Origin of the sequence: Pantoea sp. sgz302252, assembly GCF_042610525.1 — a bacterium.
Taxonomy (GTDB): domain Bacteria; phylum Pseudomonadota; class Gammaproteobacteria; order Enterobacterales; family Enterobacteriaceae; genus Erwinia.
The window spans coordinates 802355-860025 of record NZ_JBHDVM010000001.1; the positions used below are offsets into that span (position 1 = coordinate 802355).

At 54.3% G+C, this 57671-nt stretch carries 50 protein-coding genes (2 of these 50 running past the window's edge); 23 read left to right on the forward strand and 27 right to left on the reverse strand.

The window, feature by feature from the left end; all coding sequences use genetic code 11:
• On the reverse strand, positions 1 to 676 hold the 5' portion of the coding sequence (locus tag ACETPC_RS03585) for a LacI family DNA-binding transcriptional regulator (protein ID WP_380178662.1). The gene continues 362 nt to the left of window position 1, outside the view; 676 of the gene's 1038 nt are visible here — the first part of the coding sequence; it begins with the start codon at positions 674 to 676; its stop codon lies beyond the left edge, outside the window.
• Positions 677 to 878: 202 nt separating this feature from the next.
• Between ACETPC_RS03585 and ACETPC_RS03590 the strand changes: the two genes are divergently transcribed.
• The 8 genes from ACETPC_RS03590 to ACETPC_RS03625 all read left to right on the forward strand — a co-directional run bounded on the left by ACETPC_RS03590 (position 879) and on the right by ACETPC_RS03625 (position 9875).
• Positions 879 to 2192, forward strand: coding sequence for an MFS transporter (locus ACETPC_RS03590; protein WP_380178664.1), 1314 nt, complete (start codon positions 879 to 881; stop codon positions 2190 to 2192).
• A gap of 20 nt (positions 2193 to 2212) precedes the next feature.
• Entirely contained in the window at positions 2213 to 2851 is a 639-nt protein-coding gene (locus ACETPC_RS03595) for an aldolase (protein ID WP_380178666.1), read from the forward strand.
• Between the two features lie 29 nt (positions 2852 to 2880).
• A complete protein-coding gene (locus ACETPC_RS03600; RefSeq protein WP_380178668.1) occupies positions 2881 to 4026 on the forward strand; it encodes a lactonase family protein in 1146 nt (381 codons plus the stop codon).
• Between the two features lie 50 nt (positions 4027 to 4076).
• Positions 4077 to 4787 carry a hypothetical protein gene (locus tag ACETPC_RS03605; protein WP_380178670.1) on the forward strand — a complete coding sequence of 237 codons (711 nt, stop codon included), beginning with the start codon at positions 4077 to 4079 and terminating at the stop codon, positions 4785 to 4787.
• An 80-nt stretch (positions 4788 to 4867) separates the two neighbouring features.
• Positions 4868 to 6247: a c-type cytochrome gene (locus ACETPC_RS03610; RefSeq protein WP_380178671.1), complete on the forward strand. Its 1380-nt coding sequence runs from the start codon at positions 4868 to 4870 to the stop codon at positions 6245 to 6247.
• A complete protein-coding gene (locus tag ACETPC_RS03615) occupies positions 6234 to 6746 on the forward strand; it encodes a sugar dehydrogenase complex small subunit (protein WP_380178673.1) in 513 nt (170 codons plus the stop codon). The genes ACETPC_RS03610 and ACETPC_RS03615 overlap by 14 nt, the downstream gene beginning before the upstream one ends.
• Positions 6743 to 8377: a GMC family oxidoreductase gene (locus ACETPC_RS03620; protein ID WP_380178674.1), complete on the forward strand. Its 1635-nt coding sequence runs from the start codon at positions 6743 to 6745 to the stop codon at positions 8375 to 8377. Before ACETPC_RS03615 ends, ACETPC_RS03620 begins: the two co-directional genes overlap by 4 nt.
• 355 nt (positions 8378 to 8732) lie before the next feature.
• Positions 8733 to 9875 carry a hypothetical protein gene (locus ACETPC_RS03625; protein ID WP_380178676.1) on the forward strand — a complete coding sequence of 381 codons (1143 nt, stop codon included), beginning with the start codon at positions 8733 to 8735 and terminating at the stop codon, positions 9873 to 9875.
• A 78-nt stretch (positions 9876 to 9953) separates the two neighbouring features.
• Here the strand turns inward: ACETPC_RS03625 and ACETPC_RS03630 are convergent, their stop codons facing one another.
• On the reverse strand, positions 9954 to 12329 hold the full coding sequence (locus ACETPC_RS03630) for a membrane-bound PQQ-dependent dehydrogenase, glucose/quinate/shikimate family (protein ID WP_380178678.1): 2376 nt from the start codon (positions 12327 to 12329) through the stop codon (positions 9954 to 9956).
• Positions 12330 to 12842: 513 nt separating this feature from the next.
• Complete coding sequence (locus ACETPC_RS03635) at positions 12843 to 13874, reverse strand: glycosyltransferase family 4 protein (RefSeq protein ID WP_380178680.1); 1032 nt, start codon at positions 13872 to 13874, stop codon at positions 12843 to 12845.
• 1032 nt (positions 13875 to 14906) lie between these two features.
• On the opposite strand from ACETPC_RS03635, the gene ACETPC_RS03640 reads away from it, so the two are divergent.
• Positions 14907 to 15800 (forward strand): LysR family transcriptional regulator, encoded by an 894-nt coding sequence (locus ACETPC_RS03640; protein ID WP_380178682.1) that lies wholly within the window; start codon positions 14907 to 14909, stop codon positions 15798 to 15800.
• A 17-nt stretch (positions 15801 to 15817) separates the two neighbouring features.
• Here ACETPC_RS03640 and ACETPC_RS03645 read toward each other — a convergent pair whose 3' ends face one another.
• The 6 genes from ACETPC_RS03645 to ACETPC_RS03670 form a co-directional block, all read right to left on the reverse strand.
• A complete protein-coding gene (locus tag ACETPC_RS03645) occupies positions 15818 to 16348 on the reverse strand; it encodes a PadR family transcriptional regulator (RefSeq protein WP_380178684.1) in 531 nt (176 codons plus the stop codon).
• A 65-nt stretch (positions 16349 to 16413) separates the two neighbouring features.
• The gene (locus ACETPC_RS03650; RefSeq protein WP_380178859.1) at positions 16414 to 17181 is read right to left on the reverse strand and encodes a siderophore-interacting protein; all 768 of its coding nucleotides are present in this window, start codon (positions 17179 to 17181) and stop codon (positions 16414 to 16416) included.
• Between the two features lie 278 nt (positions 17182 to 17459).
• Positions 17460 to 18776 carry a PQQ-dependent sugar dehydrogenase gene (locus ACETPC_RS03655; protein WP_380178685.1) on the reverse strand — a complete coding sequence of 439 codons (1317 nt, stop codon included), beginning with the start codon at positions 18774 to 18776 and terminating at the stop codon, positions 17460 to 17462.
• A 9-nt stretch (positions 18777 to 18785) separates the two neighbouring features.
• Positions 18786 to 19211, reverse strand: coding sequence for a DUF2231 domain-containing protein (locus ACETPC_RS03660; RefSeq protein ID WP_380178687.1), 426 nt, complete (start codon positions 19209 to 19211; stop codon positions 18786 to 18788).
• A 144-nt stretch (positions 19212 to 19355) separates the two neighbouring features.
• Positions 19356 to 20069, reverse strand: coding sequence for a GNAT family N-acetyltransferase (locus tag ACETPC_RS03665; RefSeq protein WP_380178688.1), 714 nt, complete (start codon positions 20067 to 20069; stop codon positions 19356 to 19358).
• 62 nt (positions 20070 to 20131) lie between these two features.
• Complete coding sequence (locus ACETPC_RS03670; RefSeq protein WP_380178690.1) at positions 20132 to 20563, reverse strand: thiol-disulfide oxidoreductase DCC family protein; 432 nt, start codon at positions 20561 to 20563, stop codon at positions 20132 to 20134.
• 107 nt (positions 20564 to 20670) lie between these two features.
• On the opposite strand from ACETPC_RS03670, the gene ACETPC_RS03675 reads away from it, so the two are divergent.
• Positions 20671 to 22440 carry an EAL domain-containing protein gene (locus tag ACETPC_RS03675; RefSeq protein WP_380178692.1) on the forward strand — a complete coding sequence of 590 codons (1770 nt, stop codon included), beginning with the start codon at positions 20671 to 20673 and terminating at the stop codon, positions 22438 to 22440.
• A 1-nt stretch (position 22441) separates the two neighbouring features.
• On the opposite strand, the gene ACETPC_RS03680 is transcribed toward ACETPC_RS03675, so the two are convergent.
• Entirely contained in the window at positions 22442 to 23827 is a 1386-nt protein-coding gene (locus tag ACETPC_RS03680) for an NAD-dependent succinate-semialdehyde dehydrogenase (protein WP_380178694.1), read from the reverse strand.
• Positions 23828 to 23944: 117 nt separating this feature from the next.
• Between ACETPC_RS03680 and ACETPC_RS03685 the strand changes: the two genes are divergently transcribed.
• A complete protein-coding gene (locus ACETPC_RS03685) occupies positions 23945 to 24808 on the forward strand; it encodes a LysR substrate-binding domain-containing protein (protein ID WP_380178696.1) in 864 nt (287 codons plus the stop codon).
• A gap of 48 nt (positions 24809 to 24856) precedes the next feature.
• Positions 24857 to 25402, forward strand: coding sequence for a sterol desaturase family protein (locus tag ACETPC_RS03690; RefSeq protein ID WP_380178698.1), 546 nt, complete (start codon positions 24857 to 24859; stop codon positions 25400 to 25402).
• Here the strand turns inward: ACETPC_RS03690 and crtB are convergent.
• From crtB to ACETPC_RS03730, 8 genes are all read right to left on the reverse strand, one after another.
• Positions 25299 to 26255 carry a 15-cis-phytoene synthase CrtB gene (crtB, locus tag ACETPC_RS03695; RefSeq protein WP_380178700.1) on the reverse strand — a complete coding sequence of 319 codons (957 nt, stop codon included), beginning with the start codon at positions 26253 to 26255 and terminating at the stop codon, positions 25299 to 25301. The genes ACETPC_RS03690 and crtB overlap by 104 nt on opposite strands.
• The gene (locus ACETPC_RS03700; protein ID WP_380178702.1) at positions 26252 to 27733 is read right to left on the reverse strand and encodes a phytoene desaturase; all 1482 of its coding nucleotides are present in this window, start codon (positions 27731 to 27733) and stop codon (positions 26252 to 26254) included. The genes crtB and ACETPC_RS03700 overlap by 4 nt, the downstream gene beginning before the upstream one ends.
• The gene (gene crtY / locus ACETPC_RS03705) at positions 27733 to 28896 is read right to left on the reverse strand and encodes a lycopene beta-cyclase CrtY (RefSeq protein WP_380178704.1); all 1164 of its coding nucleotides are present in this window, start codon (positions 28894 to 28896) and stop codon (positions 27733 to 27735) included. Before crtY ends, ACETPC_RS03700 begins: the two co-directional genes overlap by 1 nt.
• Complete coding sequence (locus tag ACETPC_RS03710; RefSeq protein WP_380178706.1) at positions 28893 to 30164, reverse strand: glycosyltransferase; 1272 nt, start codon at positions 30162 to 30164, stop codon at positions 28893 to 28895. Before ACETPC_RS03710 ends, crtY begins: the two co-directional genes overlap by 4 nt.
• Positions 30161 to 31204, reverse strand: a complete 1044-nt coding sequence (gene fni, locus ACETPC_RS03715; RefSeq protein WP_380178708.1) for a type 2 isopentenyl-diphosphate Delta-isomerase — start codon at positions 31202 to 31204, stop codon at positions 30161 to 30163. The genes ACETPC_RS03710 and fni overlap by 4 nt, the downstream gene beginning before the upstream one ends.
• Positions 31205 to 31225: 21 nt before the next feature.
• Positions 31226 to 32152 (reverse strand): polyprenyl synthetase family protein, encoded by a 927-nt coding sequence (locus ACETPC_RS03720; protein ID WP_380178710.1) that lies wholly within the window; start codon positions 32150 to 32152, stop codon positions 31226 to 31228.
• A 185-nt stretch (positions 32153 to 32337) separates the two neighbouring features.
• Positions 32338 to 32898, reverse strand: coding sequence for a YtfJ family protein (locus tag ACETPC_RS03725; protein WP_380178712.1), 561 nt, complete (start codon positions 32896 to 32898; stop codon positions 32338 to 32340).
• An 85-nt stretch (positions 32899 to 32983) separates the two neighbouring features.
• Positions 32984 to 33862: a LysR family transcriptional regulator gene (locus tag ACETPC_RS03730; RefSeq protein WP_380178714.1), complete on the reverse strand. Its 879-nt coding sequence runs from the start codon at positions 33860 to 33862 to the stop codon at positions 32984 to 32986.
• A gap of 102 nt (positions 33863 to 33964) precedes the next feature.
• Here ACETPC_RS03730 and ACETPC_RS03735 point away from each other — a divergent pair, with 102 nt between their 5' ends.
• Complete coding sequence (locus tag ACETPC_RS03735) at positions 33965 to 35053, forward strand: NADH:flavin oxidoreductase (RefSeq protein ID WP_380178716.1); 1089 nt, start codon at positions 33965 to 33967, stop codon at positions 35051 to 35053.
• Positions 35054 to 35192: 139 nt separating this feature from the next.
• Positions 35193 to 35726: a CpmK protein gene (locus ACETPC_RS03740; protein ID WP_380178718.1), complete on the forward strand. Its 534-nt coding sequence runs from the start codon at positions 35193 to 35195 to the stop codon at positions 35724 to 35726.
• A gap of 5 nt (positions 35727 to 35731) precedes the next feature.
• On the opposite strand, the gene ACETPC_RS03745 is transcribed toward ACETPC_RS03740, so the two are convergent.
• On the reverse strand, positions 35732 to 37798 hold the full coding sequence (locus ACETPC_RS03745; protein ID WP_380178720.1) for an FUSC family protein: 2067 nt from the start codon (positions 37796 to 37798) through the stop codon (positions 35732 to 35734).
• Positions 37799 to 38130: 332 nt separating this feature from the next.
• Here ACETPC_RS03745 and ACETPC_RS03750 point away from each other — a divergent pair, with 332 nt between their 5' ends.
• The 4 genes from ACETPC_RS03750 to ACETPC_RS03765 all read left to right on the forward strand — a co-directional run bounded on the left by ACETPC_RS03750 (position 38131) and on the right by ACETPC_RS03765 (position 40471).
• Positions 38131 to 38496 (forward strand): hypothetical protein, encoded by a 366-nt coding sequence (locus ACETPC_RS03750; protein WP_380178722.1) that lies wholly within the window; start codon positions 38131 to 38133, stop codon positions 38494 to 38496.
• 121 nt (positions 38497 to 38617) lie between these two features.
• Entirely contained in the window at positions 38618 to 39454 is an 837-nt protein-coding gene (locus ACETPC_RS03755) for a helix-turn-helix domain-containing protein (RefSeq protein WP_380178724.1), read from the forward strand.
• 48 nt (positions 39455 to 39502) lie between these two features.
• Complete coding sequence (locus ACETPC_RS03760; RefSeq protein ID WP_380178726.1) at positions 39503 to 39910, forward strand: DUF2000 family protein; 408 nt, start codon at positions 39503 to 39505, stop codon at positions 39908 to 39910.
• A gap of 156 nt (positions 39911 to 40066) precedes the next feature.
• Positions 40067 to 40471 (forward strand): cupin domain-containing protein, encoded by a 405-nt coding sequence (locus ACETPC_RS03765; protein ID WP_380178728.1) that lies wholly within the window; start codon positions 40067 to 40069, stop codon positions 40469 to 40471.
• 138 nt (positions 40472 to 40609) lie between these two features.
• Here the strand turns inward: ACETPC_RS03765 and ACETPC_RS03770 are convergent, their stop codons facing one another.
• Together ACETPC_RS03770 and ACETPC_RS03775 are read right to left on the reverse strand one after the other, a co-directional pair.
• Positions 40610 to 41491: a benzoate transporter gene (locus tag ACETPC_RS03770; protein ID WP_380178730.1), complete on the reverse strand. Its 882-nt coding sequence runs from the start codon at positions 41489 to 41491 to the stop codon at positions 40610 to 40612.
• Between the two features lie 146 nt (positions 41492 to 41637).
• Positions 41638 to 42102 carry a hypothetical protein gene (locus ACETPC_RS03775; RefSeq protein WP_380178732.1) on the reverse strand — a complete coding sequence of 155 codons (465 nt, stop codon included), beginning with the start codon at positions 42100 to 42102 and terminating at the stop codon, positions 41638 to 41640.
• 535 nt (positions 42103 to 42637) lie between these two features.
• Between ACETPC_RS03775 and ACETPC_RS03780 the strand changes: the two genes are divergently transcribed.
• Together ACETPC_RS03780 and ACETPC_RS03785 are read left to right on the forward strand one after the other, a co-directional pair.
• Positions 42638 to 44026 (forward strand): diaminobutyrate--2-oxoglutarate transaminase, encoded by a 1389-nt coding sequence (locus ACETPC_RS03780; RefSeq protein WP_380178861.1) that lies wholly within the window; start codon positions 42638 to 42640, stop codon positions 44024 to 44026.
• Between the two features lie 5 nt (positions 44027 to 44031).
• Positions 44032 to 45489: a pyridoxal phosphate-dependent decarboxylase family protein gene (locus ACETPC_RS03785; RefSeq protein WP_380178734.1), complete on the forward strand. Its 1458-nt coding sequence runs from the start codon at positions 44032 to 44034 to the stop codon at positions 45487 to 45489.
• 65 nt (positions 45490 to 45554) lie between these two features.
• Here the strand turns inward: ACETPC_RS03785 and ACETPC_RS03790 are convergent, their stop codons facing one another.
• From ACETPC_RS03790 to eptB, 3 genes are all read right to left on the reverse strand, one after another.
• Positions 45555 to 46571, reverse strand: coding sequence for a C45 family autoproteolytic acyltransferase/hydolase (locus ACETPC_RS03790; RefSeq protein ID WP_380178736.1), 1017 nt, complete (start codon positions 46569 to 46571; stop codon positions 45555 to 45557).
• A 435-nt stretch (positions 46572 to 47006) separates the two neighbouring features.
• A complete protein-coding gene (gene fabV, locus ACETPC_RS03795) occupies positions 47007 to 48203 on the reverse strand; it encodes an enoyl-ACP reductase FabV (protein WP_380178738.1) in 1197 nt (398 codons plus the stop codon).
• Between the two features lie 159 nt (positions 48204 to 48362).
• A complete protein-coding gene (gene eptB / locus ACETPC_RS03800) occupies positions 48363 to 50021 on the reverse strand; it encodes a kdo(2)-lipid A phosphoethanolamine 7''-transferase (protein ID WP_380178740.1) in 1659 nt (552 codons plus the stop codon).
• A 441-nt stretch (positions 50022 to 50462) separates the two neighbouring features.
• Between eptB and ACETPC_RS03805 the strand changes: the two genes are divergently transcribed.
• Positions 50463 to 51737, forward strand: a complete 1275-nt coding sequence (locus tag ACETPC_RS03805; protein ID WP_380178742.1) for a Glu/Leu/Phe/Val dehydrogenase — start codon at positions 50463 to 50465, stop codon at positions 51735 to 51737.
• A 62-nt stretch (positions 51738 to 51799) separates the two neighbouring features.
• On the opposite strand, the gene ACETPC_RS03810 is transcribed toward ACETPC_RS03805, so the two are convergent.
• The 3 genes from ACETPC_RS03810 to ACETPC_RS03820 all read right to left on the reverse strand — a co-directional run bounded on the left by ACETPC_RS03810 (position 51800) and on the right by ACETPC_RS03820 (position 55728).
• The gene (locus ACETPC_RS03810) at positions 51800 to 53092 is read right to left on the reverse strand and encodes a glycoside hydrolase family 10 protein (RefSeq protein WP_380178744.1); all 1293 of its coding nucleotides are present in this window, start codon (positions 53090 to 53092) and stop codon (positions 51800 to 51802) included.
• Between the two features lie 16 nt (positions 53093 to 53108).
• On the reverse strand, positions 53109 to 53999 hold the full coding sequence (locus ACETPC_RS03815; protein ID WP_380178745.1) for an N-acetylmuramoyl-L-alanine amidase: 891 nt from the start codon (positions 53997 to 53999) through the stop codon (positions 53109 to 53111).
• Between the two features lie 553 nt (positions 54000 to 54552).
• Positions 54553 to 55728 carry a Gfo/Idh/MocA family protein gene (locus ACETPC_RS03820; RefSeq protein WP_380178747.1) on the reverse strand — a complete coding sequence of 392 codons (1176 nt, stop codon included), beginning with the start codon at positions 55726 to 55728 and terminating at the stop codon, positions 54553 to 54555.
• A gap of 235 nt (positions 55729 to 55963) precedes the next feature.
• On the opposite strand from ACETPC_RS03820, the gene ACETPC_RS03825 reads away from it, so the two are divergent.
• Together ACETPC_RS03825 and ACETPC_RS03830 are read left to right on the forward strand one after the other, a co-directional pair.
• Positions 55964 to 56989, forward strand: coding sequence for a LacI family DNA-binding transcriptional regulator (locus tag ACETPC_RS03825; protein ID WP_380178749.1), 1026 nt, complete (start codon positions 55964 to 55966; stop codon positions 56987 to 56989).
• A gap of 200 nt (positions 56990 to 57189) precedes the next feature.
• A protein-coding gene (locus tag ACETPC_RS03830) for a sugar porter family MFS transporter (protein ID WP_380178751.1) crosses the window boundary here: on the forward strand, positions 57190 to 57671 show its beginning. Its footprint extends 940 nt past the window's final position; 482 of the gene's 1422 nt are visible here — the first part of the coding sequence; it begins with the start codon at positions 57190 to 57192; its stop codon lies off the right edge, out of view.

Here is a 57671-nt window from a genome sequence, read left to right on the forward strand (position 1 = left end):
CGCTGTTAATCAGGTTAGCCTCCTCAAGCCGCAGCCCCGCAGCTGCCAGCGCCTGCCGCGTGCCCGTAATGCGGCTGGAAACGCGATCGTTCGACGGTGGCGTTCCCACAATCACGCCAAAGGCTTTATGCCCCAGGCCCAGCAGGTGCGCGGTCAACTCTTCGGCTGCCAGTTCATTGTCATAGCCCACGCTGGGATAGCGCCTGTCCAGAGAAAAGGTCTGGATGCAGGGAATATTTTGTTGCTCGATCCGTTCCCACAGCCGCGGGTGATGGCTGTTTCCCACCAGCATCAGCGCGTCAATGCCGTACTCCACCAGCTTATTTACCTCTTTCAGCTCGGTATCCGGATCGAAATCGGAATTCGCCAGCAGCATGGTGTAGCCGGAATGGTGGATCTGCTGCTGAAAAGCCGCCAGCGGGCGGGAAAAAGTCTCCGTCGCCAGCGTAGGCACTACGGCGCCTATGGTCATGCTGCGGCGCGAGGCCAGCGTTCGGGCGGCACGATTAATAACATAGCCCAGCTCTTCGCAGGCTCGTTCAACCGCTTCGCGACGTGACTGGCGAACAGAGGCGCTGCCGTTCAGCACCCTGGAAACCGTTGCGGTGGACACGCCCGCGCGCAGGGCGACGTCGTCCAGCGATACGCGGGCGGATGACGAGGGCTTATCGGACATCTTCTGACTCCAGAGCAAAATTAGTGATGTTGTCCACAAAATTAGCAGACAAGCAGAAATCGGTTTTGAAAGCGCTTACTTTTTACTTGACTGAATTTTGTAATCGCTTACTTTTAACACCATATTATCAAATATAGATAAATCTTTACCAAACCATAACAACCAACGGGCGCCAGGCCCGGAAATAATAAAGGAATTCACCATGCGTAGATACCCGCGGATCCGCTGGCTGATGATAGCGTTCTGCTTTTTTGCCATCGCCATAAACTATATCGATCGCATCAATCTGGCGATCGCCGCGCCTCATATTAAGCAGGATCTTGGCCTGGACGACACCAGTATGGGATTGATTTTGGGCGCGTTTTTTTGGACATACGCCTTAATGCAGATTCCGGCAGGCCGCCTGATTGACCGGCTTGGCGCACGAACCGGACTGGCTATCGCCGTAGGCTGGTGGTCGCTGTTTACCGTGTTTACCGCTTTCGGTCGCGGCTTTACCTCTATTTTTGCCTCGCGCCTGATGCTTGGCCTGGGTGAGTCCGGCGGCTATCCCGGCTGTGCCAAAGTGGTTTATTCCTGGTTCGCTAAAAAAGAGCGCGCTACCGCCAGCGGCATTTTTGATGCCGGCCCGCGTGCAGGTAGCGCTATCGCCCTGCCGCTGGTCGCCTGGTTAATCAGCGTCTGGGACTGGGAAACCTCTTTTATCGTTACCGGTGGACTCGGGCTGGCGTGGGTCGCGGTCTGGCTGGTTTTTTACCGAGAACCGGAGGAAATGAAGGGGCTTAACGAGCAGGAACGCCAAAATCTGCTGGCTGACCGCAGCGTGCAGACGGTGGATAAGAACGAGAAGGTACGTATCGGTGGGCTGTTTCGTCATCGTACCGTCTGGGGCATGATGATCGGCTTTTTCTGCATGAATTTCGCCACCTATTTCTTTGTTACCTGGTTTCCTACCTATCTGACGATGGCGCACGGCTTTTCGTTGAAAGAGCTGGGCACGCTGGGCGCAATCCCCGCGCTGATGGGAATTCCGGGCAGCCTGTTGGGTGGGATTACCTCTGACTGGCTTTACCGTAAAGGCTTTTCACTGACCACTGCGCGCAAAGCCTGCCTGATCGGCGGCATGCTGCTCTCTTCTGTGATCGCCTTCGCCGCTTTCACCAATAGCGTGCCGGTGATCCTGACGCTGTTTTCACTGACCTACGCGGGCCTGGCCTTTACCGCTGCCAATATCTGGACGCTTCCGGCCGATGTTGCACCCAGCGCCAGCTATGTCGGTACGCTGGGCGGCATTCAGAACTTTGCCGGTAACCTGGCCGGGATTGTCACCGCCTCTTTTACCGGCCTGATGCTGACCCTCAGCCACGGCTCCTTTGTGGTACCCCTGCTGGTGGCGGGCGGCATCTGCGTGTTCGGCGCGCTCAACTTTATGTTCATTATGGGCAAAATCGAGCCGCTGCCGATTAAAAAAACCGAAACGGTGGGCCCTGTTCTGCCCGCCGACCATAAAATTTAATCCCGATGTGGAGAAAGAGCATGACCAGTGAACATCAGCTGCGCGAAGAGATCTGCCAGGTTGGCAAAAGCCTTTACGATCGGGGTTACACCGTCGGCACCGCCGGAAATATTAGCGCCCGTCTGACTGATGGCTGGCTGATTACGCCGACCGATGCCTGTCTGGGCCGCCTGACGCCGGAAAGTATTGCTAAAGTCAGCCGTAACGGCGAATGGATCTCGGGTGAAAAGCCTTCGAAAACGCTGCTGCTGCACCGCCAGGTCTACGATCGTAATCCGGAGGTTCAGGGCGTAGTACATACTCATTCCACCAACCTGGTTGGCCTGACGCTGGAAGGCGTCTGGCAGGCACAGAGCATTCTGCCGCCGATTACGCCCTATCAGGTGATGAAGGTAGGCCGTATCCCGCTGATCCGTTACTGTCGTCCCGGCGCCTCGCAAGTAGCGGAACAAGTTGCAGAACTCGCCTGCGAGGTGCGCGGCGTGATGCTGGAGCGGCTTGGCCCGGTCATCTGGGGCCGCTCGGTGCTCGCCGCCTGCTTCGCGCTGGAAGAACTGGAAGAAATTGCCCGGCTGTGGCGGCAGGCAGCGGTCAAACCACAGCCGCTGGGCGATAGCGATGTCGCAGAGTTGTGCGAGGTGTTTGCAACCCGCTGGTAACAGGCTTTTTACCCTACAAGGAAATAATAATGAAAAAAATTTATGCAGGCATGCTGCTCTCACTGGCGGCGCTGTCAGGCGCGGCCCATGCCCAAAGTCTGGTCTACGTTTCCAATGCTGAAAGCGGCACCATTACCGGCTATCAGCTGGATAAAGCAAAGAAAGCGCTGGTGCCGATCGGCAGCTTTCCGGCTGGCGCTAAAGCGATGTCCTCAGTGGTCTCGCCGGATAAAAAGATGCTTTATGTTTCTGTCCGCAGCAAGCCTTACAGTGTGGTGGCTTACCATATTCAGCCCGATGGCCAGTTAGTGAAGGCCAGCCAGTCGCCGCTGCCGGAAAGCATGGCTTATCTCTCTACCGATAAACAGGGGCATTTTCTGCTGAGCGCCTCTTACGGCGGCGATCTCTTTAGCATTAACCGTATCGACAGCGACGGCAAGGTGGAGGCTCAGCCAGTGCAGGTTGTGCATACCGGAAAGCGCGCGCACGCTATTCAGGTCGATCCCACTAACCACTTTCTTTATGTCACGCTTTTAGGCGCCGATCAGCTCCTGCAATACCGCTTTGACGCTGCCAGCGGCAAGGTGACGCCAAACGATCCGCCTTTTATTAATATTCAGAGCGAGGCAGCGACCGGCCCGCGCCATTTTGTGATTGCGCCTGATACGGATAAACAGGGCAAGCGTAGCCTATACGTGCTGACTGAAATGGCGGGCAATATTAGCCAGCTAACGCTAAACGCCGACGGCACCACAACGCCAGTCGCTACGGTGAATTCCGTATCGCCACAAGAAGATATGCAGCGCGGCGAAGCGCGTCCGCTAACAGGCGACGATGATTTGCCGCCTTCGCAAAAACCGCGCATCTGGCAGGCGGATATTCACCTGACGCCGGACGGCCGCTTTCTTTATTCCACCGAGCGCACCAGCAGCACGCTCTCCTCTTTTTCCGTGGATCCTGATGACGGTCATCTGACTTACCTCACCAGCATCAAAACCGAACAGCAGCCTCGCGGCTTCGCAATCGACAACGGCGGCCGCTTTCTGATCGAGTCCGGGCAGAAATCGACGCAGCTTTCCCTCTATTCCATCGACCCTGCCAGCGGCTCGCTCAAGCTGGATGGCCGCTACCCTACGGGCAAAGGCGCGAACTGGATATCGCTGGTCGAAGAGTAACTTTCACGGGCCCGGACGGGCCCTGTATGGCAGCAATAACAGGAGACAGTATGAAACGCAGACATTCTTTCCTTTCCGCCTTGTGCGCTACAGGTCTTTTTGCTTTTGCCGCAGTTCCCGCCGCGCACGCGGAGGAAAAAGTGGTCGCCACCGATCTGGAGCCGCTGCACCACGTTATTCTCGAAAATCAGTACGTCACGGTAATGCGCGTGATGATCCGGCCCGGCCAGTCCACGCTGTTTCATGAGCAGCATCTGGATTATGTGAATACCCATATCAACGGTAGCCTGGTGCATATTTCCTATCCCAATGAACCAGCAAAAGATACCGAGATGAAAACCGGCAACGTAAAGTTCGGCGCGCATCAGGGTAAATCTGACACCGATAAAGTCACCAATACCGGCACTACCCTGAATCATCAGGTGGCTTTTGAGATTAAGCAGCATGGCCCACAAAATTTCGGTGGCGCGACCCGACCAGATAATCCGGCTTTTCAGCAGGTTCTGGATCAGAAAACGGTTAAGGGCTGGAAAGTCACCTTACAGCCAGGCGAAAGCACCACGCTCTATACGCAGCACGGGCCTGGCGTGCGCGTCTTTTTTACCGAAGGTCGCCTGCTGGAATCCATTCCTGGCCAGCCTAATCGTAACAAAGAGATCTGGCTGCATCGCGGCGACGCCCTTCTGACCCAGCCAGGCCAGGTGGAGCTGACCAATGGCGGAGAAACCCCGCTGACCTTCAACGATTACGAGCTGCTGTAACCCCCAATGATAAAACCGCCCGGCTACAGGGCGGTCAGCCGATAAGCAGTTTTCTTTTTTATTTTACAGGAGCATGTCAGGTGAGACGATTCAGTCTGCCTTTGGCGATTAGCCTTGTCACCGGGATAGTTTCTGCTGCCGCTCAGCCGCAGGACAATGCCGATATTATCGCTAAGGGAAAATATCTTGCACAGGCCGCCGACTGCGGCGCATGCCACACATCGACGCAACAGGGCGCGCCAATGGCGGGCGGTTACGCTATTCATTCGCCGTTGGGAAATATTTACGCCAGTAATATTACTCCTTCAGTTCGTTATGGCATTGGCGAATATAGTGAAGAGGAGTTCGGGCGCGCGGTTAGGGAAGGCATAGACAAACAAGGCCGCCATCTCTATCCGGCTATGCCCTATACCGCCTATAACAAAATCACTGATGAAGATGTCCACGCCCTTTATTACTATTTTATGCACGGTGTGGCGCCGGTTGAACAAGCCGCACCTGAGACCCATTTGCCTTTCCCGTTCAGCATTCGCGCCTCTATGGCGGTTTGGAATCTGCTCTATGCTGAAAACAAAACCTTTGTGCCCGATCCCCACAAATCGCCAGAGGTAAATCGGGGTGATTATCTGGTTAACGCGCTGGCACACTGCGATACCTGCCATACGCCGCGTAACTTTTTGCTGGCGCAGAATAACGCCCGGGCTTTTTCAGGCAGCAGTTTAGGTAGCTGGTACGCGCCCAATATTACGCCCGATCTGCAATCGGGTATCGGTAGCTGGAGCAGCGACGAGCTGGCACGCTATTTAAAAACCGGCCATATCGCTAAAGCTCAGGCCGCCGGGCCGATGGCGGAGGCCGTTGAGCATGGTCTGGCGCATCTCAAAGAGACGGATATCCAGGCTATAACTGCCTATTTGCGTCAGGTTCCCGCAGTCAACAGCGGCGACAGCCGCTCGCGCGACAGTTACGGCCAGGCTTCCAGCGATGAACAGCGGCTACGTGGTCAGAAGAGCCAAAACGATGAAGGCTGGCAAATTTTCAGCGGCAGTTGCGCCAACTGCCACCAGCCACAGGGCCAGGGCAATGGGCGCTATCCCTCTCTGTTTCACAATAGCGCTACCGGCGCGGACAGACCGGACAACCTGGTTTCCGCCATTCTGTTTGGCGTGCGGCGGGATGAGGTCGCCATGCCCGCTTTCGGCCCTGATGCCGACTTCACCGATCGCCTCAGCGACCAACAGATTGCCGATGTCAGTAACTATGTGCTGAAGAATTTCGGCAACTCTTCCGTTGTCGTGACGGCTGAACGCGTTAAAGAGCTGCGGCAAGGTGGCGATACGCCTTTGCTGGTGAAACTAACCCGTCCCGCAGTTCTCACAGGATCCGCGTTAGTGATTCTGTTTATCGTTACAGGTTTCGCACTGCTTCGCCGTAAAAGGAGAGATCATGCAGCCAATTAATCCTGCTCGCCGTCGGCTGCTGAAAGGCATGGCCGCGCTGTCACTCAGCGCCTGCTGCGCCACGCTTTTTCCTCGCCAGCTTGCCGCCCAGCCTGCCGCAACCGTTGATTTTAACGCGCTGTCCACTTTTTTGGTCAGGCGACAGGTCAGCACCATTCTCAGCCAGCGCTATTACGAGGCGCTAAGCCGTCATTACGAGGGTTTTCAGATTCACCTCACCGCGTTAGCCGATTATCTTGCCACGCGGCGCTTTGCGCACGTCGATGATTTTCTTGCGGCTACGCCTGCGCAAACGCCATTTTTCCAGACGGCGGCGTTAATTATCGGCAGCTGGTATACCGGCGTGGTGGGCGAAGGCGCTGAAAGCGAGCTTATCGCTTATGCCGACGCCATGATGTATCAACCTACCCAGGGCATCCTGGTTGTCCCAACCTATGGCGGCGGCCCGGACTCCTGGGGCGACAATCCTGAAATGGCTAAACGGGAAGTTCAGCAATGAAAAATATTGATGCCGACGTGATTGTAATTGGTTCGGGCGTGATGGGCGGCCTGATAGCTACGCAGCTGGCAAAGGCGGGAAAATCGGTAATTATCGTCGAAGCGGGCCCGCGCGTTAAGCGCCAGGAGATTGTCGAACGCTTCCGTAATTCGCCGTTTAAAATGTCACTTACCAATATGAAACTCCAGGGCGTTGGTTCGCCCTATCCCGATTTGCCGCACGTTCCTTCGACCTATGGCGAGTATCTGCAGCAAACCGGCCCGGTTAAATATCCCACCAAATATCTGCGAGTGGTTGGCGGCACAACCTGGCATTTCGGCTCCGCGCTGTGGCGCATGATCCCAAACGATTTCAAACTGCAAAGCTTATATGGCCGCGGTCGTGACTGGCCGGTCTCCTATCAGGATCTTGAACCCTGGTATGGCGAGGCCGAGCGCGAACTTGGCGTATCAGGTATGGACGGCCAGGATGAAAGCGGCCAGGGTGGCGAAGCCTGGCCGCCGCGTTCTACGCCGTTTCCGATGAAAGGACTGGAGCCGAGCTATCTGTTTAAACGTCTTTCCTTACTGCTGGGTAAAGGCGGCTACCATCCGGTCATGGAGCCAAACGGCCGTGCAACCCGTCCTTACGGTCAACGGCCTGTTTGTGCAGGCAATAATAATTGCAATCCGGTATGTCCTATTGCCGCTAAGTATGACGGTTCAATGCATATTGACGAAGCGGAGCGCCACGGCGCAAGACTGTTGGATAACTCGGTAGTCTATAATATCGAAGCGGATGAGCAGGGAAATATCAGCGGTATCTGGTATCGCCGCCCCGATGGCAGTAACCATCACCTGACTGCCCGCTATTTCGTGCTTGCCGCCTACGGCATCGAATCGCCAAAGTTGCTGCTGATGTCTACTTCAGAACGCTATCCTCAGGGGATTGCCAACAGTTCCGATCAGGTCGGCCGCAATCTGATGGGCCATACAGGGATCAGTATGAATGTGGTAATGAACGAGGATGTGTGGCCGGGTCAGGGGCCAACGGAGCTTCTGGTTTACCTGAATAACCGCGACGGTGCTTTTCGCAAGGATTTTCCGAGTTATAAAATCAAAGTACGTAATACCGTGCCTACTGCGGATTATGCCGCTTCGCTGATTAAAAAAGGCGTTCTGGGCTCTAAGCTGGATGAGGAGTTAAAAAGGCTTTCCGCTCGATCTTTAAATTTCGCTATTGATTTCGAAACGCTGCCGTTGGCAGAAAACCGTATTATCCCCAGCAAAAGTAAAAAAGATGCGATAGGTATAGCCGTACCGGAAATCTATTACAGCGTTACCGACTATTGGCACGCCGGCAAAGAGCAAGGTTTGAAAGATTTTGATAACTTCGCCCGTCTTTTGAATGCTGATATATCAAAAATTGATACTGGCTATCAGGATCGCCAGCATATTATGGGAACCACTATCATGGGTGACAACCCGGATGATTCGGTAGTTAACAGACATTGCCAAAGCCACGACCACCCTAACCTGTTTATTGCTGGCACCAGCGTAATGCCTTCGGCGTCCTGCATGAATCCTACTCTGACCGGTGCCGCGCTAAGCCTGCGGCTGGCCGACTATATGCTAAATACAATTAAGATTTAAATTTACAGAATAACATTACTATTATTCCACGAGCGGATAATACCCTATCCGCTCGTGACTCTCCCGCGGCTTTCAGCTTAAAAATGCGAAGCTGATTCGGAAAAAAATGTAAATTTCATCGCTATTGTAAAAAAACAGCGAGCCATCTCTGGTATTCGATGTTAACCTTCCCTTTCCATAACAAACTCCTTTTTTATTCTTATCGGAACGCCTTAAACTGGCCCGAAATTGAATAAGGAGTTCTGCTATGTTTTATAATAATAATTTATTAAGGAAGGCAACGACCGTGCCTGTAAAGGAACACAGGTTCGCAGACATCAGCGTTTGCGAGCCGCTGAAAGGGAGAGCAGGAAAAATGAGCAGACAGACTCACCGTTTTGATCGTCTGGAGCAGGATACACGTCAGATAAAACTCGATCTGGCCGTGCTTACTGCGCGAACCGAATCCCTGGTAACCGGGAACGAGTTTAACAAAGTCGCTTCACAAATTGAAAACTTTGCCACGAGAGCCGACCTCCATGAGCTGGCAGTAAAAAGCGAAACTTTTGCGACCAAAGCCGATGTTCATGAGCTGGCGGTAAAAAGCGAGACTTTTGCGACCAAAGCCGATGTTCATGAGCTAACTGCACGAAGCGACTCTTTCGCCACGAGAGCCGACCTCCATGAGCTGGCAGCAAAAAGCGAGACTTTTGCGACCAAAGCCGATGTTCATGAGCTGGCGGTAAAAAGCGAGACTTTTGCGACCAAAGCCGATGTTCATGAGCTAACTGCACGAAGCGACTCTTTCGCCACGAAAGCCGACCTCCATGAACTGGCGGTAAAAAGCGAGACTTTTGCGACCAAAGCCGATGTTCATGAGCTAACTGCACGAAGCGACTCTTTCGCTACGAAAGCCGACCTCCATGAGCTGGCGGTAAAGAGCGAGACTTTTGCGACCAAAGCCGATGTTCATGAGCTAACTGCACGAAGCGACTCTTTCGCTACGAAAGCCGACCTCCATGAGCTGGCGGTAAAGAGCGAGACTTTTGCGACCAAAGCCGATGTTCATGAGCTAACTGCACGAAGCGACTCTTTCGCTACGAAAGCCGACCTCCATGAGCTGGCGGTAAAAAGCGAGACTTTTGCCACCAAAGCCGATGTTTATGAGCTGGCGGTAAAAAGCGAGACTTTTGCGACCAAAGCCGATGTTCATGAGCTAACTGCACGAAGCGACTCTTTCGCCACGAAAGCCAACCTTCATGAGCTGGCGGTAAAAAGCGAAACTTTTGCCACCAAAGCCGATCTCAATGAGCTGGCGGTAAAAAGCGAATCCTTTGCCACACAAAATAGTCTGACTAAGTTAAGCGTGTATGTAGAGACGCTGGCAACGCGCGATGACCTGAATTTGCTGCGGGTAGAGGTATTCAAAGCTATAACCGGCCAGACAAAATGGCTGACGGCGTGCATGTTTACAGTGGCGGCCTTGTGCCTGACCGCCGCGAAATGGCTCTTTGTCTGAATGGCGCTGGCGCTGCCTGGGGTAATTCGCAGCAATACAGCGAGAATAAAGGACGGCATCCTGCCGTCCACAGGCGTTTTACTTCAGGCGCCAGGCGGTAACGCTGTCTCCTGCTTTGGTGCCCAGTGAACCGTGCCCGCCCGCCGCGATAATAACGTACTGTTTGTTATCAGCGCCAAGATAGGTGGCTGGCGTTGCTTGTCCGCCCGCTGGCAGCTCGGTTTGCCACAGCAGTTTGCCGGTATTGATATCGTAAGCGCGGAAAAAGTTGTCCGCCGTCGCGCCATGGAAAACCAAATCGCCTGCCGTGGTCAGCGGCCCGCCATGCGCCACCATCCCCATTGGGAAACCAATCGGGAAGCGGCCCGGCAGAAAGGTGGTTTTCAGGTTTTTGGTGGTGCCTACACGACGCAGCCACTCGGTTTTGCCGGTGGTCAGATCAACGCCAACCATACGGCCCCACGGCGGCGCAATGCAGGGGATGCCCAAACCAGAGGCGAACTGTTGGATACGGATCGCATAGTCGCCCGCAAAGTTCTCATTCCAGTACGGCGTGCCGTCTTTGGTAAACAGGCGCTTGTTTTCCGTTTCCGGCGTGCGCTTAATCAGGTTGTACTTATAGGCCAGGCGCACCGGCGAGGCGACCAGAATTTGCCGCTCGGGATCGATTGCCACCGACCCCCAGTTAAAGACGCCGATATTGCCAGGGAAAACAATAGATCCCGCTTCGGTAGCCGGTGTCCAGGGGTTGCCGTCATAACGCATCGATTTAAATGTCATGCGGCAGGCCATCTGGTCAAACGGCGTCAAACCCCACATCGACTTTTCTTTTAACGGCTCGGGGATAAAGTTCAGCGCGGATACCGGCTGGGTTGGTGAGAACTTCTCGCCTTTAACGCCGCCCTGGGTAGAGACGTCTACCTGATTGATCGGATAGACGGCCTGACCGGTCAGGCGGTTTAACACAAACAGGTTGCCGGTTTTGGTCGGCAGGATCACTACCGGCTGACGGCTACCCTGATAGTCGATATCCAGTAGCGAAGGCTGCGAAGGATTATCGCGATCCCACAGGTCGTTTTTGGAGGACTGAAAGCGCCATTTGAACGCGCCGGTTTTCAGATCCAGCGCCACCAGCGTATCGCGGAATTTCTCGGTATTGCTGTCGGCATCACGACGTCCGCCCAGCTCATCAGGCGAGGCGTTACCGAATGGCACATACACCAGGCCATTTTTCAGGTCGGCGCTTAGCGTAGCCCAGGCTACCGGCGTATCCTGAGGATAGGTCTGACCCGCCGCAAGTGGCTGCGTCTGCTGCGGATTAGCCGGGTCAAAATTCCAGACCAGGCGACCGCTGTTAACATCATAAGCGCGGATCACGCCGGAGGGATTGCCGCTGTTGAAGCCGTTATCCATTACCGAACCGCCTACAATGACCAGGTTTCCCGCCACCAGTGGCGCAGAAGTCTGCATTAACGCATGCGGCCGAATAGTCCCCATATTGGCGCGCAAATCAACAATACCGTCGTTGCCGAAGTCGGCGCACGGCTTGCCGCTGTCCGCATCCAGGGCAATAAGTTTAGCGTCTGTTGTGGCATTAAAGATACGCTTGCGACACTGCGCAGGCGCAGCGGCATCAGTTGTAGCGGCGTTCTGCTTTTCTGGCGCATAATAACTGACGCCGCGGCAGGTTTGATGCTGTTGCAGATAAGAACGATCTTTCGCTGGCTGATATTTCCACTTAAGCGCGCCGGTTTCAGGGTTTAGCGCATGCACTTCGTTATGTGGCGTACAAAAATAGACGGTGTTGTTTACCTTTAGTGGCGTAGCCTCGAAAGTATATTCCGTCGCATCCTGTTCGTTACTTAAATCGCCGGTATGATAGGTCCAGGCCATTTGCAGATCGCTGACGTTATCTTTAGTAATCTGTTTGAGACTGGAGAAGCGCAGGCCGTTGCTGGTGCCCCCGTAGGCCGCCCAGTCGTCACCGGCAACAGCAGTGTCAACCGGATTACGTTTGTTAGTCAGGTTACCTTCCTGCGGATAAGGATCGTAGAAAGACAGGCCAATAACCAGGGCGATCATAATGATAACCGTGGTGCCAAGGAAAGGATGAAAGCCGCTGGATTTGCCTGAAGACTGAGCTTTTGACAGCGGACGCACAATCCATGGCAAGGCAAGCCAGACGCCAATCAGACCGATAACATCCCCGCGCGGGATCCACTGCCACTTGTCCAGACCCACTTCGTAAAGGATCCAGGCCAGTACCAGCCACATCAAAACCGCATAGACAGACAGCGCGATTTTTTTCTTTTTGAACAGCGCGAAGGCCGTAATCAGCAGGCCGATCGCCATCACAACATAGAACGGCGAGCCGCCGAGCAGCAGCAATTTCCCGCCCATGTAAAGCATAGCGATGCCGACAATCGCTATAACAATACTCGTTAGTTTTATCATTTTCGTCTCTCAAGGTAACCACAGGGATGGTTTGAATTTTTAATTACAATTTAACAACATAAAATTAACTAAAATTATTCGAAAAGAAAATACCAATTAATTTATGTATTTTAGGTGATAATTGAGGGACGGAAGGATTATGTCGCGTACGCGCTGATTGCCTGTTAAAAGAGGAGCAGCAAGCTTTTTTCAAAGCGCTACGGTAGCCGCAATATCAGGCAGTCAGTAAGGGGCGTTATGGCTATAAACTGTAAACAGGCTGGAAGGAAATCATCGGTAATTTATGCTCCAGCTCGCTTAAATAATGTGGAGGTACGATGCGTTTCTACTATGAAAAGCAGGCAAGCTGCCTGCATTACAGTAAGTAGGAAGAAAAAAGCAACGTACCAGATAGACGCGTCGGGTAGTCTGGTTTAGCAAAAAAAACTGCACGCGAGCCCGATAAGAGCAGCCTGCGCCTGAGCACAAACTATTGCTTAGCTGACGAGGTTTCCCTCGCCGCGCAGCGAATTGCTACTTGTTGTACAGTGCTCTTAATTTTTCCTGATAAACGTCGATATCGTGCTCTTTCTTGATCCTTCCGATAGAGGCGTTAGCTTTGGCGTTAATCTGTTCCGGATCACGCACAATATCTTCAATAATGGCTTTCATCTGCGCCACCGTTTTCTTACGCAAACCGTCACGCTGCAGACACGAAGTAACCGCATAATCACAGTCCTCGTTTAGTTCATGTTTTATCATCCAGCCCGCTTCCGGCGGATTGATTTCGGGCAGCGCACGCACGTTAGTGGTAATAACCGGACAGCCGCAGGACTGCATTTCCAGTACCGAGAAACCATAGGTCTCGGCCCACGTAGGTAACAATCCGACATCTGCTCGCTGCAGCAGTTGCATAATCTTGTCATTTGGCATTGCGCTGGCGTGTTCGATAAAATTGTGGCGCGCAATGGCCGCTTCCGTTTCGCTGGCAAAGACCGGATCGTCCTGATAGTTGCTAAAAGCGTAATTATTGGTTTTGCCGAGGTCACCAATCAGCGTAACCCTGACCTGTTCCGGCTGAATTTTGCCCTCTTTAATCAGCTCGTCGAAAGTGCGTACTATTTCACCGCCGCCCTTACGGTAAAAATCTCTGCCGACAAAAACAAAGTGTACCGGATCGGCTTCCTTACGCGGCTGGCGTTCAGTTACAAAGAGCTTTTGCGGTGGATGCAGTACCACCAGTTTTTCGCGCAAGGTGCGCATCAGCTCCGGATTATCTTTAAACAGCTTCATCTCAAGATTGTAAGCCGCGCCGGAAAGCGCTATCAGCGCCAGGCAGTTTTTTTCCATCAGCGCTGCAGAATGCCTCTTTAGCCTGATGTCAAAGCTGTCGTCATTGCTCCCTCTGCGCGGCAGGATGCGCGGCAGTTCAGTTTCGAATGTGACGACCCATTTGCGATTGGTGATAGCTATCTCATTGAAAACATGAAAAATGTCGATATTTTTTTCCTGAGATCCCACTATCGGGCGAAACAGAAAAATCTTATTCTTTTTTAAGAATTTCATGTTGACGAGATTTATATAAGAATAAATATTCTTCTTTTTGAAGTTCACGTATTCCACGTCAGCATCAACAATTATTGTTCTTTTTTCAGGATAATTATCGTTAGATACGCCAACTCTCATACCGCCACCTCATAGAAATTAATGCCAACTGTACTGAGCAATGTTATCAAAATTGAAATTTTCCCTGGTCTTCCTGCCATGATGCTCTGATACTTCACCACATTGTCCCCGGCAATTAAATATAGACATATTCTTAATATCGTCGATCTCTGAAGGCGTTAGCGACACCGTCTCGCTTGGCCTGCGTGAGAAAGTTAATATAAAGTTAAATAATCAAGACGAAGTGTTGCCATTTTATAATTAATAGTGGCCACAGGCAATCGAATAAATTGATTCCATTAGAAATAATTTCCTATGTGACCATGTAACCTTCCTTACTATATGCCGGGGAGTCACCCGGATTGACCTGCCTGCACGGTGAACCTTTATCATTAAGAGCAAAAATGAATCAGGACCATATATTATTGAAGACTTACTACAAACAGGGCTCCATTCGCTGCTTTCTTACCTGAAAACTTTACGTAACCTAATATAATACGCAAGCCTGATTGTGCAGTTCGCCCTTTTTTCCGACGGAAACAGCCTATTAATCAGCTTAAGCTGGGTAAAAATTAATAGTTAGGCTTACGTTTTATTTGTTATCACTAAACATAAAAGGAAATGCAAATCTGTAATTAAGATATATCTGCATTTGCCATTCAGGGGAGTTTTTTTGTTTAAAGTTGCAAAAAATAGTACAGGCAGTCCAAAAGCAAATCATTTGAATAAGAAACATCTTATTAAACATTTTTCCCGTTAATTTCGGAAAGGTTGTAAAAACAGCTTTTTTGATCTTTTTTCAGCAGGTGCCCGGTTTCGCGTGCTTCACCTTTGGCTGGCCTTGCCGTTTCCCGGTCTTGCTATCACATAGCCGTCGCATCTTATTTGCCAACAGGCTACACTCCGGCAACGCTTTTGATCCGCAGGAAGCCTATGCTGAAAGATAATTTTAACGATCTGATTTCACTGATGATGGTCGCTCGCGAAAGAAGTTTTACCAAAGCGGCCGCAAAACTGGGCGTTTCCCAGTCTGCCCTCAGCCACGCTATCCGGGGACTGGAGGAGCGGCTTGAACTTCGTTTGCTGACACGTACTACGCGCAGCGTTGCGCCTACGGAAGCAGGCGAACATCTGATCAAAACTATCGGCCCACATCTGGAAGAGATCGAAAACGAGCTCAACGCCCTGCGCGAGCTACGTGACAAACCTTCAGGCAATATTCGCCTGAACGTCAGTGAGCATGCGCTGGGTTTTGCCCTGTGGCCCACCGTTGAGCAATTTCTGCTTGCCTGGCCGGAAGTAAACATCGAAATTATCTCCGATAATTCGCTGGCGGATATCGTCAGTGGACGCTTTGATGCAGGTGTCCGCTTAGGCGAACAGGTCGCTAAGGATATGATTGCGGTCAGGATTGGCCCGGACTGGCGTATGGTGGTGGTAGGTTCTCCGGCTTATTTCGCCCGCTATGGCAAGCCGGAGGCACCGCAGGATTTGCAGCAGCATAACTGCATCAACATGCGTTTGCCGACCATGGGCGGCCTTTACGCCTGGGAGTTTGCCAAAGATCAGCGTGAAATTCGCGTCAAGGTTGAAGGCCAGCTGACGCTAAATAATTTACAGACACGTGTCAAAGCTGCTATAGCCGGAGTCGGTTTGGCGATGGTGCCTGAGGATACCGTTGAGGAGGCCGTCAAAACGGGCCAGCTTGAAAGGGTGCTTGAAGACTGGTGCGCGCCCTTCCCCGGCTATTTTCTCTATTATCCCAGCCGTCGCCAGCACACTTCCGCCTTCGCCAAATTTATCGAAGCGGTGCGTTATAGCGGGTGATTGCAGGGCGGATGTGGCTAGCTGCGTTCGATTTTGCGTGCCGCCTCGTCCAGCGCGTCGATAATATCGTACAGCGTTTGCTGCGGCAGATTGAGCTGCGAGAGGCGCATATTCAGCGCGGTGCGCATATTATTGATGGCCCGCTCCACTTCCGGGATGCTGCGGTTGTTCACCAACACCGCCATTGAGCTAAGCCGATTAATAATAAATTGCAGGCTATCCCGATGAGCTGCCAACTGGCGCTCGCCTTCGGCGGTAAGGCTATAGGCTTTGCGCGCCGCATGCGGATCGCGGGACTCAATACACTCCATCTCTTCCAGCAGCGTCAGGTTGGGATAGATAATGCCCGGGCTGGGGCTGTATTCCCCTTTAGACAGCTCCTCGATCGACTTGATTAACTCATAGCCATGCGCGGTGCCCTGCGAGATAAAATGCAGGATTAGCAAACGAATATCGCTGGCATCCAACATCTTTTCGCGCCGCTTTTTACGTACGCCGCAGGCCGGGCCGCCGGGAAAACCCTGTTGAGAATGTTGCTGTGATTTCATTGCCTGCTGCGCCTTAACTGAAAGGGAAGAAATAGTAAGTTAGCCCCCGGCAAAATACAACAACCCTACTTCTGGTGCCAGTAAGCTACGGCACGGACAAAATCGCCATCGCATCCGCGCTTTTCGATAAAATAATCGCTAAGCTGTTTCACCGCTGCGCCCTCGCCTGTCAGCCAGATAAAATAGTCATCCTGCGGCACAGCCAGCGCTTCCAGCCTGGCGATCAGCAACTCTGTGCCAGCCTGCATTTTACCACTGCCCAGCCAGAAGATTTCCGCGTTCGGCAGATTGCCCAGGTAGGCTTTGCCAATAGCCTCATCCACGAAGGCGTATAGCCTGACCGGGCGGTCGCCGAGTGAGGCATGACGGCGCTTAAACGCAGGCAGCCCTGTTTCGTCGCAGACATAGAGCTGAAAAGCATAATCTTCCGGTACGATCAGCGAACCACGTGGGCCGCCAATAGCCAGTTTATCGCCAGGATGCGCCGTAGCAGCCCAGTCGCTGGCGACACCGGAATCATGGCGATAAAAATCCAGCGTCAGCCTGTTTTTACGCGGGTCAAAGCAAAGCGGCGTATAGTCGCGCGCCAGGGGACGAATGCCATCTTTCCATACCACGCCCTCTGCCGTCACTTCCGGCAGGTAAAGTTCATTTGTAGCGGGATCCGGAAAGAAGACTTTAATATGATCGTCAAAACCCGCTGAGTTAAAGCCGGATAACGCCTCGCCGCCTAACTCAATGCGGTAGAAACTGTTGGCGATAAAGGTTTTCGCCACTACTTCCACAGAGCGAAAACGCAGTTCATTTCTTACGCGACGGGGAGCGCGACCCATTTTTTCGGTCAAAATATTTCTCCTGACGGGCCGTGACCCGCATTTGTAAATCGGAACTATTCGCAATAACGCTGGAAAATATATCTATGATATATCTTAACCGCAAGGGGATTTTGCCTGGCTGCGCTTTTCGTCAGCACAAATAGTTCGTTATCCTGTACTCACGCATATGATAAAGAATTAACCGAGGTTCTCGTGACAACAGTCACTACCCCGCTATACGCACATAAAAAAGCCGCCAGCAAAAATGCTGGCGGCCTGGCCAACCTAAGACTTATTTACTGCGCAGCTGCGCTGGTTACGCGCCAGACCACATTTCCGGCATCGTCCGCGATCAGTAATCCGCCCTGCTTATCCATAGTCAGCCCTACTGGCAAACCGTGCACTCCCTTCTGGTCATCGGTTAAAAAACCGGTGACCACTGGCTCAGGCTGCCCTTGCGGCACGCCGTCGCGGAAGGCAACCCAGACCACCTGATAACCGTTGAGCGGCTTGCGGTTCCAGCTACCGTGCTCACTGACAAAAGCGCCGCCGCGATATTTTTCCGGCAGGCCTGTGCCGTTGTAGAACCACAGCCCAAGCGGCGCTACGTGCGAGCTAAGCGCATAGTCTGGCTTAATGGCTTTCTTAACCAAATCAGGACGCTGCGGCTGGGCGCGCTCATCGACATGCTGGCCGTAATAGCTATAGGGCCAGCCATAAAAACCGCCTTCCTGCACATGGGTCATATAATCCGGCACCAGATCGGCGCCGATCTCGTCGCGTTCGTTGACGATAGCCCAGAGCTGGCCGGTCTGCGGTTCCCACTGCATGCCGGTAGGGTTGCGTAGCCCGCTGGCGTAAATACGGCTGGCGCCTGTCGCGGCGTCTACCTCCAGAATGGCAGCGCGGCGGTACTCAGCGCCAATACCGTTTTCAGTGATATTACTGTTGGAACCTATACCAACATAAAGCTTGCTGCCGTCCTGGCTTGCCAACAGCGCTTTTGTCCAGTGATGGTTAATCGGGCCGCCGGGCAGCTCGGTTAATTCAGTGCCGGGATCGGTGATTTTGGTCGCCCCGCTTTCATAGCGATATTTCATCAGCGAGTCAGCGTTCGCCACATAAAGCGTATTGCCCACCAGCTGGACGCCAAACGGTGAACGCAGGTTCTCCAGGAAAGGGAATTTCTGCCAGCTTTTCCCGTCGCTGCTGCGCAGCAGCGTAATACGATTGCCGCCCGCTCCGCCTTTGCCGGAGGCATTTTTAACCAGTCCGGTGATCAGCTGTTTGGGCTGGCTGGTCGGCGCTTTCGGTCCGCTGGCCTCCACGACCAAAATATCGCCATTCGGCAGCGTATAGAGCTGACGCGGATGCAGCAGGCCATCCGCTACCTTTTCAATTTTCAGCCCCTCGGCCACCTTAGGTTTTTCGCCCTCTTTCCAGGGCGTGCCGCTCGGCACCTGCATCGGCGGCACCAGAAAATTTTTCGCCGCAGGCAGCTCTGGATTAGCGCCCGTTTGCTTTGCGGGATCGATTTTAGCGCCATCGTCGCAGCCGCCAAGCAGCAGAGCAACCGAAACGGCCAGCAGCGAGAGCGTGGTTGAAGTTTTCATGACTCCTCCTTAAGCGGCGCGATCGCGCACGGCGAGCTGCACGTTGGCGAACAGCATCAGGATCACCGCCAAAGCGGAGAGAATAACGCCCGCAGGCACTACGCCGAAGGCGTCGCGGCTGTGAATAAAGGCGTTAAAGATTTCCAGCACGATAGCCAGCAGATAGGCCCAAAAATGCACCTTCACCGCCGAACCCTGCGGATAAGAGACGCCGACCCAGACCTGCACCAGGTTAATCAGGCGCGGAATAATCGCCAGCACCAGACCGATGGCGATAAGCCAGCTGGCTGCCCGCGTCCAGAGGATTTCGGTGCTGTTAATATAGATAATGTCGAAGATTAAGCCGCCGACAAAAAAGCCGAGCGGAACGGGATGAAACAGGGCATAGACGGCCACCGCGAAGGGGGAATGGCGTGATGTTGCCTGGGAAGTCATTTACCGGCTCCTTATACAGGGAAAACGGGCGCGGCCAAACGGCCACGCCAACTGTAAAAGATTAGTAAATTTAATAACTTCTTGTTTGCTAATGTGAAGAAAAATGTCTGGCCAGCTTTTTTTCAGACTTCCGCCAGCGCCGCTTTAGCTAATTTGCTGGCGCAGCGAGGCCAGCGATTGCCGCTGCTGACCCGTTTCGTCGAAATTAGCGGCATCCAGCCAACTCATAAAGGCCTGGCGCAGCGCGGGCCATTCGCTGTCGATAACAGAGAACCAGGTAGTATCGCGGCTACGTCCTCTGTAGACGATAGCCTGGCGAAAAAGCCCTTCGTAGCTAAACCCAAGCCGCTCCGCCGCTTTACGTGAAGGCGCATTCAGGCTGTCGCACTTCCATTCATAACGGCGATAGCCCAACACCTCAAAGACGTAACGCATCAGCAGAAAATGGCTTTCCGTAGAGAGCGGCGTACGCTTAAGCAAAGGTGAAAAAGTGACGTGCCCAACCTCTATTACGCCGTGCGCCGGTTCAATCCGCATCAGCGCCAGCGTGCCGACCGCCCGTCCGCTTTGCAGATCGATAACGGCGAAGTGCAGTGGATCGCGGCTGGCTTCGGCTGTGGCGAGATAGTCATAAAGCTCATCGGCGGTAAAAGGCCCGGAAAAGAGATAAGTCCAGTCGCGGCCATCTTCGGCACTGCTCCAGGCAGCCAGCAAATCTTCATAGTGACGCGCGCTTTCCAACGGCTCCAGTCGGCAAAAACGGCCTGCAAGCATTGTTCTCTGCGGATAAGGACGCGGCGTCCAGTCCGGCAGCGGTTCGCCAACCGGCTGCTGATATGCATTAAGTCTGACGGTCAACTTACACCTCCCTTGCTAAATAAGCGGTGCGGCCAGCTTATCGCAAGTGACGGTAAAATAAACTATTCCCTGTCGATAAAACGTCCGGGATAGTCCGCAGGCGGTTTTTGACGCTCATTAAATCGGCCAAACAGCCGATAACGGTTTTGTGCAATCAGATTGTAGCAGCGGTCGCTGATGAATTTGGGGCAAAAGCGCAGCACCGAAAGCGCCCGCCACGGCCAGGGAAGCCCCAGCATCACACGAAAAATAGCGTCGGCGCGCAGGTAAACGCGGCCGCGTTCGAGCAACACGATCGTATTGATTTCATCCGGCGACATACTGGCGGCCCGAAGCAACGCTTTACCCTTTTCGGTCTGCACTGCGGCCAGGCGCACGCTATGCTTTGTGTCATAGCGCAGCAAAAAATTAACCCAGCCGTTGCAGAGTTTGCATACGCCGTCATAGAGTACAATACGTTCCTGTGACGGCAGAGTTTCAGCATTATCAGACATAGCTTCACCAGAGTCAGATAAAAATAACAACCGCTTGACGCGACCCGGCTTTAAGCCTGGCCTGAAAAGCGCTATTCATCCATTTTGCAACGTTCCAGGAACAGTAAATGCCGCTTACTCCAGGCGAAACCCGATACCAGCAGCCTCTGGAAATGCTGACTGCCGACTACGCGAGCAGGGATGATATTCTCAACAAGTTTACGCAGCTGGCCAGCGAACTGCTGGGCATTCCCGGCAGTTTTGTATCTATCGTCAACGATCAGCATCAGTACATTATTGCGGCGCACAATCTCGCCCTGCAGCAAAATCTGCTGGAAGATACGCTCTGCCGCCATACGCTGGAAAACGAGCAGATCCTGATTTGTTGCGATACTCATCTCGATCGGCGATTCCAGGCGCACCCTTTTATTCTGGGCGCGCCCTTTATCCGTTTTTATGCTGGCGCACCGTTGAAAATGCGCGATGGCACGCTGGTCGGCACACTCTGCGTGATGGATATCTATCCGCACGAATTCGGCGAAGAGAAAATTCGCATGCTGGCGCTGCTGGCGGAGATTATGACCTCCTGGCTGGATGCCTGGTATCACACCAGCTTCCGCGATGCCGTCACCGCGCTACCAAACCGTCAGAAGCTGCTGCTGGATCTCGAACAGCTGCAGGAAAACGCGATTTATGAACGTTACAGCCTGGTGGCGATCGACTGCCTTGATATTCCGCGCGCGTATGAAATCGCTCGTTCGCTGGGTATCAACGCCGTCGAAGCCTTACAGAAAAATACGGCCGAGCTGCTGCGTACTCGCCTGCCGCTGATGCCAGAAGATCGGCTCTATATGGTGGCGACAGGCCGCTTTGCTTTGCTTACCGCGGGTAAACCTGCAGGCTGGTCTAAGCGACTGAGCGAAAAACTGGGGCTGGTTCGCGCCCAAATGTGCGAACAGATATCGCTGGATCTGGAGGTGCACCTGGGCGAGGTCAGCTTTATCCCGGCGCTTTGCCCACCGGTCGAAGCATTACGGCAAAGTCTGAGCGCGCTGCACGAGGCGATGGGCCAAAAGCTGGCCTGGTCCTCCTATGACGTGGAAAGCGATAACCGTCATAAATTCGATTTTCATCTGCTGCATGACCTGGCGGAAGCGCTGCGCACCGAAGGCGGCCTGTATCTGGTCTATCAGCCGCAAATCTCGCTGCACAGCGGATTGCCGGTTGGCATGGAAGCGCTGTTGCGCTGGCAGCATCCTCGGCTGGGCAATCTGCCGCCGATGCAGTTTCTGCCTCTTGTGGAGCAAACCAGCCTGATGGCTGGCGTGACCGATTGGGTGATCACCAGCGTGCTGGCGCAGCTAAAAATCTGGACGGCAAAAGGCATCTGCCTGCCCGTATCGGTTAACGTCAGCGTCAGCGATTTGGCCCGCGAGGGCTTTGCGGACTGGCTGGAAAGGATGCTGTTGCGCGCGGGTCTTTCCAGCGATCTGCTGCGTATTGAGTGTCTGGAAACGGAAAAGGTGCTGGAGAACGCAGAAGCGATGCGGGGGCTAAATCAACTCAGGCTGCGCGGCTTTACGCTGGCGCTGGATGATTTCGGCTCCGGCTACAGCAACATCAATTACCTGAAGCGTTTTCCTATGGATATTATCAAGCTGGACAGATCGCTGATCGCCCCGCTTGCCACCGACTGCGGCAGCCAGACTATTGCGCGGCATGTGATTACTATGCTCAAGGAGTTGAACTATACGGTGCTGGCGGAAGGCGTAGAGGATGAAGAGACGCTGCTGCTGCTGCGCGGCTTCGGCTGTGACGAGATCCAGGGCTATTTTTGCAGTAAACCCCTTCCGGCGGAAGGGGTTGAGCAGTGGCTAAAAAGCGGTAAAGCGGAGTAGATCAGTCTTCAGCCCAGACGGTCTGCGCGTTGGTGAATTCCCGGATGCCAAAATGGGACAGTTCACGACCGTAGCCGCTCTGCTTGACGCCGCCAATAGGGACGCGCGGATCGGAGAAGCTCGGCGTGTTGATAAACATACCGCCGGTTTCCACTTTTGCCGCCAGCCTGCGGGCTTTCGCCACGTCGCGGCTCCACAGGCTGCCGCCCAGGCCAAATTCGGAGTCGTTAGCCAGCGCGATCGCCTCGTTTTCATCTTTCGCTACAATCAGCGAGGCAACCGGGCCAAACAGTTCCTGCTTAAAGCTGGTCATGCCAGGCTTCACGTTGCTCAGCACGGTTGGCGCATAGAAGTTTGCCTCGCCCTGGATAACATGACCGCCCAGCAGGCACTCGGCGCCTTCGGCAATGGTTGCCTGCACCTGAGAATCCAGTTCGTCGCGCAGATCGTAACGCGCCATTGGGCCGATATAAGTGGCTTCGTCACGCGGATTGCCTACCACCATCTCTTTGACCGCCGCCACAAACTTGTCGCGGAACTCGGCAAACACGGATTCTTCTACAATGATGCGCTTCGCCGCCATGCAAACCTGGCCGCCGTTCATAAAGCGGCCTGCTACAGCGCCTTTTACTGCGGCATCAATGTCAGCGTCTGCCAGCACGATAAAGGCATCGGAACCGCCCAGTTCCAGTACGCTCTTTTTCACTGCCGCGCCAGCCAGCGCCGCGATTGCCGCGCCAGCCCGCACGCTACCGGTCAGCGTTACTGCTGCGATACGGGGATCCTTAATAATGGTTGCCACAGCGTCATTATCCGCATTCAGCACGCCGAACAGCCCTTGCTGCACGCCAGCTTCCGCCAGCACGGATTGCAGCAGCAGCGCGCTGCCCATGATGCTCGGTGCCGGTTTCAGCAGATAACTGTTACCCGCCATAATAATCGGCACCGCGCCACGCAGTACCTGCCATATCGGGAAGTTCCACGGCATCACAGCCAGAACCGGGCCGATCGGCAGATAGTTTACGTGCGCTTTTTCGTTTTCTACCAGCGTGGCTTCCGGTGCAAGAATGGCCGGGCCTTGCTCAGCGTACCACTCACACAGGCGCGCACACTTTTCTACTTCCGCCAGGCTTTGGGTAATCGGTTTGCCCATTTCGTCAGTCATCATTTCTGCCAGCGCGCGAGCCTGCTTACGCAGGCTGGCGGCCATTTTCAGCAGCAGCTGGCTACGTTCCGCTACTTCGGTGTGACGCCAGTTTTGAAAAGCGCCATGCGTTTGCGCCAGCGCGGTTTCTACTTCGGCGGTAGTAGCGAACGGAGTTTGACGAATGATTTCGCCAGTAAAAGGGTTGCGGGATACGGCGCCCGTCTGTACGGCTGCGGTCATAAAATTCTCCTGTCGACATCTTTAGTCGGTTAGCGATATTGCAGCTATCTTAACCTTGCCAGACTTTCCTGAAAAATGAATAATAATGAAAATATCTTGCTCAATAAGAGAATGTTTATGGATCTGACTCAGCTGGAAGTTTTTCGCGCTATCGCAGAGGAAGGCAGCGTAACCGCAGCGGCTGGCAAGCTGCATCGGGTTCCTTCTAATATTTCTACTCGCCTGCGCCAGCTTGAAGAAGAGCTGGGCACAGAACTGTTCAGCCGTGAAAAACTACGCCTGCATATTACTGACGCGGGCCGCACGCTGCTTGACTATGCCAACCGTATTCTGGCGCTTACTGAGGAAGCGCGTGTAAGAGTTTCCAGCCAGCATCCGGCGGGCGTTTTTACTTTAGGCGCTATTGAAAGCACCGCTGCCGTGCGGCTACCGCCGCTGATCGCCCGCTATCACCAGGCCTGGCCTGAGGTAGAGCTGGATCTCTCTACCGGCCCGTCCGGCGATATGAGTGACGGTTTGCTGGCGGGCCAGTTCAGCGCGGTATTTATTGATGGCCCGCCGAAACACCCACAGCTGGAAGGCATTCCTGTCTTCGCTGAAGAAATGGTGCTGATCTCCTCCCTTAATCATCCGCCGGTGACCAACGCCAGGGAAATTTCGGGATCCACCATTTATGCTTTCCGCGCCAACTGCTCCTATCGCCGCCTGTTTGAAAACTGGTTCGCCCGCGAGAACGCTTCGCCCGGCAAGATTTTCGAAATGGAGTCTTACCACGGTATTCTGGCCTGCGTTAGCGCGGGCGCCGGGCTGGCGCTGATCCCGAAAAGCATGCTGGAGAGTATGCCGGGCCGGGACAGCGTCAGCGCCTGGCCGCTGGCAGAGGGCATGGGCCAGCTGGCGATCTGGCTGGTGTGGCGCAAAGGCAGCGGCTCCGCCAACCTACGGGCGATGGTGCGGCTGTTAGAAGCCGTGCAGGAGTAATAGCGCTGGACTACGCTTAAGCCACCTGTTGGCAAGATGGAAAAAATTATGCTGTGGCTGTACAACACATTGATTGTGCTGGCGACTATCGCCGCAATGGAGATTATCGCGGCGCTGGCGCACAAATATATTATGCACGGCTGGGGTTGGGGCTGGCATCTTTCACACCATGAGCCACGCAAGGGCTGGTTTGAGGTGAACGATCTTTATGCGGTAGTGTTCGCGGTTATTTCCATCATCCTGATTTATCTGGGCAGTATCGGCCACTGGCCGTTAGGGTGGATAGGCGCAGGCATGACGGCTTACGGCCTGCTCTATTTTATGGTGCACGATGGCCTTGTGCACCAGCGCTGGCCTTTCCGCTATGTGCCGCGCAAAGGCTACCTGAAGCGCCTTTATATGGCGCATCGTCTGCATCATGCCGTGCGCGGGCGCGAAGGCTGTGTTTCTTTCGGTTTTCTCTACGCGCCGCCGGTAGCTAAGCTCCAGGCTACGCTGCGCCAGCGGCACGGTCGGAACAGGCGCCGGGACGCTGCCACAGCGCCGCAGAGCGAGCCGAAACGGCAGGCTTCAGGCGAGAAGCGAGCGCCCTGACGCCGCCGCCCGCCAGCAGCACCAGCTTTTCCGCTTTGCTGGTGCCCTGGCGGGTATCCCAGGCCATGCTGCCGGCGCGTTCGACCTTAACACCAATTTCACGATAGACGCCGCGCGCGGTGGCGATAGCCCAGGCCGAACGCAGCGGCAAACCTGAGATACCGATCTCTGCTGAAGCATAGTAAGGCTCTGCCGCCGCCACCAGCCGCTGCGCCACCTTCGCCAATTGCGCGCGCATGGCCGGTGCCGCGTAGTTCTCCAGCGTCAGCCCTTCTTCCGCCAGCCAGTTCACCGGCAGATAACAACGACCGTTCTCCGCGTCTTCGACGATATCGCGAGCGATATTGGTCAACTGAAACGCCAGCCCTAAATCGCAGGCGCGATCCAGCACCGCTTCGTCGCGCACGCCCATTACTCGCGCCATCATCAGGCCAACCACGCCCGCGACGTGATAGCAGTAACGCAGCGTATCCTCCAGCGTGTAATAAAGATCGCCGCGCACATCCATGGCGTAGCCTTCCAGATGATCGAAAGCCTGCTGCAGCGGAATGTCGTGCGCCAGCGCCACTTCCTGAAAAGCGGCAAAGGCGGGATCCTTCATGGTTTCGCCCGCACAGGCTCGAATAGTCAGCGCCCTCAGCGTCTCCAACCGTTGCAGCGGTGTGCTTTGCGCAGCAGCGGCCTGAAAACCCAGTTGCTGATCGTCGATAACATCATCACAGTGACGGCACCAGGCATAAAGCATTAGCGCGCTGCGCCGGGTGGCCGGATCAAAGAGTTTCGCTGCGGTGGCAAAGCTTTTCGACCCCACCGCCATTGTTTCCGTGGCGTGGCTAAGTAGCGCTTCATTCATCGAACCAGTTCCTCCAACATCAGGCTGGCAGTCACTTTGGCAGAAGCAATGACGCCGGGGATGCCCGCGCCGGGATGGGTTCCCGCGCCGACCAGGTAAAGATTGTCGATTTTGCTGTCGCGGTTGTGTGGCCGGAACCAGGCGCTCTGTGTCAGTAACGGCTCTACCGAGAAAGCGGAGCCAAGATGCGCGCCAAGCTGGTCGCGGAAATCGAACGGCGTGAAAATGCGCTGCGTTACCAGTTGCTCGCGCAGGCCAGGCATATAGTGTTCTTCCAGATAGGCGAAGATGCGATCGCGCAGGCGCGGCCCTTCTACTTCCCAATCCAGATCGGCGGTGCCCAGGTTAGGCACCGGCGCCAGCACGTAAAAGCTGCCGCAGCCCGGCGGCGCCAGCGACGGATCGGTGACGCAAGGCGCATGCAGATACAGAGAAAAGTCATCGGCCAGCTTGTCGTGATGGAAAATCTCTTCGATCAGCTCCCGGTAGCGCGGCCCGAAACAGACCGTATGGTGCGCCAGCTGGCTGTGTGGATTGTTAAGGCCGAAGTAAATCACAAACAGCGAATTACTCATGCTTTTCTTCTTCAGCGCCTTAGCCTGCGCTGCGCCATGCGGATGATGGCCAAGAAATTTGTCATAGGTTTGCACTACGTCGGCATTTGAAGCCACGGCGGCTACTTCAATCCGCCGCCCGTCCGCCGTTTTCACGGCAGTAATATGGTCGCCTTCTGTTTCCAGCTTGCTGACCGGCGTATTGAGCTCAATTTCGCCGCCCAGCTCGCGAAACAACTTAGTCAATCCGTGAACCATCGCGCCCGTGCCGCCGCGCGCGAACCAGACTCCCCACTGCCGCTCCAGCGCATGGATTAGCGTATAGATAGACGAAGCGGCGAAAGGATTGCCGCCAACCAGCAGCGAGTGAAAAGAGAATGCCTGGCGAAGATGCTCGTCCTTGATGAACTTCGACACCATGCTGTAAACGCTCTGCCAGGCCTGAAGCCTGATCAGCTGCGGCGAGGCGCGCAGCATATCGCGGAATGAGAGAAACGGCACGCTGCCCAGTTTGAGGTAGCCCTCTTTAAATACCTCGCGCGAGTAGGCGTGGAAGCGTTTATAGCCTGCCACATCGTCAGGATTAAAACGCGCGATCTGCTCTTCCAGCTGCTGCTGATCGTTGTCGTAATCCATCACCTCGCCGGAATCCCAGCAAAGGCGATAAAAAGGTTTAACCGGCAGCATATCGATAAATTCCGCCGTGCGCCGTCCACCCAGCGTGAACAGCTCTTCAATAGCCGAGGGATCGGTAATCACCGTTGGCCCCGCATCAAAGGTAAACCCTTTATCCTCATAGACGTAAGCGCGACCACCAGGCTTGTCGCGCGCCTCCAGCAGCAGCACGGGCACGCCCGCCGCCTGCAAACGGATAGCCAGAGCCAGGCCGCCAATACCGGCGCCAATTACAAGTGTTTTTTTCATCAGAAAGCTCGCAGCCGGGAAGTTTTTTTTAGCACGGCCAGCAACGCCTCGCCGACCGGTACCGGGGGCTTGCCTGTAAGGATCCGTGCCATATCTGAAGGTCGGAGACGGCCGGCGTAAAACCTGGCGATCAGCCCGTCGTCTAACTGATAAAAGCGCTGCATAACCTGCCAGCGCCGCTCCGGGCGTCCCGCCAGGAAAAGCATACGATTGAGTATGCGAAAGAAGCGCTGACGCCGCCACTGTCGGGCAGCGAACTGCCCAATCAGTTTATGTAAATAGGCATGGTTGGGTTTGCCACCGTCGGCAATGCGATCGGCCAGCGCTGCTGCCAGCGGCAGCGAATAGCCGGTTGTGGCATGAAAAAGACCCGCGCGCAGGCCGCTGCACAGGCGTTCGCCCTGCTGCAGCCGAAAAGCTCTCGGCTCTCCTGCAAGCGTAATAGGCAGGCTGCCCTGCTCTTCGCGTTGCAACTCCCGTAGCTGCCAGCCCTGCGCGCGCGCATAGTCGGCGATACGCTTTCGGGCTTCATCGCTGTTCAGCTCCACGCTGTCCTGATAATGGGTATCCTCAATCAGCAGCGTGTCTGCCGACAGCGGCAGCGTATAAACGAAGCGGTAGCTCTGCTGCTGATCTACAGTGGCATCCATCAGGATCGGCCTTGTCAGCCCGTGCGGCTCGGCCAGTTGCCACTGCTGTCCGAGAAAAGCCTGAAGCCCCACCGTCAGATAAGGGCTGGGCTGATAGCCGCGACCATCGATAATCGCATCAGCCCGCAGCAAGCTGCCGTCGCTCAGCGTTACACCCTGCGGCGTGATATCGCTGACTTCGCAATGGGTGCGGATATTTTCGCCCATAGCGGCTTCTAAAGCCTCAGCGAAACTTTCCGCAGTCACGCTGAGGTACTCTCCAGGCAGCGTACGCGTATAGCGAGGAAAGCGTACCTCGTAACCCTGCCAGCGCTGAGCTACCAGCGGCCGCAACCACTCGTGCTGTTCAGGCGTTAAGTCATCGCCGTGAAACGACCATGTATGGTTGCCGCCAACCCGCTCGCCCGCTTCCAGTATCAGCATCTTTAGTGCGGGCTGGCGCTGGCGTAGTCGCCAGGCGATCAGGCCGTTGGCCAAACCGCCGCCAACCAGAATCAAATCCCACTCGTTCATCCTGTTGCCTTAATCCTGGTCGAATGCGACGCTATCGCCTGCTCTACAATATCCGCCGCTTTCTGCGCGCCGCCCGCCTGACTGAGCTGATGCTGCGCTTCCGTCATTTTAGTCCTGTAGCAATCGTCACGAAGCAGCGCAGCCAGATTTTTCGCCATGGTTTTGCTGCTGGCAAAGCGGGAAACTCGCCTTCCAAGACCGTTCCATACTACGCGCGAGGCCACACCGGGCTGATCAAAAGCGATGGGCACGGCCAGAATGGGCGTCGAGCTGCTTACTGCGTCCGCTACGGTATTCAGTCCGCCGTGCGTAATTACTGCCTGCGCCTGTTGCAGCACGCTCGGCTGGTCGGCGAAATCCGTTACCCAGTAAGCGCCGCAGGCTTCCAGCTGTGCGGCCTGTTTAGCTGAAAGGCCGCCACAGTGGGCGATCAGTAACTGCACATGCAATCGGCGACAGGCACGAGCAATAGTTTTAAACAGGCGAAAGCGATGTCCCTGAAGCGTTCCCAGCGATGCGAAAACAAAAGGACGTGAAGAGATCAGTGGCCAGAAACGCTGTTCGGTAACCGAAGGGCGCAGCGGGCCTACCTGATAAAAGTGCGCGGGCAACGCCCGGCGCGGGAAATCCAGTGCGGGCACGGTCTGGCTGATTTGCGCCAGCGGCGATAAACATTCATGCAGACCCGTACGTGCTGAGAGGCCGAAGCGTTCGGCATGGCGTGCAATCACACGACCGTGACCGCGCATCATCCAGTCATAAATCCGCTGGCTGGTACGAAATAGTTTTTGCGCCCGATGGTCGGTACCGTAGCCAAAAGACATAACCGGTAAGGGAATACCTTGTTCACGGTTTACCGGCAGCGCGCAGGCCACCGAGACAAACGGCAGCCCCAGCCCTTCAGCTACCAGGCCGCCTGCCGCTTCCATTTGATCGACGATAAGGCCATCCACCCTGAGTTCCTTTAATACCTTTGGCAATTCACGACACAACATATCCGTAGCGCGTGACATATCTTTAATCAGCGCAAATAGCGAGAAACCTGCGGGGGAAGCAGCAAGCTTTAATGTGTGCGCCAGGCTGCCCGGCGGATGCGAATCCTGGCCGACAGCCTGAAAAGCGATACGCGGATCGCTGAGCAGCGAGCTGGCCTCGGCCTGGTGAATAAAGGTCACCTGATGACCCCGTTTAATCAGCGCCTGCGCCAGCGCCTGTAAAGCCTGCCAGTGGCTATACAGCGGCGGCGCAACAACGGCGTAATGGCTCATGCGTGGCTCCTGTCGCAACGAAGTTTTGCCTGACGCAGATCGGCCAGGCTGGCGCTGCCGGTACAAAAACAGGCAATCCTTAACTGGGCAATAATCGTCTGAAAATGCGTAACGGTCGCGTCAAATGAGGTGTTAGCGCTGGCCAGCACCGCCGCGGCCTGACCCACTAAATCGGCGCCAAGCGCCAGCGCTTTTGCCGCATCGATACCGTTGGCGATGCCGCCGGAAGCAATTAACGGCATCGCCGGTAGCGCGGCATGAATCCCCCGCAACGCTTCTGCCGTAGGAATGCCCCAGTCGGCAAACGCCATCGCCATTGCGCGCAGCTCAGGTTTGCTCGCCCTTTCCGCTTCTACCGCAGCCCAACTGGTACCGCCTGCGCCCGCCACGTCGATCATTGCAACACCCACGTTGTTAAGCCGTTGTGCCACCGCTGGCGAAATTCCCGCGCCTACCTCTTTAATCACCACGGGAACATCCAGCTTATCGACCAGCAAAGCGATAGCGTCCAGTACGCCGCGCCAGTCGCGGTCGCCGCCTTCCTGCAGGGCTTCCTGTAGAGGATTGAGATGCACGATCAGCGCATCTGCTTCAATCATCTCTACCGCGCGTCGGGCATAGTCCACTCCTCGCGGGCCGATAATTTGCGCCGCGCCCAGGTTGGCCAGCAGTGGAATATCTGGCGCGATGGCACGCAGCTCGCTGGTCAAGCCAAAACTGACATCGCTTTCCAGCGCCACGCGCTGTGAACCAACGCCCATCGCCAGGCCCAGCGTTTGCGCCGTGCGGGCCAGATGAAGGTTAATCTTGCGGGCGCGGGCCGCGCCGCCGGTCATAGAGCTAATCAGCAACGGTGCCTGAAGCTGGCGGCCAAAAAGCGTGGTGCGAAGATCTATGCTGTCCAGATCCAGCTCGGGCAACGCGCAGTGTTCAAAATGCCAGTGTTCAAAGCCGGTGCGGCTTTTACGGGCATCGGCAGCCGGATTCAGTACGATATCAAGATGATCGTTCTTACGCTGTATAAGGTTCGCGTCCTTCATTCACTCTCCGTTTGTGAACACTCAGCTAAAAGTCGCCAGCTGCTGACTGAACCAGCTATGCATAAAGCGCCGTGTCGCCAGGCCGTGCTGGCAGACGGAGAGATGCCGATCGGCGCTGTGCAGATGCTCATGCAGGCGAGAACGTACCGCTTCCGCCCCGAGCAGCGCTACCAGCGTCGATTTACCGGCATCTTTATTAATGTCTTTTCCCGTACCGCTACAGCCATCCGCCAAATCATCCAGTAACTGAAACGCCTGGCCTAAATCGTGGGCGAAGCAGCCCAGTTTTTGCCGTATGGCTGGCGTGGCATTGGCCGCCAGCGCCGCCATTTGCAGCGTGGCGCTGAATAACATGCTGGTTTTCATTTCGTTGGCATCAGCTATCGCTTCTTCGCTACGCGACGCGCTGCCTTCGTTCAGGTCGAGAAACTGCCCCTGTACCAGTCCCTGTAATCCCACTGCGGCGGAGAGCTCTGCAACGGCCTGGGTGCGGCAGGCATCGGAAAGCCCATCGGCAGCGGCCACTACGCCAAAAGCATTACTGAGCAGCGCCACCGCAGCCAGGATTGCAACATCCTGACCGAACTGGCGATGAATAGTCGGACGGCCACGCCGCAGCGCCGCGTTGTCCATGCAGGGGATATCGTCCAGCATCAGCGAAGCGGCATGCACCATCTCCACCGCGCAGGCAAGATCGATCAATCCAGGATGGTTTTTATCGCAGCCCAGGTCGTACGCTGCCAGCAGCAATAATAAAGGACGAATACGCTTGCCCGGCGCCAGCGCGCCCTCGCGCATCGCCGCGCCGACCCGATCGCGTTCGCCACCCGCGGGCAGGAGCTGGTCAAGACGCTGCTGCAGCGCATCGCGAAGCGCCTGCAGTTCGCTTTCCTGATCCAGCCATTCTTTCGCGTTGGTTATAGTTGCCGTCACTGGTTGTCCCGTCATAACGAATGGATAAAAAGGCCGCTACCGCCGGCAATCACCGTTTTTTAATCAACTGCGACGGCGGTTATGCCCATGAGAGCTAACGCTATTTCTGTTAAGACTAGTTTATTATTAATAATTTGCTGGCGTCCCCCGCAGAAAAGCAGGGGATTTTTTTACGGCGTGGATAACAGGAGAGAAAGGGGTCAGGAAGCGTTCGGTTGCAGCAAAGTTTCCAGCAGCGTTAAGACCTGCTGATTTTCCTCTGCGGTCAGCGCACCTTCGCGGGCAAAACGTACCCGCCCTGCGCTGTCCAGGACTATAACTGCTGAACCCCCTGCTTTTAGCTGCCAGGCGCGTTTTACTTCGCCGCGGCTATCGATAATAAACTGCGACCAGGGCGAGGATTCCTTAGCCGACTTCAGGCTGGCGCGTACAAATATTGCGCTGCCGGGAATGACGTCGTCAGTATTAACAATAGTGGTGGTTTGATAGCGATCGTGCGGAAAATTAGCCTTGCTTAACGCCTCGATTAGCGCAGCATTCTGATCTTTTGCCGAGATCCTGCCAGCCATATGCAGCAACACGCGTACTTTGCCGCCAAGCTGGCTGCTGTTCCAGGGGCTTTCGGCGATTTGCTGCCGCTGCCAGATAAGCTCGCCCTGCACGGCCACGCCAGTAGCGGGCACGCGCTGATTCAGCACCAGATTGTTGGCGCTGGCGCCAGCGCTAAGACAGAATAAAAGAGCAAACAGAACAGGCTTCATTTTTTCTCCGTTAAGGATGAGCTAAAGGCACTGGCAGTGCCCTTAACATAGCTTGTTTCCGGACAGCCTGATTGCGTAACCGCCTTTACTCACAACCTAAAGACTGCTTGAGCGCCGCCAGGAAAGCGGTAACTCTGCGCGGGGTATAGTGACGGCTGGGCAGCAGCGCCCAGGCGGCAAGCGCGGGCATGGTCACATCCTCCAGCTTTAGCGCTACCAGCTCGCCTTGTGCTACCTCATCGCGGATATCCAGTTCTGTAAGCTGCGCTATTCCTGCTCCGGCTACGCACATCTCGCGCACGCCTTCGACGCTGGTACAGGTAAAATGCGCGTCTGGCGCGTAGCCAATCTGGCCGCCGTCTTTCTCAAACGACCAGTAAGGCAGCGCGCTCAGCTTCAGGCAGGGATAATTTTTTAAGTCGGCCAGCGTCTGCGGCGTGCCTTTCTGCCGCAGCCAGGCCGGGGAAGCGCACAGTACTCTGGGATTATCGGCAAGTTTATGCGCCACAAGACGAGAATCCTTAAGCGGTGCCAGCCGGATGGCAATGTCGTAACCCTGGGCGACGATATCGACGGCTTCTTCACTCAGATTTAACTCGATTTTCAGCTCCGGATTCTCTGCCATCAGGCCAGGCAGCAGCGGCAGGATATTGCGTCGGCCAAAGCCAGATGGCGCTGTTACGCGCAGCAGACCGAAGGCGCCCCTTGCATCCGCGCTAAACATGTTTTTTGCGGTTTGCTCCGCTTCAGCCATAGCTCGCGCATAGGGTAAAAACTCCTCGCCTTCGCTGGTCAGCGATACCGCACGCGTAGTGCGCTGTAGCAGGCGCACGCCAAGCTCGCTTTCCAGCAAGGCCAGCCGACGGGAAACAGTCATGGCAGTCGACCCCAGGATTCGCGCAGCTTTGGTCAGATTCCCGGCAGCGACGATCGTGCAAAATACCTCAACGTCTTTCAGATTCATTATAACGATTTCCGTTATTCATCCAGTCATTTCACGGCGATTCTGCCGTACTCATTCGCTCATTATAATAGATTTCATATCTACTTATCTTCAGGAACTGTTATGCACTCTTTACTGTTTAAAGCGGGCCAGATTAACCGTATCGCTTTTAAGAACCGCCTTCTTGTGGCGCCAATGACCCGTATCTCCGCTTCCGAAACGGGCGTTCCCGGCGAAGTGATGCAGCGCTATTACGCCAGCTTCGCTCAGGGCGGCTTCGGCGGCGTCATTACCGAAGGTATCTATATTGATAGCGCCTGGTCGCAAACTTACGCTTTTCAGCCGGGCATCGTCAGCGATGAGCAAGTGGCAGGCTGGCGGGCGGTAACGGAAGCGGTAAAAAAAGCGGGATCGGTTGTTATCGCCCAGCTGATCCACGGCGGCGCGCTTTCTCAGGCTAATCGCCATCGCGCAAATACCGTCGGCCCTTCCGCTATTAAACCGCGTGGTCAGCAGATGGCTTTTTACTACGGCAAAGGTGAATATGCTGTGCCGGAAGCAATGAACGAGCAGCAGATCCAGGAAGTTATCGCAAGCTTTGCCGACAGTGCGCAGCGTGCCGTTGCCGAAGCCGGGTTCGACGGTGTGGAAATTCACGGCGCCAATGGCTATCTGCTCGATCAGTTCTTTACCGATTATCAGAATCAGCGCGAGGATAGCTGGGGCGGCTCGCTCGAAAATCGTCTGCGCCTGACGCTGGAAGTTATTCGGGCAGTGCGCGCTAAAATTGGCCGCGAGGCGATGCTTGGCGTACGTATTTCTCAGGGCAAGGTCAACGATTTCCATCATAAATGGCAGGAAGGCGAAGCGGGCGCGCTGCGGGTTTTCCGTCTGCTTGAGGAGGCTGGCGTGGATTATATCCATGTGACCGAATACCAGGCCTGGCAACCCGCTTTCGCCAACAATCAGCGTTCCCTGGCTGAGCTGGCCAGAGCTGGCGCGCCCAATACGGTCATTATCGCTAACGGCGGGCTGGATAACGGCGAGCTGGCGGCAGAGCAGCTGAAAGCGAGTGCAGATTATGTCGCTATTGGTAAAGCCGCGCTGGCCAATCACGACTGGCCGCTGCGCGTGGATCAGGGAGAAGCGTTGCGCCCGCTGGCGGAGAACGTTCTTTCCCCTGTCGCTACTATCAAAGAAGACGAATGCTGATATCGCGCGCCCTTTTCCAGCCGGGGCGATAAAGCAGGCTATTCTCCCCCACCTGAGTAAAGCAGCAGCGGGAATTGCTGCTGCTAAGCTACTTTTTGTCTTACAATGCCAGCCCTATGCAAGCAGTCGGGTTAGTCAAATGAGAGTTCTTTTTCTACTGCTGCTTTTCGCAGCCAGCTCTGGCTATGCCGATAGCGAGCGCTACCGCAACGCGGTACAGGCTGCGCTGGATGCGGAACCCGCGCTCTGTCTCGGCGAAACCCGCTGGCCGGTAACGATAGCAAATGGGCGCGATGGCTGGCTAACGGCCAGAATGGCAGCGCTGGCGGATGCCGGGCTGATAACGCCCTCACGCCTGACGGATAAAACAGTCTGGCGCCTTACGACCAGCGGCAATCGGCAATATCAACGCCATCAAGATTTTTGTTACGGCCAAATGCGCGTGGACAGGATCCAATATGTGCAGATAAAACAGGACAATGTAGTTGAAGTGACTTTTACTTATAGCATCAGCGGATTGCCAGCCTGGGCCAGTAATAAAGCGGTGCGCGTAGCTAACAACGATCTGGACAACTTGCTGATGGGGATCGACAAAGTACGCTGGCGAGCCAGTTTTGAAGCTGCCTCGCTCAGCGTCATTAACGAACCTGAACAGTTGGATCTTCTTTACTGAAAGGGCTATCGCCTGATGCTCTTTAGCCGCGCGGCATCCGGCCAGCGCAGGCGCGGAAAAAGCGACAGGCGGATATTAAACAGATAAAACAGCGGCGCAAACGCCGCCTCGTCATTTTTCGCCAGCGCCTCCAGCCTCAGCAGCAGCAGATCCAGCTCTTCCAGCAGGTGCTGATGCGGCTGCGTCTGAAGAGATTTCATGCGTCTCTTAAGATAGAGACCCAGTTCATGAAACATCTGGCCACTATCGATGTGGTAACGCTCCAGCAGTTCACGATGGCGCGCGTAATAGTCATAACAGTTTGCGCCCAGCCAGGCTTCCGTCAGCAGATTGCCGCCCGCAACCAAATCGGGATGGGGATCCAGCCGCATGCGCGGCAAAATGATATTGACCCTGTCCAGCATGCGCACGATATAGTGCTGGCGCGCCAGCAGCGAAGAACCGTTACGCTCAATCTCCTTTATCAGTTTAAGTAAATCTCGCAGTCCCGTACGCAAAGTGCGTTTAGCCGTCCACGAAGGCCTTTTGTTGCGGATAATGGCCGTGATTGCCACCGCTACGATAATGCCCACCATCGAGGAGATCGCCGTATTGATCAACGAGGTCAGGTTAGGCGTAAAGTGATGGCTCATACCTAAAAAAGCGGGGATCTGCGTCGCCACGCTGATGCCGATCAGATTGGTGGCTGGCCTGGCGATAACCAGCCCCAGCAGCAACAGGCCAGGCGTAAGGACCAGCAGCAGCGCCTCAAAGGTAATCGCCTGTGGAATCAAAAAGGCGACATAAAACAGGCTAATCGCCAGCGCGATAAAAACGCCTTTGATAAACCTTTTCATCGGTACCAGTGGCGTATCCAGCCCGGCGAAAAACGAGGCCACAATAGCCGCCATCATCGGCGCCGTTGCCCCATCGGCCCAGCCGCTGCCGATCCAGAACAGGCTGGATACAAAAGTTGCCAGAAAAGCCGTGGTGGCCGACAGCAGCAGCAGCCCTTTATCAATATGACGCTCAGCGCGCGCCTCCTTCGCCAGGCTGGTATCGCCAGAGAGATCGCTGACCAGGACGCTGACGCTCTGGTAAGCGCCCGCGATACGCACAAAGTCCGCCAGCCGCTCCAGCAGGCCAATCAACAGAATGCTCTCTTCGCTGCCGAGTGCCCCACTTTGCCAGCGTGATTTTAACTCTGCCTGGGCTATAGCAAGCTGCTGCTGCATCATGGCCGTTTCGACAATCTCACCGCGGTTAAGCCAGTGGGTAAAGTCGGTGAAAACGTCCGCTACTTCCTGCGGAAAGCGGATCTGCTGTTCCGCCAGCACGCTCAGCCGCGTCTCGATAGCGGTCAGCGTAGGAATTAAGTAAGAAAGATGCTGGTACTGCACGCTCACCAGGCGGATAAGCTTACGCGCCGCATCGCCTTCATAAACGCAATGCACGATAAGCGTTTCGACGCTGACCGGGTAGTTAGCCATCTGGATCAGAATATCTTCCCGCTCCAGCGACTTATCTTTCGGCATCACCGTTACCAGCTCATTACAAAGCTTACGCGCGTTCTCGTACCAGACGCTGACGCTCTGCTCCAGCAGGCTGCGGATTGAAACCGGCAAAATTAGTTGATGGATCAGGCTGCTGCAGACAATGCCGAGGGTGATTTCTTCAATTCGTGAAATCACGATATCGCTAATTGAGAGCGGCGAAACCACGCCGGGAAAACCCATGATGGCCGCGCTATAGCCCGCCAGCATAAAAACGTAGCTTTTTGGCGTACGGTCGTGCAGCGAAAGATAAAGACAGACCGCAACCCATAGCGAGACGCACAGGCTAAACAGCAGCGGATATTGCACCGTTTCCGGATAAATAAGAAAGATAAACAGCCCGCCAAGTAGCGTCCCCAGCAGGCGGAAAATTGATTTAGAGATAGTGGCAGCGGAATAGAGCTGCGAGGCCACAAATACCGTGGTCAACGACCAGGCGGGTTTTTCGAAATTCAGTTCAAGCGCGATATAGAGGGCCAAAAAGGCGGCCAGGCAGGTCTTAGCGGAGAAGAGTACCGCATTTTGGGTAAACCACTTCATGGAAATTTTCGAACCGGATGCACATTGCGTGGATGCGTATCCTGCCAGAAGGCCGTCGTTGCCGCCCGTCAATTAGTACTACAAATTATTAATGACCTAACTAAATGATATAGTTGGTAAACTTTGTTAAAACCCCTCTTAAATCAGCCTAAAACCCTCAACGCTGATTATTTATCAGTCAATAAATTATCGCCTTTTGTGCGGTTTCCTGCGGCCGCTTCTCAGCCTGCTGGTATTTCCGCAAACAAATAAGTTTTTCTTCTTAATAATAGCCCTGCAACGTCTATGCTTATTACTCAATAAAACAGGTTTTAAATACGGGAGAAAAACAGATGACAGAGACGCTACAGGGATTAACGCTATTTATTTCTTTTATCCAGACGGCACTGCTTTTACTGGTGGGACTGCTGACTTTTCTGCTCCTGAAGTTAAATATTTTTAATCTCCCGGTGATACTTGCCCCTCGATATGCGGCGATTCTGTTCGGCCTGTGGATGATTATCGCCGCTATGCCAGTGGTTTACTGCCTGAGCGCCTGGGCGGCGAACAACAATCCTTCGTCACTGATCGCCACGCTGGCCGTAATGGCATCGCCGGGCTTTCAGGCTGTCGCCGCTGCATTAATCCTTAGCACCGGCCTGCTTTCCGCCCTGCGCGACAGGATGTCGGCATGGCACCGAATCACCAGCCATCGTTAAAGCAGCCCGCTTACCCGGCTGCTCTGCCCGGGTAAGCTGTTTTCGAATTGTGGTATTCCAGTAAAAAATCGGTTAAATAAACCTATCCTCTTTTGAGCCTTAACGGCGCGCGGGCGCAACCATGCCGAAATCTTCCAGCGACTGGCTGACTTTACGTCGGGATAACGAGACCGGTATTGAAAGCGTGCATGCGCATTTTTGCGGGCACGCCTACGATCCGCATGACCATGATGAGATGCTGGTCGGCGTGACGAACAAAGGACTCCAGCGTTTTAACTGCCACCGCAGGCTGCATACCAGTACGCCGGGCCAGATTATGCTGATTGAACCCGGCGCAGTACATGACGGCCACGCTCCGGATCCAGAAGGTTTTACCTATAGCATGCTCTATTTGCCTCAGGCCTGGCTCAACGTAATGCTGCAACGGCGCGGGCTGGGTGAAATTTCCGCGCTACAGGCGGCTTTCCGTTCAACACTGACAGAAGACAGCTGGCTCAACACGGCTATCCAACAGGCCTTTGCCGCTATCCATCACAGCGAAGGCAGGCTCGCTCGCGACCAAAGCCTCGATCGGCTGGTAGATCTGCTGGCGCGCCATCTTCACCGCGGCTCTCCTCCGGCACAGCACCTTGTCGGCATGTTGCGCGTCAGGGATTACCTGCACGACGCTATGGCCAGCGATATCGGGCTGGATGAGGTGGCGCTTGCCGCAGGCATTGACCGCTTTCGCCTGACGCGCCAGTTTCAGCAAGCTTTTGGCCAGTCGCCGCACGCTTATCTGGTCAGGCTGCGACTTAAAACCGCCCGCCAGCTGTTAGCACAGGGATGCCATCCGGCGCAGGCGGCCGCGCAGGTCGGTTTTGCCGATCAGAGCCACCTTGGCCGCTGGTTCCGGCGCGCTTACCGCATTACGCCAGCAGCCTATCAACAGCAATGCACAAACGTTCTATACCGCTAATACTGCCTTCGCCGATGATGCAGGCAGATTAACTCAGCGGAGAGCAGAATGTTTGACAGTAAAATTGCACTGATTGTGCGCGACGATCTGGCTGTATGGCAGCGCCTCAACGTAGCGGCTTTTCTGGCCAGTGGCATTGCTTACGCCACGCCGGAAATGCGTGGCGAACCCTATATTGACGCAGAAGGCCAGCGCTACGGCAGCATGCTGGGCCAGCCAATGCTGGTCTTTGCTGCCGATCTTTCCGGTTTGCAGTCTGCCCATCGCAAAGCGCTGGAGCGTGAACTGACGCTGATCCCTTACGTAGAAGCAATGTTTTCTACCGGTCACGACGAAGCCAACCGCCAGGCTTTCCTGGCGGAAGATACCAACAACCTGAACCTGGTCGGCGTGGCCATACGCGGCCCGAAGAAAGCAGTGGATAAAGCGGTCAAGGGCTTAAAAATGCATAGCTAATAGCTATTGTTAACAAACAGCGAAGTAATGCGGGTCCTGTTTTCCTCTCTTACTTATGAATCACACTCATTAGCCCGTTCTGCTCAGGCAGCTTAATTGCTGCCTGATTTTGCACTAGTCTCATTGCTTAACGCTTTTATCTGCAAGGAAAAGACAATGACTGATATTTATAAATGCGGCTCACAGGCTTCTTACGCCGGGCCGGAAGAGTGGTTTACCGGAACAGTTCGTGTCGATCCTCTGTTTCCCGCTAATGAGCCTGCTCGCGCCAGCGGCGGCAGCGTAACTTTTGAACCCGGCGCGCGCACTGCGTGGCATACGCATCCACTTGGGCAAACGCTGATTGTTACTGCAGGCTTCGGTTACGTACAAACCTGGGGCGAACCGGCGCGTGAAATTCGCCCAGGCGATGTGGTTTGGATCCCGCCGATGGAAAAACACTGGCATGGTGCCAGCGAGAAAACCGCGCTGACCCATATTGCCATTCAGGAAGCGCAGGAAGGTAAGGTGGTCGAGTGGCTGGAAAAAGTCACCGATCAACAGTATGGCGACAAAGCCTGAACAGCGCCGTTATGGATAATGTGATTGTTATTCCGGAGTTACTGCGCAGCGCCAGGCGTAACGGTGGTATCGGCTGACTCTTTCGCCCGGATTGTCGACTTCGCCATTAGCCAGCCAGACTAAGCTAATGGCGCCGTCCTACTCCTTAATAAAGTCACGGAAACGTTCTTTATTCGCTACCAGCCACGCAGGTAGCTCATCCACCGGAACAATTTTCATCCTGCGCGGACGATTCCAGATATCGATATTGTGCTCCACGCAGCGGCGAATATGGTCGGGATTATTGAATTCCGGCAGATCGTGCTCGGTATGGGAAATAGTCGACATCTTTTCGCTAATGCGCGCATCCGTCATCACCCAGGAGAAGTGCCAGCCAGCCTGCTCAACGATTTTCGTGCGCAACTTCAGTAGCCGCCAGCGCAGCCAGCTATCGCGAATCGGCGTGCCTTTACGCTTGACGTTGCGCAGCAGCTCGGGCTGCCCCCGGAAGAAGCCTTTGAGATTTTTAAAGGTGACCATTTTAGGCAGCTTGCACAGGCGCGGCGAGCCATCATCATTCATAACCTGCAGATTAAATTTAAAGTTATAGAAATGCTGATAGAGCGTAGTGCAAAGATGTCTGCGGCTGAACTGCGCCAGCGCCTCTGGCCGTGGTATTTCATCCACGTCGGAGACGATAATGACGTCATCATCCTTTGCCCCCGTTAGCCCCAGCATAATGGCATTACGGGCGTCGCTCTCATTCTGCCAGGGGTCGGTTTCGCCAGCATTGATCAAAGAGCTGTTCGATCGGAACGCCTGCTGATGAATAACCGGCACGCGATCGTTAACGACATAGATAATTTTGTCGCTGAAGCGCGCAAATTTTTCTATATCGAAATGCAGGCGTTCGCGTTTCTTTCCGGTAAAAGTATAAAGCGACTCGACAATAACAAACTTATCTACATATTGATGCAGCGTGTTAAGACGAATCTCCAGAAGCATATCTTCGTCATAATATAAAAAGCAGTCATAAATCACTGTTTAACGTCCATGCCAAAAAAACAGGGCCGTAAATTAACAGATTTCACTGCCTTTCTACAGTGGATTGTAAGGTTTTCGTCTGTGAAGGTAAGCAGATGTGCAGGCGCGCCTCACTTCATAGCAAGGCGTGCCTCTGGCGAGGTTCAGTCGATGGTTTTTGAGGCCCAGCCGCCGGTCAGGGTGTAGGAAACGCTCTCATCGGAAGCGAAAGCCGACCCCGTATAGAGTCCCAGCAGCCGCTGTTTTGACTGGTCGTAAAACAGAATGCCGGTTAGCGCCAGGCTGGCGGCCAGATAAAAATGCGCCGTTTCCCGAAACAGCAACCCGTAATCGGCACTGCTAATGGTGCCGGTGCTGGCCAGATGCAGCGGGAAAAAAGCTGGCGCAGCCTTGCCGATACAGGTATTGGTGTAGCCTTCCAGAATCTGGCAATGAATCAGGTGATCTTCGCCCTGCTGTGACAGCGTAATCTCAGCATTAACTTCCGGCGGCGGTTCCGTGGTTAAAATGGCGCTGACATTCTTCTCCATGTCGTCAGGCAAAGCGGGAAAGTGCTTGCGGCAAAGAGTAAGGATTTCATTCGCATTGATATTTAAAAGGTTGCTCATCTTTGTGCCCTTATTTCCAGTTGTCAGCCAGCGCCGGTTCCACTGAGTACAGACGATGATTTAGCTCGCAGCGAGAAAATTGTTTCATTATCGCCCGTGCCGGGATTGCTCTATAATTAGAAACAGTAGTTTAGTCCGACCGATCAGATTTCATTTAAGATTATCCTCAGCGCTTTATTAAACGAAGCGGTAATAAGCTACTGCTTTTTACTGCCGCTGCGCTTATTGTGTTACTGGCGCTTTCAGACGTTTTTGCCTGTTTTTTTCAGCGTAGCGCTTTGGGATAAGGCGCCGACAGCGCCTTTTTTGTGCTTTGTTGTAATAATGTTAATGATGAACCCGGCCTGCAATGGGTCATAAAATCAACAACATGTTGATTCATATAGAAAAACCTTAAATAAATCTTAACAAAATTAATGATTGAGTCGGGGGCTGAAAAGTCCTATATTGGCCGCGCTTTTTTTACAGCGCTCACACTTTTAATTCATTTTTCAACTACGGCGTTATTTATAACCCTGGTTGTAGGAGAGATATGATGACGGATAAAGTCCGTATTGATAATTTTGGTGCCAATTCATCAGGAAACAATGAAGCGTTTTTAGCCAGACAGGCTGAATATGAATCGAACGTGCGCAGCTATCCGCGCAAACTGCCGTTCGCCATTGCTAAAGCACAGGGAGTCTGGATCACCGATGTTGAGAATAATCAATATCTTGACTGCCTTGCCGGTGCCGGTACGCTGGCCCTTGGCCATAACCACCCTGATATGCTGCAGAGCATCCAAAATGTCATTACCAGTGGCTTGCCGTTACATACGCTCGATCTGACGACGCCGTTGAAAGATGAATTTTCCGCCTACCTGCTCTCTTTACTGCCAGGCCAGGGCAAAGAGTATTGCCTGCAGTTCACCGGCCCTTCCGGTGCCGATGCCGTTGAGGCGGCGCTGAAGCTGGCGAAAAAATACACCGGCCGCAGCGGCGTTATCAGCTTTTCCGGCGGCTATCATGGTATGACCCACGGCGCGCTGGCGGTAACAGGCAACCTGTCGCCTAAAGAAGCGGTAAACGGCATGATGCCGGAAGTGCAGTTTATGCCTTACCCGCACCTTTATCGCTGCCCGCTGGGCATCGGCGGTAAAGCGGGCGAAAACGCGCTGGCTTACTACTTCGAAAACCTGATCAACGACGTGGAAAGCGGCGTACGCAAACCTGCGGCGGTGATCCTGGAAGCCGTTCAGGGCGAAGGCGGCGTGAACCCGGCACCGGTTGAGTGGCTGCAGCGCATTCGTAAAGTAACTCAGGAACACGGCATTCTGCTGATCCTGGACGAAGTGCAGGCTGGCTTTGCGCGTACCGGCAAATTCTTTGCCTTTGAACACGCGGGCATCGAGCCGGACATCATCGTGATGTCTAAAGCCGTTGGCGGCGGTCTGCCGCTGGCCGTGCTGGGCATCAAAAAGCAGTTTGACGCCTGGGCGCCTGGCCACCATACCGGCACCTTCCGCGGCAACCAGCTGGCGATGGCTACCGGCCTGACTACCCTGCGCATCCTGAAAGACAACAACATTGCCGACCAGGTAGCCGAAAAAGGCGAATGGCTGAAAGGCAAGCTGGCGGAACTGCAAAAACGTTATCCGGTTATCGGCCACGTGCGCGGTCTGGGCCTGATGCTCGGTATCGAGATCGTCAAGCCAGAACAGCCGCAGGATCACATGGGCTGCTACCCTGCCGACGGCGAGCTTTCCGCGCTGCTGCAGAAGAAGTGCTTTGAAGCAGGTCTGATCCTGGAGCGCGGCGGCCGTCACGGCTGCGTGCTGCGTCTGCTGCCTTCCCTGCTGATCAGCAAAGAAGAGCTGGGCGTATTCCTGGATAAATTTGAAGGCGCCCTGGTGGCTGCCGGCGTTAAACCTGTTTCCGCGGAGTGAAGTTGATGTCCAGGTCCAACCCTATTCTGGCAGCTTCGGCGCAGAGCACCGAAGCCTACCAGCAGGCTATTGAGCAGACCAGCCAGGCCGTGGTGCAGTGGCTGCAGCAGCCTGAAATGTATCAGGGCAGAAGCGTGGCCGAGCTGCGCGAGCGTATTTCGCTGGAGTTCAATGCGGAGGGCCTGGGCAACCAGGCCGCCATTGAGCGCGCCATCGAGTACTTCCTGAAAGACAGCCTCTCCGTGCACCATCCGCAGTGCGTGGCGCATCTGCACTGCCCAAGCCTGGTGATCAGCCAGGCGGCGGAAGTGCTGATTAACGCCACCAACCAGAGCATGGACTCCTGGGATCAAAGCCCTTCGGCCACCATCATTGAGATGAAGCTGATCGAATGGCTGCGTACCCGGGTTGGCTATCAGGCTGGCGACGCTGGCGTATTCACCAGCGGCGGCACGCAAAGCAACCTGATGGGCCTGATGCTGGCGCGCGATGCTTACTTTGCGCGTCAGGGGCATTCCGTGCAGCAGGATGGCCTGCCGGGCGATCTCAGCAAAATCAAAGTATTCTGCTCTGAAAACGCCCACTTCTCCGTGCAGAAGAATATGGCGCTGATGGGCCTGGGCTACCGTTCCGTTACCCTGGTGAAAACCGACCGCTTCGCGCGGATGGATACCAGCGATCTTGTCGAGAAGCTGGCGCAGGCGAAAGCCAATGGCGAAAAAGTGCTGGCGATTGTGGCGACGGCGGGGACTACCGATGCAGGCGCTATCGATCCGCTGCGCGAAATCGCGAAGATTGCTGCAGAAAACGAAACCTGGCTGCACGTTGATGCTGCCTGGGGCGGCGCGCTGCTGCTTTCCGAGCAGTATCGTCACTATCTGGACGGCATTGAGCTGGTGGATTCCATTACGCTGGACTTCCACAAGCAGTATTTCCAGACCATCAGCTGCGGCGCTTTCCTGCTGAAGGATCCGCGTAACTACGAGCTGATGCGCTATCAGGCGGCCTATCTGAACTCCGAGTTCGACGAAGCCGCTGGCGTACCTAACCTGGTCTCCAAATCTCTGCAAACCACGCGCCGTTTCGACGCGCTGAAAATGTGGATGGGTCTGGAAGCACTGGGCCAGAAGCAGTATGCGGAAATCATCGATCACGGCGTGACCCTGGCGCAGCAGGTTGCGGCTTATGTAGCCGAACAGCCATCGCTGGAGCTGGTGATGGAGCCGCAGCTGGCAAGCGTGCTGTTCCGCTTCCGTCCGCAGCAGGGTGATGATGCGGCCATAGCGCTGCTGAACCAGAAAATCGGCGATGCGCTGCTGGATTCCGGCCGCGCTAACGTCGGCGTAACCGAGCACAACGGCGTAACCTGCCTGAAGATGACGCTGCTGAACCCAACCGTAACGCTGGAAGATATCAAGCTTCTGCTGGCGCTGGTGGAACGCACCGCGGCATCGCTGGTCTGATTTATTGCAGTTTAAAAAAAGCCGGTAGCGCAAGCTAGCGGCTTTTTTTATTAGGGTTCGCCTTGCTAAACCTCTCCCTGCAGTTCCGCTTTGTTCCGCTCCAGCCCGAAAATCTGCCACTCAACCCGTTCTTCACTCAGGGTAAACAACGCCGTCGCCAGCGTGTTTTCTTCGTCCGGATCTTCAGGAGAAAGGCGATAAATCGGTAAATCCCGATCGCTTTGGTCAGATAAAATCGCATGAAAAGCGGCGGCATTTATCTGCGGTTCTGTCGCCAGCCAGGCATGCAATTTCGCCTGACGTGACGCTGAGCTGGCCGTTATCACCTGCCCTTCCTCGCTCATCCGCGCATGGATCAAATGGTTGGCGTGCCCCAGATTCTGGGTTAATTGATTAATGGATGAACCTGAACCCGTCGCCTCGATGCTAAAAATACGGTTATCGCCCATTTGAGACAGCGTATGGTGAAATGCGCCCGACCGGGCTGGCGAGGTTAAAACAGCAATGGCCTCGTCCAGCGTAGCCGCATTTAGCGCAGCGCGGGCCAGGATCTGACGAGGCAGGCCGCCGGGACGGACTAAGGCACGGATATTATTTACCGTATTCACGATGCCTTTTTCGTTTACCGCAAAAGTATGACCGCAGATCGAACCGGGATAAGCAAAACTGGTAAAGGAAAGCCCTTCGTCCGGGGTAATTTTTACCATTGCACAATGCTGGCGCAGCTGGGGAAAACCATCTTCGTTATGTGCGATCAGCCGCTCGCCCGCAGCATTAACACCGGCAACCGTAGTACAACCATCTGAGGTCGAGGGTACCAGATCGCCGCGACAGTTCCAGGCGAAGACTTGGGCAACGCTGGCCTGCAAACCTTCGGCCAGCCCTTCAATTTCCTGCCAAAGAGAGGGAAACTTTGCTTTTACTAACTCGCCCATGGCCGCTGTCTGCGCAAGGCTGCCCATTGCTGTTACGGTTTGCCATAGCGCGGTTTGCGTGAGTTTGGCATGCCATGCTTCACGGCCAAATTCACCCAGCTGCCGACCGATATCATAAGAGGAACCGCTAATTGCCAGTAATTTCATGGTAGCTATTTTCGCTTATTAATAATGCAATTCAGAATTGGACGCGTAAATAAATGCGCAAACAGCATACCTGTAGCAGCAGGAAATAAACAATTAGCGTTTTGCATGAAAGCTGTTTTAAGGGAAAAGGCAGGGGAAGGTTTTTTGTAGCGAATACCACAAATAAATAAGGCGTCCCGCGGGACGCCCCAGACAGCTGACAAAGTTAAAAAAGCTCAGGTGAGCCTCTGTTTTTTGCAGCAACGCAGCGGTTTTTTAGCTGCAGAGGCTGAGCGGATAAGCGGACCGTTTGGCGCATGGACGCGCCAACCGAGCCTACATGGAAGTATTCACGGCGTGTCCGTGTTCCGATCTGCCTCTGCTGCTCTGCCACCGATTTAAAAGCGACCTGGGGTTTGTCATGAATCTCAGGCGTCCTAAGGGACGCCTTAATGCTTACATCTGTACCAGGTTTTTAATTTTTACATCTGCATTAACGTCGGCTTCATAGTCCACGCCTTGCAGACCAAAACCGAACAGCTGCATAAATTCGTTTTTATAGCCAGCGAAGTCGGTCAGCTCATTCAGGTTGTCGTTAGTGACGGTCGGCCACAGCTTGACGACTTCGTCCTGAACTTCCGGCTGCAGCTCTTTGTAGTCCGCACGCAGACGGCCAGTTTCGTCCAGAATTGGCTCAGCGCCGTACAGGCTATCTTTGAACAGGCCGTAAACCTGCTCGATGCAGCCTTCGTGGGTGCCCTTTTCTTTCATTACTTTAAACAGCAGCGACAGATAAAGCGGCATGACCGGAATAGCGGAGCTGGCCTGAGTCACTACGGCTTTCAGTACGGAAACGCGCGCGTCGCCGCCTTTTTCGGCCAGCGTATCGCGGATGGTCAGCACACGCTTGTCCAGATCCTTTTTCGCTTCGCCGATTGAACCGTTCCAGTAGATATCATGGGTGATTTGCTCGCCCAGATAGGTAAAGGCAGTGGTTTTCGCGCCGTCGGCCAGTACGCCTGCCGCTTTCAGATCGTCGATCCACATCTGCCAGTCTTCGCCACCCATAACCGCTACGGTGCCCGCAATTTCTTCCTGGGAAGCCGGTTCCAGCGTGATATCGGTAATGGTTTCTTTATCCGTATTCAGTCCACGGGTGGTCAGCGTTTTGCCGACCGGCTTCAGCGTAGAGTTAAATACTTCGCCCGTTTTCGGATGGGTACGGCGCGGTGCGGCCAGGCTGTAAACCACCAGATCGACCTGACCCAGATCCTGCTTAATCAGCTCAATGGTCTTTTGCTTTACTTCATCGGAGTAAGCGTCGCCGTTGATGCTTTTCGCATACAGGCCTTTCTCTTCTGCAAACTCTTCAAAAGCAGCGGAGTTATACCAGCCAGCGGTAGCCGGTTTGTTCTCTTCGCCCGGACGCTCGAAGAATACGCCCAGGGTGTCGGCTTCGCAGCCAAAGGCGGCCGAGATACGGGCAGCAAGGCCGTAACCGGTTGAAGCGCCGATGACCAGCACCTTTTTCGGGCCGTTAGCAATTTTGCCCTGGCGGGTAACGTAATCAATCTGGTTTTTGACGTTAGCTTTGCAACCCGCCGGATGGGCGGTAACACAGATGAAGCCACGAATGCGTGGTTTAATAATCATGTCGACCTCAATCGAAACTGTCGTTAAATTCGGCCAGTAGGATACCTGCTTGTGACGATTCAGGCAAAGCCGACAGCGACTTATCGCCGTCAGCCGCCTTGAAGCGCGCCACTTTGTTCACTCTTCGCGCTTAATTTTAAACGTCAGCGCGCGCTGGCGCTATTTCCCGACGTGACACCAGTCGCGCAGCTCGTTGATACCGCCATCCGGCGAGGTAAAACCTGCACAGCCCAATACACTGTCAAAAAGCTTTTCGTGGAACACTGGCGTTTTTTCCCGCGCCATTTTTTTCAGCTGGTCAAAGGCGGCAGCATGTTCAGGATGCTGTAAAAATTTGTCCGACGCCCAAACCATAATGGGAACCGTGCGTTGCGCCATCGGCGCCTGATTGCGAGGCGTGCCGTGGAAATGCATATTCTGTGAGATCGACTCACCATGATCGGAAGCGTAAAACACGATGGCATTGCGGTCGCGTAGCTGGTTGAAAACTTGCTCCAGCACGGTATCCGTATAGAGCAGGCTATTATCGTAGGAGTTAACCATCTGTTGCGTGGTGCAGTCATCATCAATGCCCAGGCATTCTGGCTGATAGCGTGCAAAAGATCGCGGATAGCGTTCGGTATAAAGGTAGTGCGATCCTTTGGTATGCAGGATCACCAAATGTTTCCCCTGAGGATGCCGCTCAATGGAGTCTCTGAGTTCGTTGACCAGCGCCATATCGTCAATAGGCTTGCCGACGTTACGCTTTTCCGACTGGATGGTTTCCCGCAGCGCATAGTCATCTGCCAGCGCTTTATTATAAAACCAGGCCTCGCTCTGCATAGCGAACAGCTCGGACGAAAAGCCCTGCTTTTTCAGCACGGAAAAAACGTTCATCTCTTTAAGCGTCCGTTCCGGCGCTTCAGAAGCGCCGCCTTCACGCACAAACATGCAGCGCAGCGATAGTTTGGTGGAAGTGTCACAGGAATAGCCTTGCAACGCTGCCAGGTTAGGTTCTTTATCCAGATTTGGCGTGTTATCCCGCTCGTAGCCGTAAATGCCCATATGATCGCGGCGCGCGCTTTCGCCGATCACGAACACGATATAGAGGCTGTCCGCATCTTTTGGCGCCTTATAGGTAAAGTGGGCTGCGGGATCGAACAGATTGCGGCTGTCTTCCGCCTGGCTCCAGCTGCTATAGGCTAGTAGCCCCATGCCGGAAAGCCAGTTCGACGGCGAGTAGGTGCCAGCGACCACGCCGCCGTAGCTGGCCATCATACGGTTATGCTGGCGATCCAGATTATCCTGATGCTCGCCCATCACTTTTAACGGCAGCCAGCAGCAAAGGCCCGCAGCGATCATCGCGCTGACGCGACGGGCGATAGCGCTGCCGTTGCGACGGCGAAGTGCCGCTTCCGGCAGCGGTGCCAGCCACAGCATCAACAGCGGCAGCAAACTCACCAGGCCCAGCCAGACGCCGAAATCCCATCCCACCGACTCTTTGGAGAGGTCGAAGCTGTCGGTCGTAACCACCGCAGCGATAATGCCGTAACCGATATCCACGTTGAAAAAAATCATGTAGTAGCTGGCGGCTACGGAAAAGACTATCAGCAGCGAGGCCAGAATACGGAACAGCCGCCGCCCGGCCAGCGAAACCAGCAGCGTGGTAAAAAGCACCAGGGCGAAGGCGGCCACGACTTCAATGGCGATGGACAAAGCGGCATCGTAATGAAGATGGTGAAAACGACGCAGGAAAATGGGCAGGTTTAAAAGAATTCCAATATAGAAAGCGATAAAGCAGCAGACCCGAAACTGGGTTAAAAAATGCAATTTTTTCATCTGACTCGTTATTGTCTGGCGGTGTAGAACAGGACCAAAGCGATTTGGCTGGTATCAGTGCGTTTTATGGCATTGCAGCGTAAGACAAGGTAAAGGGATGTGAGTTTACCGCTGGGTGTGAAAACTTAGATGTTATAATGTTACAAAAAGTATCCTGCCGCACGCATACCGAAATTTGATCGCTTTCAAACTTCTGATAAATAATAAAAAACTTTTAAAATTCACTTAAAACGCATAACTATTCATGATGCGTGCTTCTAAAGCAGACCGTAAAGAATCAGGGTAATTAATTATTCCTTTGAAAGCCTGACAACGCTCAATTTAACAAAAATTTAATCAATAAAAAACAATTCATCAATGTTAGATTACGCCGCGTTCAGGTCAGAAGCACTGGCCCCGTCGTTGTTTCGCAGCATTTATCACTAGCAGGAACGCACAGTTATGGATAAGCTCTCTTACGTTTCAGAAAGCCGTACTACCGCCTGGTCTACTTATCTGCAACAAATCGATCGCGTTGCGCCCTATCTTGGCGAGCTAAGTCGCTGGATCGATACCCTGCGCCGTCCCAAGCGCGCGCTAATCGTCGATATTCCTGTACAAATGGATGATGGCTCTATTCGCCATTTCGAAGGATTCCGCGTCCAGCACAATCTTTCGCGCGGGCCGGGTAAAGGCGGCGTTCGCTATCATCCGGATGTCGATCTCAACGAGGTCATGGCGCTTTCCGCCTGGATGACCGTTAAGTGCGCAGCCGTGAATTTACCTTATGGCGGTGCCAAAGGCGGTATCCGTGTCGATCCTTTTAAGCTTTCCGAAAGCGAGCTGGAGCGCCTCACCCGCCGCTATACCAGCGAAATTGGCCTGATTATCGGCCCGCAAAAGGATATCCCGGCACCGGATGTCGGCACCAACCCGAAAGTCATGGCGTGGATGATGGATACCTACTCCATGAATCAGGGCACAACTATTACCGGCGTGGTAACCGGCAAGCCGGTGCATCTGGGCGGCTCGCTTGGGCGCGAAAAGGCTACCGGTCGCGGTGTTTTTGTTACCGGGCGTGAAGTGGCTCGTCGTCTGAATATCGAAACGGACGGCGCGCGGCTGGCGGTGCAGGGTTTTGGTAACGTTGGCAGCGAGGCCGCCCGGCTGTTTGTAGATGCTGGCGCGCTGGTCGTGGCAGTTCAGGATCACTCGGCCACGCTTTATAACCCGGAAGGTATCGATCTGGCGGCGCTTGGCGAATGGCAGGCAACCCACAAGAAAATCGCTGGCTTCAGCGGCGCGCAGGAAATTGAGGCGGAAGCTTTCTGGCAGCTACAGATGGATATCCTGATCCCGGCGGCGCTGGAAGGGCAAATCACCCGCGAGCGCGCGGAAAAACTTAGCTGCAAATTGATACTTGAAGGCGCGAACGGCCCAACCTATCCGGATGCAGACGATGTGCTGATATCACGCGGCATTACCGTAGTGCCGGATGTGATCTGCAACGCTGGCGGCGTAACGGTAAGTTACTTCGAATGGGTACAGGATATGGCCAGCTTCTTCTGGAGCGAGAGCGAAATCAACGAGCGGATGGATAAAATCATGTCTGAAGCGATGATCCATATCTGGGACAAGGCACGGGAAAAAGAGTGCAGCCTGCGTACTGCTGCCTATATCGTTGCCTGTGAACGCATACTGATGGCCAGAAAGGACCGCGGGATCTATCCGGGCTAAAGTCCGGGACGTCCCTGTCCCGTAACGCTTTACGCCAGCCATGGTGAGACGCGGCGTTTTTTTTACTGCGCGGTACGCCAGCGATCGCGCAGATAATTAACCGCTTCCTGCGTTTGGGGGCGGTCAAGAAAAGCGTCGCGGAACAGAATGGTGCCTGCCACGCCGGGCAGCGTCTCATTCAGCTCGATTTGTCTTTTCAGTTCCGCCACGCCCTGCTCTTCGCCCCACTGCGGTTCCGCTTTTGTCGGCTCGCCCACTTTATACAGCGCCACGCCGATATAGAGTTTGGTATGGCCGGAACCAACTACATCCGCCCACCACTTCGCCAGCGTAGGATAACGCACGATTTTCCGCCCGAACGGCCAGTAAAGCTGAGGCGCGATATAGTCCAGCAGCCCTTCTTTAACCCACAGCCGCGTATCGGCGAATGCCAAATCGTAAGCCGCGCCGCCGCGAGTATCGGAACCTCGCTCATCCTCATCACTATTACGCCAGACGCCTGCCGGGCTAATGCCGAACGCTACATTCGGCTTCAGCGATTTAATCGTCGTCGCCACCTCTTTTACCAGCTTCAGCGTATTATCACGGCGCCAGCTGGCCTTATCGGCAAAGCCACTGCCATAGTCACGCCAGCTACTGTTATCATTCAGTTTTGAGGATGGCGTTTCATAATAGAAATAGTCGTCAAACTGCACGCCGTCGATCGCATAGTTTTTTACCAGTTCGGCCACCACGCCGTTAATCCACTGGCGAACCTGGGGCAAGCCCGGATCGAGCACAAAGCGGTCACTGGCAACGCGCACCCAGTCGCGATGCAGCGCGAAAACGCTTGCCGGCGCATCGGCAAGCGTATTTTCCAGTTCGTTAACCGTAGCGGGCGAGGTATTCATGCTGACGCGATAAGGATTGAGCCAGGCGTGAACCTTCAGCCCTCTTCTATGCGCTTCCGTCAGTATAAAGGCTAAAGGATCGTAGCCGGGATCTTTGCCCGTGACGCCTGTTAACTCTGCTGACCACGGCAGGATAGCAGAACGGTAAAATGCCGAACTGTCAGGCTTTACCTGAAAAAAGACCGTGTTAATGCCCAGCTCTTTATATTTGTCCAGACGCGCCAGCAATGCCTGCTGCTGCTGAGCTATTCGTTGCGGAGCGGCAAGCGATAAAGAGGAAGGCGGCGGCCAGTCCAGATGATTAACCGTAGCCAGCCAGATACCGCGCATGGGCTGCACGCTCTGTGGTGCTAAGGGCGCGGGTATAGGGGTGACCAGTGATTTTACCTCGGATTTTTGGCTACAGCCCGCCAGCAGCAGCAACAGCAGAAAACCGCATCGGGCTGCGCCTTTTATCTTTAACAACTTGCTTTCTCCATAATTATGACCGGGTCAGATATTTTTCCACCAGCGCTTTAGCGATAGCTTCAGTCTGCGCATCTGCGTTACCGCGGATATCCTCGGGGCGGAAATGCATCTGAAATGCGCTAATGATAGTGCGGGTATCCTTATCAAGAACGCCCGTCTGCGGAATAGTATCATAGCCATACTGTTTTAATGTCTGCTGGAGGGTCAGAACATTAATGGCGGCCAGGGGAGAGCGGCCCGCGAGGTATTTGTTAACCGTAGCGTCGTCAGGCCAGGCACCGATGCCCTTTTCAGCCAGCTGTCGCCAGGGAAAAAGTTTGCCGGGATCCTGTTTTCTTAGCGGCGCGATATCGCTGTGTCCCAGTACATAATCAGGCTTAATGTTATGCCGTTTGATAATATCCTGCGCCAGCCGCGCCACGGCATCAATTTGTTGCTGATTATAAGGATACCAGGTTCTTGCATCTTTATTATCGCTGAAGCCTTTATTCACTATCTCAATGCCTATGGAGCTGTCGTTGAGATTGGTTCTGCCTTGCCAGTTACTGACGCCAGCCTGCCAGGCTCTTTTCTCTTCCGCTACCAGTTGGGTGATCACTGGCTTACTGTTTAACGTTCGGGGATGTTCAGAGACCAGATAGTGGGAGCTGACTTTACCTGTTGAAAGCGTTTTAAAGGCTTCTTCTTCACTTTCCACCGTGTAATGCATAATTAAAAATTTAACGCGGCTGTCCTGACTGGCTGCTGAGGTGGCGTTATCGGCGAAATAGTCGCCTCTGTCTGCCAGCGTATTTTTATGCAACGAGGACAAAGAGTTTTGTGGCGCTGTGCAACCTGTTATCACTACGGCGCTGAAAAATACGGCAGCGGTAAATTTAATGTGTTTAACCAGATTTTTGTTCATCAAGTTCCATCCTGAATCAGAGAGCTATGCCTGTACAAGCAGCAGGCACATCGTTGAATTTCGCCTAAGCTGGCTGCAAATTAATTGGAGGTTATTTAACCAGGCAGGATTGGCATATCGCTTAACCCACCCAATGAACTTACGCTGACGTTTTCAGATAGCCAGGTTGCCTCTGTTTTTTAACCACAGGAGAATTCCCTTATTCAATATAGCGAGCTGAGTCTCTGCACCCCTTGTAAAATAGGATGGCTGCATCTATTTTTTATTTGTTAAATAAAGGATAAAACATCTGCAAAAATAGTAATGCTATTTAAACACTCCTGTGATTTAGAAAATAAAAGACTAACCCATCTGGGTAACAGAAATAAAGTTCACTTTTGTAAAAGCTCCTTAATCAGGTAATAAGCTAAATACTTAATGCGACTTGATAATTTTAACTCGTACCGATCAGAAATGACTTACAGCGGGATCAGCCTGCCCGAACCGGTTATAAAATGCATGCGGCGTACCCGAGGGTACGCCGCAAATATAAACTGTTCTTTTGGGGTATTAACTATTCATAATTTACCCAGACAGCGCCGCTGTCGGCAGAACGCACGCAATTCTCTACCCAGCGGACACCTTCCAGCCCGGCGTCGATACCCGGATAGATCATCGCCGCCAGCGCCGCTTCATCGCCGCGATTTTTGGCATCCATCGCCAGCGCGAACTTCAGATAGATATTAGACCAGGCGTCCGTTAGCCCTTCCGTATGCAGCGCGCCAAGGCGGTCATCAGCTAACGCGGCGTTATCCAGGTAAGGCATACCGTGATGCAGCAGCTGGTTGGGTTGGTTTTGCACTTCATAACGGAGCTCATTAGGCTGAGTATCACACCATTGCAGACTTGCTTTGGATCCTATTACGCGGATCTGCTGCGCATCCATGCAGCCAGCATTGACTGAGGATGTCCATAACCGCCCCACCGCGCCGCCGTGATAGCGCATCATCACCATGGCGTTATCTTCTAAAGGCGCGCGCGAAGCGATAAAGCTTTGCCGATCGCAAAGCAGCGACTTGAGCTTAAGATCGGGCAGCACCAGCTGCGAAATATAGTAAGTATGCGTAGAGAGATCGCCCAGCACAAAGCTTGGCCCGGCAATAGCAGGATCGACACGCCACTTTTGCGCTTCGAATTTATCAGCGCTGTCGCTGGCGCTAAAGCCGTGCGTATACTGCATCTCAACCATTCTCACCTCGCCAATATCGCCGCGAGCAATCATTTGCCGCATTTGCAGCAGCATCTGATGGCCGGAATAACCGTAAGTTACGCCGATAATGCGTCCTTTGCTTTCAGCCAGCGCTTTGATCTCCCGCGCCTGCTGGCTGGTGAAAAACAGCGGCTTTTCACAGATAACATGCAGGCCAGCCTCCAGCGCGGCCTTGCTGATCTCGTAATGCGTGCCGTTAGGAGTGGCAATAGTAACAACCTCAATGCCCTCTTCCCGCTGCGCCTCACGCTCAAACAGCTCACGATAATCCGTGTAGCAGCGCTCAGCGGCTACGCCAAGGTTAATGCCGAAATCGCGCCCGCGCCCGGCATCGATATCAAAAGCGCCGGCCACCAGCTGAAAGGCTGTATTATCACGCAACGCGCCGGTTCGGTGTTTGTAGCCAACCTGACTTAGTCTGCCGCCGCCTACCATTGCCCAACGTAACGGACGCGCGATTTGCTTTTCTCCATTTAACATAGCCACCTCATTTTTTGATTTATGCAGGATACAGGTCTTTTTTTGCAACCGGGTGCAAAAATAGAAAAAGTACGCCCGTTGCTGTGCAAACTTTCTGAGACAAGCTCACTAATGTCAAACGCCCAACTCTCTCTTTCGCAATAAGGATCACAGGAATAATATTTTTTGCACCCGGTTGCATACATAGGCTTGGTTTATGCATTACACTGCGCTTTTGCGGCATAAAGGATTCAAGATGAGTGATAAACCCCAGCCGCCTGCTCCTGCGCGCAAAGTGACGGCCAGCGATGTTGCCGAGCTGGCTGGCGTCTCAAAATGGACGGTCTCACGCGCTTTTACCGATGGCGCTTCGATCTCGGCTAAAGCGCTGGCTCGTGTGCAGCAGGCTGCTCAGCAATTGGGTTATCGGCCTAACCTCCAGGCGCGCGGGCTGGCGAAAAAAAGCTCGCAGCTAATCGGCGTGGTGGTGGATGAGATGCAAAACCCCAATCTACTGCTGCTGCTGGACGAAGCGACGCGCCAGCTACAGCAGCGCGGCTATACCGCCCTGCTGCTTAATATCAGCGCGGAAGGATCGGAAGAAGCGGTGCTGACGCTGGCAGATCAGCTCCAGGTTGATGGCCTGCTATTTTTGGGCACGCTGCTTAGCGATAGCCTGATCGCGCTGGCACGCGATATCCACCACATTCCGCTCGTGCAGCTTTGCCGCAACGACGCCAATCCCTATATTCAAATAATAAACACCGATGGCTATCAGGCTGGGCAGCAAACTGCCGTGATATTGCATCAGCAAGGCTATCAAAATTTTGGCTATATGAAAGGCCCCGATACGGAATCTACTCAGCTACTGCGTTATGAAGGCTACTGCGATCGGCTACGCGAACTGGGTGTGAAGCTACAAAATATAAAGCTGCTTAAGGCTAATCATTACGATCGCGTCAGCGGCTTCAGGGCCTTTAGCGATCATCTGACACAGACGCCGCAGACGCAGTGGCTGGATGCGCTGTTTTGCGAGAACGATATTTTGGCGATCGGCGCGCTGGACGCGCTGGATGCCATGGCGCCTGCTTATCAGCTGGGGATTGTCGGCTACGACGATATTGAGCTGGCTGCCTCGCCCCGCTATCAGCTTACCACCCACGGCCAGCCACTACGGGCCATGTTGCAGGATGCTGTTCGTCGTTTGACTTCGGCGGCGCCCGTAGCGCCAGTTGCCCATCAGGATCGGCTGCTGCTACGCCAGTCGCATCTGCGCCGCTGAAAGGCGGCGTCCGGGAAACGGCCGTAGATCTCATTTGAGCCAACATGAATCTATCAAAAACTATCAAAGTTTTGATAACCCACCATCAAATAATGACCCTCATCAAAAAACCAATATTCCAGTTAATTTCCGATTAGAATTTTCATTCTCCTTCGCGCATGCTCACTGTCACCACAGGCTTAATTGCAAAAGGCACTTGCATGACATCGCACTCTCAACGGCACAACCTGACCTACGTTATCGCCATCAGCGCCGTCGCCGCGCTGGGCGGATTGTTGTTTGGCTATGACTCTTCGGTGATTTCCGGCGCAATCGAGCCGCTTGGCAAACACTATCAGCTGACGCCCTCTGAAACGGGCTGGGCCGTCTCTAACGTTATTATCGGCTGTGTGATCGGTTGTTTTGCGGCTGGCTATCTCGGCGATACCTTTGGCCGCAAGAAGACGTTAATCCTTACGGCCCTGCTGTTTATCGTCTCGGTTGCAGGCACCGCCTTTGCTACCTCTTTTACGATGTTTGTGATTTTCCGCATGATTGGCGGTTTAGGCATCGGCATCGCCACGGTTATTTCGCCGGTTTATATCGCCGAAGTCGCGCCAAAAGATTTTCGCGGCCGTGCCATGACTATGCACACACTCTGCTCAACCGCTGGTCAGGTTGTGGTGCTGATTACCAACTACCT

Coding starts and splice junctions, on each gene's coding strand:
- ACETPC_RS03590 (WP_380178664.1), top strand. CDS start 879: ATGCGTAGATACCCGCGGATCCGCTGGCTGATGATAGCGTTCTGCTTT.
- ACETPC_RS03595 (WP_380178666.1), top strand. CDS start 2,213: ATGACCAGTGAACATCAGCTGCGCGAAGAGATCTGCCAGGTTGGCAAA.
- ACETPC_RS03600 (WP_380178668.1), top strand. CDS start 2,881: ATGAAAAAAATTTATGCAGGCATGCTGCTCTCACTGGCGGCGCTGTCA.
- ACETPC_RS03605 (WP_380178670.1), top strand. CDS start 4,077: ATGAAACGCAGACATTCTTTCCTTTCCGCCTTGTGCGCTACAGGTCTT.
- ACETPC_RS03615 (WP_380178673.1), top strand. CDS start 6,234: ATGCAGCCAATTAATCCTGCTCGCCGTCGGCTGCTGAAAGGCATGGCC.
- ACETPC_RS03620 (WP_380178674.1), top strand. CDS start 6,743: ATGAAAAATATTGATGCCGACGTGATTGTAATTGGTTCGGGCGTGATG.
- ACETPC_RS03625 (WP_380178676.1), top strand. CDS start 8,733: ATGAGCAGACAGACTCACCGTTTTGATCGTCTGGAGCAGGATACACGT.
- ACETPC_RS03630 (WP_380178678.1), bottom strand. CDS start 12,329: ATGATAAAACTAACGAGTATTGTTATAGCGATTGTCGGCATCGCTATG.
- ACETPC_RS03635 (WP_380178680.1), bottom strand. CDS start 13,874: ATGAAATTCTTAAAAAAGAATAAGATTTTTCTGTTTCGCCCGATAGTG.
- ACETPC_RS03640 (WP_380178682.1), top strand. CDS start 14,907: ATGCTGAAAGATAATTTTAACGATCTGATTTCACTGATGATGGTCGCT.
- ACETPC_RS03645 (WP_380178684.1), bottom strand. CDS start 16,348: ATGAAATCACAGCAACATTCTCAACAGGGTTTTCCCGGCGGCCCGGCC.
- ACETPC_RS03650 (WP_380178859.1), bottom strand. CDS start 17,181: ATGGGTCGCGCTCCCCGTCGCGTAAGAAATGAACTGCGTTTTCGCTCT.
- ACETPC_RS03655 (WP_380178685.1), bottom strand. CDS start 18,776: ATGAAAACTTCAACCACGCTCTCGCTGCTGGCCGTTTCGGTTGCTCTG.
- ACETPC_RS03660 (WP_380178687.1), bottom strand. CDS start 19,211: ATGACTTCCCAGGCAACATCACGCCATTCCCCCTTCGCGGTGGCCGTC.
- ACETPC_RS03670 (WP_380178690.1), bottom strand. CDS start 20,563: ATGTCTGATAATGCTGAAACTCTGCCGTCACAGGAACGTATTGTACTC.
- ACETPC_RS03675 (WP_380178692.1), top strand. CDS start 20,671: ATGCCGCTTACTCCAGGCGAAACCCGATACCAGCAGCCTCTGGAAATG.
- ACETPC_RS03680 (WP_380178694.1), bottom strand. CDS start 23,827: ATGACCGCAGCCGTACAGACGGGCGCCGTATCCCGCAACCCTTTTACT.
- ACETPC_RS03685 (WP_380178696.1), top strand. CDS start 23,945: ATGGATCTGACTCAGCTGGAAGTTTTTCGCGCTATCGCAGAGGAAGGC.
- ACETPC_RS03690 (WP_380178698.1), top strand. CDS start 24,857: ATGCTGTGGCTGTACAACACATTGATTGTGCTGGCGACTATCGCCGCA.
- crtB (WP_380178700.1), bottom strand. CDS start 26,255: ATGAATGAAGCGCTACTTAGCCACGCCACGGAAACAATGGCGGTGGGG.
- ACETPC_RS03700 (WP_380178702.1), bottom strand. CDS start 27,733: ATGAAAAAAACACTTGTAATTGGCGCCGGTATTGGCGGCCTGGCTCTG.
- crtY (WP_380178704.1), bottom strand. CDS start 28,896: ATGAACGAGTGGGATTTGATTCTGGTTGGCGGCGGTTTGGCCAACGGC.
- ACETPC_RS03710 (WP_380178706.1), bottom strand. CDS start 30,164: ATGAGCCATTACGCCGTTGTTGCGCCGCCGCTGTATAGCCACTGGCAG.
- fni (WP_380178708.1), bottom strand. CDS start 31,204: ATGAAGGACGCGAACCTTATACAGCGTAAGAACGATCATCTTGATATC.
- ACETPC_RS03720 (WP_380178710.1), bottom strand. CDS start 32,152: ATGACGGGACAACCAGTGACGGCAACTATAACCAACGCGAAAGAATGG.
- ACETPC_RS03725 (WP_380178712.1), bottom strand. CDS start 32,898: ATGAAGCCTGTTCTGTTTGCTCTTTTATTCTGTCTTAGCGCTGGCGCC.
- ACETPC_RS03730 (WP_380178714.1), bottom strand. CDS start 33,862: ATGAATCTGAAAGACGTTGAGGTATTTTGCACGATCGTCGCTGCCGGG.
- ACETPC_RS03735 (WP_380178716.1), top strand. CDS start 33,965: ATGCACTCTTTACTGTTTAAAGCGGGCCAGATTAACCGTATCGCTTTT.
- ACETPC_RS03740 (WP_380178718.1), top strand. CDS start 35,193: ATGAGAGTTCTTTTTCTACTGCTGCTTTTCGCAGCCAGCTCTGGCTAT.
- ACETPC_RS03745 (WP_380178720.1), bottom strand. CDS start 37,798: ATGAAGTGGTTTACCCAAAATGCGGTACTCTTCTCCGCTAAGACCTGC.
- ACETPC_RS03750 (WP_380178722.1), top strand. CDS start 38,131: ATGACAGAGACGCTACAGGGATTAACGCTATTTATTTCTTTTATCCAG.
- ACETPC_RS03755 (WP_380178724.1), top strand. CDS start 38,618: ATGCCGAAATCTTCCAGCGACTGGCTGACTTTACGTCGGGATAACGAG.
- ACETPC_RS03760 (WP_380178726.1), top strand. CDS start 39,503: ATGTTTGACAGTAAAATTGCACTGATTGTGCGCGACGATCTGGCTGTA.
- ACETPC_RS03765 (WP_380178728.1), top strand. CDS start 40,067: ATGACTGATATTTATAAATGCGGCTCACAGGCTTCTTACGCCGGGCCG.
- ACETPC_RS03775 (WP_380178732.1), bottom strand. CDS start 42,102: ATGAGCAACCTTTTAAATATCAATGCGAATGAAATCCTTACTCTTTGC.
- ACETPC_RS03780 (WP_380178861.1), top strand. CDS start 42,638: ATGACGGATAAAGTCCGTATTGATAATTTTGGTGCCAATTCATCAGGA.
- ACETPC_RS03785 (WP_380178734.1), top strand. CDS start 44,032: ATGTCCAGGTCCAACCCTATTCTGGCAGCTTCGGCGCAGAGCACCGAA.
- ACETPC_RS03790 (WP_380178736.1), bottom strand. CDS start 46,571: ATGAAATTACTGGCAATTAGCGGTTCCTCTTATGATATCGGTCGGCAG.
- fabV (WP_380178738.1), bottom strand. CDS start 48,203: ATGATTATTAAACCACGCATTCGTGGCTTCATCTGTGTTACCGCCCAT.
- eptB (WP_380178740.1), bottom strand. CDS start 50,021: ATGAAAAAATTGCATTTTTTAACCCAGTTTCGGGTCTGCTGCTTTATC.
- ACETPC_RS03805 (WP_380178742.1), top strand. CDS start 50,463: ATGGATAAGCTCTCTTACGTTTCAGAAAGCCGTACTACCGCCTGGTCT.
- ACETPC_RS03815 (WP_380178745.1), bottom strand. CDS start 53,999: ATGAACAAAAATCTGGTTAAACACATTAAATTTACCGCTGCCGTATTT.
- ACETPC_RS03820 (WP_380178747.1), bottom strand. CDS start 55,728: ATGTTAAATGGAGAAAAGCAAATCGCGCGTCCGTTACGTTGGGCAATG.
- ACETPC_RS03825 (WP_380178749.1), top strand. CDS start 55,964: ATGAGTGATAAACCCCAGCCGCCTGCTCCTGCGCGCAAAGTGACGGCC.